45 protein-coding genes (2 of these 45 cut by a window edge) are annotated in these 57,671 nt (G+C 58.1%); 35 read left to right on the top strand and 10 right to left on the bottom strand.

From position 1 onward, the window contains the following. The 7 genes from uvrC to D3M59_RS10870 form a co-directional block, all read left to right on the top strand. On the top strand, positions 1-691 hold the 3' portion of the coding sequence (gene uvrC / locus D3M59_RS10905; protein WP_119533710.1) for an excinuclease ABC subunit UvrC. 1,247 nt of this gene lie to the left of the window's left edge; only the last 691 of its 1,938 coding nucleotides appear in the window; its start codon lies beyond the left edge, outside the window; the stop codon is at positions 689-691. Further along, positions 691-1,425: a DNA repair protein RecO gene (gene recO / locus D3M59_RS10900; RefSeq protein ID WP_119533709.1), complete on the top strand. Its 735-nt coding sequence runs from the start codon at positions 691-693 to the stop codon at positions 1,423-1,425. Before uvrC ends, recO begins: the two co-directional genes overlap by 1 nt. A 44-nt stretch (positions 1,426-1,469) precedes the next feature. Then, positions 1,470-1,877, top strand: a complete 408-nt coding sequence (gene apaG / locus D3M59_RS10895) for a Co2+/Mg2+ efflux protein ApaG (RefSeq protein ID WP_119533708.1) — start codon at positions 1,470-1,472, stop codon at positions 1,875-1,877. A 769-nt stretch (positions 1,878-2,646) separates the two neighbouring features. Further along, on the top strand, positions 2,647-3,084 hold the full coding sequence (locus D3M59_RS10885; RefSeq protein WP_147416756.1) for a hypothetical protein: 438 nt from the start codon (positions 2,647-2,649) through the stop codon (positions 3,082-3,084). Between the two features lie 141 nt (positions 3,085-3,225). Then, complete coding sequence (locus D3M59_RS10880; RefSeq protein ID WP_147416755.1) at positions 3,226-3,648, top strand: hypothetical protein; 423 nt, start codon at positions 3,226-3,228, stop codon at positions 3,646-3,648. Next, entirely contained in the window at positions 3,645-6,101 is a 2,457-nt protein-coding gene (locus tag D3M59_RS10875; RefSeq protein WP_119533704.1) for a TcfC E-set like domain-containing protein, read from the top strand. Before D3M59_RS10880 ends, D3M59_RS10875 begins: the two co-directional genes overlap by 4 nt. Beyond that, positions 6,098-6,784, top strand: a complete 687-nt coding sequence (locus D3M59_RS10870; RefSeq protein ID WP_158582015.1) for a fimbrial biogenesis chaperone — start codon at positions 6,098-6,100, stop codon at positions 6,782-6,784. Before D3M59_RS10875 ends, D3M59_RS10870 begins: the two co-directional genes overlap by 4 nt. Before the next feature lie 4 nt (positions 6,785-6,788). Here D3M59_RS10870 and D3M59_RS10865 read toward each other — a convergent pair whose 3' ends face one another. Continuing rightward, positions 6,789-8,522, bottom strand: coding sequence for a prolyl oligopeptidase family serine peptidase (locus D3M59_RS10865; RefSeq protein ID WP_233543236.1), 1,734 nt, complete (start codon positions 8,520-8,522; stop codon positions 6,789-6,791). A 541-nt stretch (positions 8,523-9,063) separates the two neighbouring features. Here D3M59_RS10865 and D3M59_RS10860 point away from each other — a divergent pair. After that, positions 9,064-11,049: a putative bifunctional diguanylate cyclase/phosphodiesterase gene (locus D3M59_RS10860; RefSeq protein ID WP_147416754.1), complete on the top strand. Its 1,986-nt coding sequence runs from the start codon at positions 9,064-9,066 to the stop codon at positions 11,047-11,049. A 201-nt stretch (positions 11,050-11,250) separates the two neighbouring features. Then, the gene (locus D3M59_RS10855) at positions 11,251-11,850 is read left to right on the top strand and encodes a response regulator transcription factor (protein WP_119533700.1); all 600 of its coding nucleotides are present in this window, start codon (positions 11,251-11,253) and stop codon (positions 11,848-11,850) included. A gap of 184 nt (positions 11,851-12,034) precedes the next feature. Here D3M59_RS10855 and D3M59_RS10850 read toward each other — a convergent pair whose 3' ends face one another. Then, complete coding sequence (locus tag D3M59_RS10850) at positions 12,035-12,394, bottom strand: hypothetical protein (protein ID WP_147416753.1); 360 nt, start codon at positions 12,392-12,394, stop codon at positions 12,035-12,037. Positions 12,395-12,632: 238 nt separating this feature from the next. Here D3M59_RS10850 and D3M59_RS10845 point away from each other — a divergent pair, with 238 nt between their 5' ends. From D3M59_RS10845 to D3M59_RS10820, 6 genes are all read left to right on the top strand, one after another. Further along, positions 12,633-14,684 (top strand): sensor histidine kinase, encoded by a 2,052-nt coding sequence (locus D3M59_RS10845; RefSeq protein ID WP_119533698.1) that lies wholly within the window; start codon positions 12,633-12,635, stop codon positions 14,682-14,684. Between the two features lie 176 nt (positions 14,685-14,860). Next, a complete protein-coding gene (locus D3M59_RS10840; RefSeq protein WP_233543235.1) occupies positions 14,861-15,496 on the top strand; it encodes a metallophosphoesterase in 636 nt (211 codons plus the stop codon). A 96-nt stretch (positions 15,497-15,592) separates the two neighbouring features. Further along, positions 15,593-15,799: a hypothetical protein gene (locus tag D3M59_RS10835; RefSeq protein WP_119533696.1), complete on the top strand. Its 207-nt coding sequence runs from the start codon at positions 15,593-15,595 to the stop codon at positions 15,797-15,799. Positions 15,800-16,075: 276 nt separating this feature from the next. Then, positions 16,076-16,591, top strand: coding sequence for a helix-turn-helix domain-containing protein (locus D3M59_RS10830; RefSeq protein WP_147416752.1), 516 nt, complete (start codon positions 16,076-16,078; stop codon positions 16,589-16,591). Between the two features lie 122 nt (positions 16,592-16,713). Next, positions 16,714-18,690 (top strand): putative bifunctional diguanylate cyclase/phosphodiesterase, encoded by a 1,977-nt coding sequence (locus D3M59_RS10825; protein ID WP_158582014.1) that lies wholly within the window; start codon positions 16,714-16,716, stop codon positions 18,688-18,690. 214 nt (positions 18,691-18,904) lie between these two features. Beyond that, entirely contained in the window at positions 18,905-21,958 is a 3,054-nt protein-coding gene (locus D3M59_RS10820) for a TonB-dependent receptor domain-containing protein (RefSeq protein ID WP_119533693.1), read from the top strand. Positions 21,959-21,990: 32 nt separating this feature from the next. On the opposite strand, the gene D3M59_RS10815 is transcribed toward D3M59_RS10820, so the two are convergent. Further along, positions 21,991-24,252: a TIR domain-containing protein gene (locus D3M59_RS10815; protein WP_158582013.1), complete on the bottom strand. Its 2,262-nt coding sequence runs from the start codon at positions 24,250-24,252 to the stop codon at positions 21,991-21,993. Between the two features lie 349 nt (positions 24,253-24,601). On the opposite strand from D3M59_RS10815, the gene D3M59_RS12135 reads away from it, so the two are divergent. The 3 genes from D3M59_RS12135 (at position 24,602) to D3M59_RS10805 (ending at position 26,652) form a co-directional block, all read left to right on the top strand. Next, entirely contained in the window at positions 24,602-24,775 is a 174-nt protein-coding gene (locus tag D3M59_RS12135) for a hypothetical protein (protein ID WP_158582012.1), read from the top strand. A 677-nt stretch (positions 24,776-25,452) separates the two neighbouring features. After that, entirely contained in the window at positions 25,453-26,127 is a 675-nt protein-coding gene (locus D3M59_RS10810; RefSeq protein WP_119533691.1) for a thermonuclease family protein, read from the top strand. A gap of 111 nt (positions 26,128-26,238) precedes the next feature. Beyond that, positions 26,239-26,652 carry a hypothetical protein gene (locus tag D3M59_RS10805; protein WP_119533690.1) on the top strand — a complete coding sequence of 138 codons (414 nt, stop codon included), beginning with the start codon at positions 26,239-26,241 and terminating at the stop codon, positions 26,650-26,652. Here the strand turns inward: D3M59_RS10805 and D3M59_RS10800 are convergent. The 5 genes from D3M59_RS10800 to D3M59_RS10780 form a co-directional block, all read right to left on the bottom strand. Further along, positions 26,649-27,524: a hypothetical protein gene (locus tag D3M59_RS10800; RefSeq protein WP_119533689.1), complete on the bottom strand. Its 876-nt coding sequence runs from the start codon at positions 27,522-27,524 to the stop codon at positions 26,649-26,651. The genes D3M59_RS10805 and D3M59_RS10800 overlap by 4 nt on opposite strands. After that, on the bottom strand, positions 27,521-30,001 hold the full coding sequence (locus D3M59_RS10795; protein WP_233543234.1) for a fimbria/pilus outer membrane usher protein: 2,481 nt from the start codon (positions 29,999-30,001) through the stop codon (positions 27,521-27,523). Before D3M59_RS10795 ends, D3M59_RS10800 begins: the two co-directional genes overlap by 4 nt. Before the next feature lie 44 nt (positions 30,002-30,045). Next, entirely contained in the window at positions 30,046-30,795 is a 750-nt protein-coding gene (locus D3M59_RS10790; protein WP_119533687.1) for a fimbria/pilus periplasmic chaperone, read from the bottom strand. Positions 30,796-30,896: 101 nt separating this feature from the next. After that, positions 30,897-31,502: a hypothetical protein gene (locus D3M59_RS10785; RefSeq protein ID WP_119533686.1), complete on the bottom strand. Its 606-nt coding sequence runs from the start codon at positions 31,500-31,502 to the stop codon at positions 30,897-30,899. Positions 31,503-31,594: 92 nt separating this feature from the next. After that, on the bottom strand, positions 31,595-32,167 hold the full coding sequence (locus D3M59_RS10780; protein ID WP_119533685.1) for a hypothetical protein: 573 nt from the start codon (positions 32,165-32,167) through the stop codon (positions 31,595-31,597). A gap of 318 nt (positions 32,168-32,485) precedes the next feature. Here D3M59_RS10780 and D3M59_RS10775 point away from each other — a divergent pair, with 318 nt between their 5' ends. Further along, positions 32,486-33,193 carry a DUF6445 family protein gene (locus D3M59_RS10775; protein ID WP_119533684.1) on the top strand — a complete coding sequence of 236 codons (708 nt, stop codon included), beginning with the start codon at positions 32,486-32,488 and terminating at the stop codon, positions 33,191-33,193. Here D3M59_RS10775 and D3M59_RS10770 read toward each other — a convergent pair. After that, a complete protein-coding gene (locus D3M59_RS10770; protein WP_119533683.1) occupies positions 33,190-34,740 on the bottom strand; it encodes a tryptophan halogenase family protein in 1,551 nt (516 codons plus the stop codon). The genes D3M59_RS10775 and D3M59_RS10770 overlap by 4 nt on opposite strands. Positions 34,741-34,908: 168 nt before the next feature. Here D3M59_RS10770 and D3M59_RS12175 point away from each other — a divergent pair, with 168 nt between their 5' ends. Next, positions 34,909-41,976: an autotransporter-associated beta strand repeat-containing protein gene (locus D3M59_RS12175; protein WP_199662508.1), complete on the top strand. Its 7,068-nt coding sequence runs from the start codon at positions 34,909-34,911 to the stop codon at positions 41,974-41,976. Between the two features lie 84 nt (positions 41,977-42,060). Here the strand turns inward: D3M59_RS12175 and D3M59_RS11970 are convergent, their stop codons facing one another. After that, positions 42,061-42,306, bottom strand: a complete 246-nt coding sequence (locus D3M59_RS11970) for a hypothetical protein (protein ID WP_147416751.1) — start codon at positions 42,304-42,306, stop codon at positions 42,061-42,063. Positions 42,307-42,587: 281 nt separating this feature from the next. On the opposite strand from D3M59_RS11970, the gene D3M59_RS10745 reads away from it, so the two are divergent. From D3M59_RS10745 to D3M59_RS10670, 15 genes are all read left to right on the top strand, one after another. Next, positions 42,588-43,592, top strand: a complete 1,005-nt coding sequence (locus D3M59_RS10745) for an acyltransferase family protein (protein ID WP_119533679.1) — start codon at positions 42,588-42,590, stop codon at positions 43,590-43,592. A 520-nt stretch (positions 43,593-44,112) separates the two neighbouring features. Continuing rightward, complete coding sequence (galE, locus tag D3M59_RS10740; RefSeq protein ID WP_119533678.1) at positions 44,113-45,144, top strand: UDP-glucose 4-epimerase GalE; 1,032 nt, start codon at positions 44,113-44,115, stop codon at positions 45,142-45,144. 442 nt (positions 45,145-45,586) lie between these two features. Next, positions 45,587-46,903 (top strand): MATE family efflux transporter, encoded by a 1,317-nt coding sequence (locus D3M59_RS10730; RefSeq protein ID WP_147416750.1) that lies wholly within the window; start codon positions 45,587-45,589, stop codon positions 46,901-46,903. Then, positions 46,900-47,946 (top strand): polysaccharide pyruvyl transferase family protein, encoded by a 1,047-nt coding sequence (locus tag D3M59_RS10725; RefSeq protein WP_119533675.1) that lies wholly within the window; start codon positions 46,900-46,902, stop codon positions 47,944-47,946. Before D3M59_RS10730 ends, D3M59_RS10725 begins: the two co-directional genes overlap by 4 nt. Further along, positions 47,943-48,920, top strand: a complete 978-nt coding sequence (locus D3M59_RS10720) for a glycosyltransferase family 2 protein (RefSeq protein ID WP_119533674.1) — start codon at positions 47,943-47,945, stop codon at positions 48,918-48,920. The genes D3M59_RS10725 and D3M59_RS10720 overlap by 4 nt, the downstream gene beginning before the upstream one ends. After that, positions 48,917-50,005, top strand: coding sequence for a glycosyltransferase (locus tag D3M59_RS10715; RefSeq protein WP_119533673.1), 1,089 nt, complete (start codon positions 48,917-48,919; stop codon positions 50,003-50,005). The genes D3M59_RS10720 and D3M59_RS10715 overlap by 4 nt, the downstream gene beginning before the upstream one ends. Continuing rightward, positions 50,005-51,054, top strand: coding sequence for an EpsG family protein (locus D3M59_RS10710; protein WP_119533672.1), 1,050 nt, complete (start codon positions 50,005-50,007; stop codon positions 51,052-51,054). Before D3M59_RS10715 ends, D3M59_RS10710 begins: the two co-directional genes overlap by 1 nt. After that, positions 51,051-51,947, top strand: coding sequence for a glycosyltransferase family 2 protein (locus D3M59_RS10705; RefSeq protein ID WP_119533671.1), 897 nt, complete (start codon positions 51,051-51,053; stop codon positions 51,945-51,947). Before D3M59_RS10710 ends, D3M59_RS10705 begins: the two co-directional genes overlap by 4 nt. A gap of 32 nt (positions 51,948-51,979) precedes the next feature. Beyond that, complete coding sequence (locus D3M59_RS10700) at positions 51,980-52,981, top strand: acyltransferase family protein (protein ID WP_119533670.1); 1,002 nt, start codon at positions 51,980-51,982, stop codon at positions 52,979-52,981. Further along, a complete protein-coding gene (locus tag D3M59_RS10695; protein WP_119533669.1) occupies positions 52,978-54,171 on the top strand; it encodes a glycosyltransferase in 1,194 nt (397 codons plus the stop codon). The genes D3M59_RS10700 and D3M59_RS10695 overlap by 4 nt, the downstream gene beginning before the upstream one ends. After that, a complete protein-coding gene (locus D3M59_RS10690; RefSeq protein ID WP_267896962.1) occupies positions 54,168-54,761 on the top strand; it encodes a sugar transferase in 594 nt (197 codons plus the stop codon). The genes D3M59_RS10695 and D3M59_RS10690 overlap by 4 nt, the downstream gene beginning before the upstream one ends. Continuing rightward, entirely contained in the window at positions 54,758-55,405 is a 648-nt protein-coding gene (locus D3M59_RS10685; protein WP_119533667.1) for an acetyltransferase, read from the top strand. Before D3M59_RS10690 ends, D3M59_RS10685 begins: the two co-directional genes overlap by 4 nt. A gap of 1 nt (position 55,406) precedes the next feature. Then, the gene (locus D3M59_RS10680) at positions 55,407-56,621 is read left to right on the top strand and encodes a DegT/DnrJ/EryC1/StrS family aminotransferase (protein ID WP_119533666.1); all 1,215 of its coding nucleotides are present in this window, start codon (positions 55,407-55,409) and stop codon (positions 56,619-56,621) included. Between the two features lie 130 nt (positions 56,622-56,751). Further along, complete coding sequence (locus D3M59_RS10675) at positions 56,752-57,363, top strand: hypothetical protein (RefSeq protein ID WP_147416749.1); 612 nt, start codon at positions 56,752-56,754, stop codon at positions 57,361-57,363. 1 nt (position 57,364) lies between these two features. Further along, on the top strand, positions 57,365-57,671 hold the 5' portion of the coding sequence (locus D3M59_RS10670; protein ID WP_119533664.1) for a hypothetical protein. The gene runs 365 nt beyond the window's last position; 307 of the gene's 672 nt are visible here — the first part of the coding sequence; its start codon is at positions 57,365-57,367; its stop codon lies beyond the right edge, outside the window.

Here is a 57,671-nt window from a genome sequence, read left to right as displayed (position 1 = left end):
GTTCGAACTGCCCGACGTCCCGAAGCGGATCGAAGTCTATGACAATAGCCACATCATGGGGACCAACGCGACCGGTGCGATGATTGTCGCGGGGCCGGAGGGTTTCCGTAAAAACAGCTATCGCAAGTTCAACATCAAGTCAGGGATCACGCCGGGCGACGACTTCGGCATGATGCGAGAGGTGCTGGAGAGGCGGTTTGCCCGGCTTGAGAAGGAGGATCCGGACCGTTCGAGTGGTGAGTGGCCGGACCTGTTGCTGATTGATGGCGGGAAGGGACAGCTTTCGGCGGTCGGGGAAATCCTTGAGAATGCCGGTATCCAGGATGTGCCCGTCGTCGGCGTCGCCAAGGGGCCGGATCGCAATGCGGGGCGGGAAGTCTTCCATCTTCCGGGTGGTCGAGAAGTGACGTTTCTCCCCAATGCGCCGCTGCTCTTCTATCTGCAGCGGCTTCGCGACGAGGCGCATCGCTTTGCAATCGGTACTCATCGCGCCAAGCGGGCGAAAAGCCTTACCACTTCGACACTGGACGAGGTTCCGGGTATTGGACCCAACAGGAAGCGTGCGCTGCTGATGCATTTTGGCACGGCGCGAGCCGTCAAGGGCGCGGCTCTCGAAGATCTTGAGCGGGCGCCAGGCATCAGCAAGGCGATGGCGCGCCAGATCCACGATTATTTCCATCCAAGGGGTTAATGCGAACGACGACGAATGGCATCATCCTGGCGCTCCGCCCGCACGGCGAACATGGAGCGATTGTCAGGATGATGACGCCCGAGATGGGGCTACAGGCAGGCTATGTGCGTGGAGCGAGGGGACGCAATCTCCGACCGGTGCTCCTGGCCGGCAATCAGGTTGTCGCTGAGCTCTCATCCAGGACGGAGGCGCAGCTCGCGCAGGCGAGCGTAGAATTGAGTCACAGCCGAGCGCCCTTGCTCCAGGAGCCTCTCGCCGCCGCGGCTATCGACTGGGCCTGCGCTCTTACGGCAACAGGTCTTCCCGAGGGACAGGCATACCCTCGAATTTTTCAGGCACTGGAAGGATTGCTCGCTGCCATCGAAGCCGCGCCATCAGCCAGCGGTTGGGGAGCTGCAATGGTGAGGTACGAACTTCTCCTCCTCGCGGAACTTGGTTTTGGCCTCGATATCGCTCGTTGCGCTGTAACCGGCGATGCAGATGACCTGGTTGCAGTCAGTCCAAGGTCGGGCAGGGCAGTCTCTCGAGCCGAAGCCGCGCCCTATGCCGGCAAGTTGCTCCCCATGCCTCGCTTCATCCTCGAGGGGGGGATGGCGTCATGGCATGATATTCTGGAGGGCATGGCTCTCACGGGGCATTTCCTTCTCCGGGACGTGATTACAGACCGCGCTGTCACGGTCGCTGAGGCGCGCGCCCGGCTTGTCGACCGGATGAAACGCGCCGCCGGCAATTGAGGCGCTCTCTTGCGCACGCCGGGATTTCACGCAAAGCGTTAACCATGGCCGAAGCGCTCTCACTACTTTTCCCTTATTCCGCCGTTACTGGCGACATCACCGTGAGAGTTGCGGTCAGTTATCTGGCCGAACAATCGTCGCCGGAGCAGGGCAGGTGGTTTTGGTCTTACCATGTTCGCATTGAAAACGATGGCAGTGCGGTCGTGCAACTGCTCGAGCGGCATTGGCGTATACTGGACGGACGGGGGAACGCCCACGAGGTCCGTGGTCAAGGCGTCGTAGGCGATATGCCCGTCATCCTGCCCGGAGAGAGCTATGACTACGTCTCTGGCTGCCCATTGGACACGCCGACTGGCACTATGAGTGGGAGCTATCGCCTAGTCGATGGAACTGGTGCACTTCTCGACGTCCAGATCCCGAAGTTCACCTTGCTAACGCCCGGGCTGTCCTGACGTACTTTGTACGCATCGATTAGCGAGGCGAAACTATGATCGTTTGATGGGTTAGATTGCCCGAGCTTGAGCGGGGTAGATCGGCCAAGCTCACGCAAGCTGCGGATCCATCGATCGACACGGTGCCTGCTGTAGCCACCTGCGCGTGCCCCGCTGTCGCTGATGTCGCAATCAGCAGGTCAAAGGTTCGCGCGTCGACGTTCGAGCTTAGGCACAGGATGTTGCTTGCTTTGCCAACTTCCTTGTCATGAAGGCGTGGTTTGAAGATCGGCGCTACTGAGAGCGTTATTCGCGCCTGTTGCGATGACGTTGGGCCAAGGCCATCAACGTTTTGGTCGGTCTGCCTCGCGTCAGCATGTGCCAGCGGCACGGTAGCGATGGTAACCGCTAAGGCAACCTGGCCGATGATTTGCCGTTTGCGGTCTAGCATCGCCGCTTCCCCTCCGCCTGATTCAACGAACAGAAGTGAGCGGCTAGCGTGAGGCCGGAATTAACTAACTATCCGTTCCGGACGTTTCTCTTCCGATCACCATGGAAAACGCGACGTTAACGCATTTTAAAAACTCGGTCCCACCGAGGTCTGTTGACGGAAATTTAACCGCCTTCGCTTAACCCGGTTTCGTCCATTTTGGACCTTTTCGCAAGGAAGAGGAATTTTCACATGCCGGCGACCGTTAAAAGGTGCGTGATTGCCGCTCTGCTCATGGGTTCGTCCGGAGTAGCGCAGGCGTCGACGCAAGGAACTATGGGGGCGAGCTCGCAAGGGAGCGTGACGATCAATGCGTCCGTTCCGCCTCGCGTGCGCATCTCCAATCTTACCGACATCGACCTGACTGGTTCCGACCCTTCGGTCGATGCGGTCAATGCGCAGAATGTCTGCGTCTGGAGTAACACGGCCACGCGCGGTTACCGCCTGACGGCAACGGGCAGTGGGGCGGGCAGTGCTTTCACCCTTGCAAGCGGTGCGCTGCCAGTCGTTCCTTACTCAGTCGAGTGGGCCAGCACCTCCGGGCAAACATCCGGTTCGGCTCTTGCAACGACGATTGCCCTTACTGGTCTGACGTCCAGTGCCACTAACGCGAATTGCGCCCCCGGGCCGGCTGACACTGCGAGCCTGATCGTTCGTATTGGCGCCCCTGACCTCCAGGCGATGACAGCGTCGACCAACTATTCCGGAACGCTGACCCTGCTGGTCGCCCCGGAATAATGGAAAAGGGACACGCGGGTGTTCGATCGTCTTCTTTGCAAGGCACGGCCATCGCGTGTCCCTCTTCGCTTCAGCGGCGAGCGGGGCGTGTATCGGATTGCCAAAGTAGCACTGGGGGCTGTGCTCCTAGCCAGCGGAACCATGGCATCAGCGCAACGCGTACGCATTACTAACCTTACCGACGTTAACTTCGGCACCATCAACAATCTGGCGGCGGATGCGATTAATAGCCAAAGCGTTTGCGTGTGGGCAAACGGAAGCGGCAGTGATTACAGCATCACTGCGACCGGTTCCGGTCCGGGAGGCTCGTTCTCCTTAATGAATGGCTCGTGGCAACTCCCGTACCAAGTACGCTGGAACAGCCAGCCTGGTCAGACCAACGGAACCCTGCTGAGCGCTGGAACGCCGATAACCAATCAGGTTACGAACGCTCAGAACCAAACGTGCGGTAATGGCCCGCCAACGACCGCCAGTCTCATCGTTGTGCTGCCCAGCGCCTCGCTGTCGAGCGCTACTGCGGGCTCTTACAGCGGCACGCTGACCCTGATCGTGGCGCCCGAGTGATCGCAGCTGCGATGCCTCGACGGATCACCCTCTCGTGCGCGGTCGCCTTGGCCGCGCTTTCGTCTGCGCCTGCAAAAGCAGGTGCGGAATATTCAATTGTCGCATCGGCACCAGACGGTTTCTCGGAGCTCCAGGGACCACGCGACCTCGTCGTAGACGTGTTTTTCGGTGGACGTCGGCTTGGAGAGGCCAGAGCCCATGTTCAGCCCGGTTACCTGCGTTTTGCGGATCCGGTGGCCGTGGCCAAGCTGCTCGAGGATTATGCCGAGCCAGATACGTTGAGCCCCTTTTTCGCAAAGGACCTTCGCACGAACAGCAGTGTGGCCTGCTCGCAAATGAATAGCCGCAACTGCGGAATTCTGCATCCCCAGGACGTCGGCGTCATCTTCAGCGAGGACCAGTTCCGCGCGGACATTTTCGTCAACCAGAGCCTTCTTCGGGCCGCTGGCTCCTCAAAAGCGGCCTATCTCGAACCAACGTCCAATGGCGTCGGTATCGTCAACTCCTTTGGAGCAGCAGTCTCCGGCAACTTCGGTGGCGAGCCGATCTACAACCTGCAGAGCCGAACCTTGATTGGGCTCGGGAGTAGCCGCTTCAAAACGAATAACAGCTACTCTTCTGAGTACGGCCTCGTGGTCGACGACATGCTGGTCGAGATGGATCGCCCTGACCGTCGATATTCCGGCGGATTGTTCTGGGCGCCCGGCACGGGCTTGACCGGACGGACGCGGATCGTGGGCATGGGCGCAGCGACGCAGTTTGATACCCGAGTGGAACGCGATCAACTCATTGGGACGCCCATTGCACTTTTCCTGCAGCAATCATCGCAGATCGATGTTCTGATCGATGGGCGGCTTATTGGTTCGCAGGTTCTCGATGCCGGAAACCAGTTACTCGATACTTCGACGCTACCCGAGGGATCCTATCCGATCGTGCTGAAAATTCGTGAGCCGGGGCGAGGGGTTCGCGAGGAGCAGCGCTTTTTCATCAAGGACGCCCGTATTGCTCCGGTCGGGCAAACCGTGTTCCAGGCATATGCCGGCATGCTGGCGCCAACCCGGCGCAGCAAGCCGATCCACGTCACGGATACCTTCTATTACCAGGCTGGGCTGGCGAGGAGGCTGTCGAGGAATTTCGGGATCGACGGGACCGTACTTGGCACCCAAAAGAAAGCGCTGGGCGAAGCTGGCCTATACTATCTGACACGGCATGCCCGGGTTCGCTTGGGTGGGCTTGTATCGACGTCCGGAGATGTTGGAGGCCTTGCCCAGGTCAGCACGACCGGGACTGGTCCGGCCCATCTCAGCTTTGACCTTCGTAAGGTGTGGGGCGCTGGCAAGGGGGCGCTGATCCCGGGATCCTATGATGGCACTGGCTTCGATGCCGGAGGCGATGACGGAATCTTCCGCCCGGGGAATGACTATCTGCAGATGAATGCTACTGTAGGCGTTAGGCTGGGCGCCGCTAATCTCCGACTGTTTGCGTCATTCTACGATACTGACCGATCGAAGTCCGAATTCAGCATCGGCCCGAGCTTCGACTGGCTTTTCTTTCAGAAGAAGCGGCTTCAGATGCGCCTCGAAGGCGACGCACAGAAGACGCGCCATGCGGCCTCTGCTTATGTCGGCATTCGCTTCATGGTGGCGGGTGGAGGCCTTGCCGTGACTGGAGCCGCCGGCAACCGCTGGCAGGATTTTAAGAATGGGCAATCCCGCTCGCGCGCCGTCGGCACGATCGATGCCGAGTGGTCCGAGGAAGCCAGCGCTCTTGGTCGCTACACCCTTGGGGCAGGAATTGACCGCACGGTGGAATCCACGGCTGCCCGGGCCTCGGGATCGCTGTACACACCTTATGGCGTAGGGCGCGCAGATCTCCTGCACGATTTCTCGGGCTCGACCCAGTATGGCCTGTCGATCACCACGGGCGCTGTGGCTGGCGGCACGGACTTCGAGGTCGGTGGCCGGAACATCAACGAGAGCGCTGTACTTGTAGGCGTCGCGGCCCAGGATTCAGACGCAATGTTCGACGTTTTAGTCAACGATGCGACGGTCGCGAAGGTAGCGGCGGGGGAGAAGACTGCGCTCTTTCTTACGCCGTACCGGCGCTATGATGTCCGCATTCGCCAGGCGGGAGCTACGGCGTCGAATTACGATGCTTCGGCACGCCGGGTTACCCTGTTTCCAGGATCCGTCGCCAAGCTCCACTGGGATGCCGCGACTGTCCAGACGACTTACGGCCGTCTGCTGAACCGCGACGGCAGCCCCATTCGTAACGCTCTGTTGCAGGGAAAATACGGCGTGGGACAATCGAATGACGAAGGCTATTTCCAAATCGACACCCGAGATGGCGACGATATCACGCTTCAATCAGAGGGTTCCGGTCAATGCCGCGTCACAATGCCAAAGTTAACCGCCGAGGCGTATCAGGCGGTAGGAGATATTCAGTGTCGATGATGAAGAAGCGCTGGGTCTGGATCGCTGCTGCTGTTCCGGCCTTGATGTCAGCTCAACCAGCGCAAGCAGAGATCGTTCTGAGCCAGCTGATCGTGGACCTGGGGTCGGGCGCGGCCCATCGACAGGACATCGAGATCTGGAACAACGGCGAGGAGCGTGCCTTCGTCTCCGTAACGCCAGCCGAAATTGTCGGCGCAGGTCTTGCCGCCGAGCACCGCCGCGAAGAAAGCAATCCCGAAAAGCTGGGTCTCCTGGTATCTCCGAACCGGCTTATTCTTGAGCCGGGACAGCATAAGCTCATCAGGATTGCGGCCCTCGGGAAAAGCCTTGAGCGCGAACGCGTCTATCGAGTGACGGTGAAGCCGGTCGTCGGCGAACTTGCCAAGGACCAGTCAGGCCTGAAGGTTCTGGTCGGTTACGACGTTCTCGCACTCGTCCGGCCCGCTAACTCGCAGTCGCAGGTTAGTGGCCGCTGGGAAGGATCGACCCTGATCGTCAAAAACGACGGCAACGAGAGCGTCGAGCTCATCGAAGGCAAGCAGTGCAGCGCTCCCACGCAATGCGAAACGCTGCCGGCCAAACGGCTCTACGCAGGCGCGGAATGGCGCGTACCGGTTGCGCGAAAAGCGCCAGTAGAGATGTCAGTGAAGAGCCGCACCTCCACGAGGAAGGTGCAGTTTTAAACTCTCAATTCGCGGGCTGTCCCAGCAAAGTTTGCTGCCAGAAGAGCAGGTCGGTCCAGAACTGGTAGTCAACATTCTCTTTCTTGCCCCATTGGTGGCCCTCGTTGGCAGCAATGGAGACCCAGACCGGCGTGCCGCTTTGCTTCACCGCAGCTGCCACCTGCCTTGCCTCTGATGCAGGAACACGTGGGTCGTTCTCACCTGCGACGATGTAGAGCGGCATCTTGATCTCGCCGATGCGCGCCATGGGAGCGATCTTCTTGAACTGAGCCAGCTGCTTGGGGTCCCGCTCGTCGCCATATTCAACGCGGCGAAGATCCCGCCGGTAGCTTTGCGTGTTCTTGAGGAAGGTCACGAAGTCGGAGATGGCGACGACGCAGTTGGCACTTTTGAAGTCAGCCGGATAAAAGATCGCGCTGGCGTAGCACATATAGCCGCCATAGGAGCGCCCCGTCTGGGCGATACGCGAAGCGTCAATGCTCTCGTCTTTCTTTAGTACGCTTAGGAGCGCGCCGATGTCCTTGACCGAGTTTTCTCGGAGGAAGGGACCGTTGTCGAGGCTGATGAACCGCTTTCCGTAGCCAGAGGACCCGCGAACGTTCGGGTAAAACATCGCGATGCCAAGCTCGTTCATGAGGTAGTTGTAGCGACCGAGGAAGGAAGGGCGCGCCTGGCTTTCCGGGCCGCCGTGGATCCACATAAGCAGCGGCCGTTTACCGGGGAATTTCGCCGGGTCGGGGCGATAGAGAAAACCGGAAATTGGCTCTCCGTCGAAGCTCCGAGCAGAAACGAGTTCAGGCTCGACGTTTAGCTTGGCATCAAGTCCGCCCGTTTCGCTTTCCGTCCAGCGGGTGACGGCGAGCGTAGTTGGATTGATGGCGAAGGCATCGGCCGGAATGCGGGCGGAAGACAGGGTCAGCCCAATCTCGCCCCAGGGAGCAAATTCGAGGTTCGACGCGACACCCGAAGGCAGAGCGTCCACGCGCCGGATAGAGCCTGTGGCAGTATCCAGCAGGTAGAGCCGGCTTACGCCGGCCTCGTTCGTGAGGAAGGCAAGTGTCCGGCCATCTGAGCTGATGTCGAATTCTTCGATATCCCATTTCATGGACGGGCTGCGTGCGACGAACTTCCCGGAGGACAGATCTATCGTTCCTAGACGCAGAGTATCAGACTGCTCATCGCTCAGGGTCCATGCCCGACCATCAGAGGCAAGCTTCACCGTCCCGAACGCGATATCCCGGGAATGATTTCCCAGCGGCGTGAGCTTGCCAGTGGCGACATCCACCAGCCAAAGATTGCTCTTCGTCGCTGAAATGCCTTGGCGGACGATGGCGGTCTTCTTGTCGGGCGTGAAGCTTTCGATGTTCCAGCCGCCACCCTTTACCGACGCCATGAGCCGATCGGTCGAAGGGTCGCGCGGATCCATCACGTAAAGGTCGCTGTCAGCGCCATTGCGGCGCGTCGACGAGTAGCCGATCAGGCTGCCGTCCTTGCTCCAGGTCCCGAATTCGTTGCGGCTTTTTCCGTCAGTCAGCAGGCGCAGCCGCCCATTACTGAGCGTATACAGCTGGTAGAATTCGCTTCCGCCGACGTCCTTGCTCACGAGGAGAACATCACCGTTAGGTGACCAGCTCCCGTTAGCTGGCTCCTGCTCGAAGCTGATCTGCTGGCGTGCGCCACCGGCGCTTTTGACGACGTGCAACTGAGCCGTGTTCCCGAAGCGCGTCTGGATGAGCATGGAACGATCAGATGCGTTCCAGCCAGCCAAGCTTGCTGTCCTGTACTCGAGATAGGGGCGGGTCGCTTCGGCAAGGGCGAGGGGGACCTGAGGAACACCCTCCATTTTCATCGCGTCAGGCCGAGGAACGACGGGCGAGGGGGCGGCAGCTACCGCGACAGAGGAAACGGTAAGCAAGAATGCAGAAGCTAATGTCGTTTTCATAGAACTCCCCGACGAACTGGCTTGTCGATCTTAGCGGGCGCCCCTCTCGACAAGCATGACGCACCGCTTGTGAGCGCAGCTATGGAGGCATCCTAACGCCGCTGACCGGCTCGGGAAGAGCTCACGTCCGTGCCAAGGCAATTTTCCGGTGCTGCGTGTCCCAATTGGTCCGAAATGGCTGGATTTCGAAGGCGTTGTTAAGCGGCATTGTACCATCTGGTCACAGGGCAATCTCGCCTGGTTCCAGAGAAAACCCTTGGCTGCTGAAAGGCACGATCGGTGGCAGCGAGCCTCCAGCTTGCGTCACCGATTTTCAACGAGCGAGCAAGTTGTGGACGTGAACCGGCTCAAGCGATGGCTGCGGGATGCTGCACGCATCGATTATCGGCTGGCGCCTCGCGAGAATGACGGATGCGCGGACGAGGCCATCCTGCTTCTGACCGGCCGCCTCGTTCCCCTCTACCTGGTGGTCCTTGCAGCCATCTGGATCTGTGCCTTGAGATTTTACTCGTCGGCACCGGTGGTTCTGTCGCTGGTCGCCCCGGGCGTATTCACCGCGCTCATCTCGGCTCGGCTGGTGTATTGGCGGTCAACGCGGAGGATGACAGCAACAGTTGCGCAAGTTCGGGCAGGCATCCGCCAGCTCCAGCTTTTCAGCCCTATCATTGGGCTGACTATCGTCACTTGGGCACTCTCGCTTTATCCGTATGGCGATACAAATCAGCAGGACATGGTCCATGTGCTGAGCGTTGTTAGTGGAGTTGTCGCGATCCTGTGCCTCGGTGCTACGCCATTCGCAGCATCACTGGTGGCTTGCTCAGTCATTGCCCCGTCCACGGTTGCTTACTTCCTGTGGCCGCATCCTAACGGTAACGCGATTGCCATCCTCCAGTCGGTTGTGTTCGCGGTCGTCGTTCGCGTCGCCTTTTCCTATCAGGGCAACTTCCTCGCACTGTCGCACGCTCGCCGGCGATTGGCACAGCGGCACGAGCAGTCCGAACGACTGGTGGAGCGCACGAGCCTGCTTGCCTCCGAGGATCCGCTCACCGGTCTGTTCAATCGCAGGGCATTTTTGAGGAAGCTTGAAGAGGTTTTGCCCGGACCAGCGCACGCCAGTGTGCAGCTGGCAATGATCGACCTTGATGGATTCAAGGACGTCAATGATTCCCTGGGTCATGGGGCTGGGGATGCGCTGCTGGTCACCTTGGCGAAACGCCTCAGGGAGTTGCTGCCCGATGCCGTGATAGGCCGGCTCGGCGGCGACGAATTCGCGGTTATCTTCGCGCCCGAACGCCCCGTGGGACGTGCAAAATTAATTGAGGTGGCAACGAGCCTGAGTGTGCCCATCGAGCACGAGCAGTTGCGTTTTGGAGTGAGTGCTTCTCTGGGATTCCTCGATGCCCCGTCCAAGGGTTTGACAGTCAAGGACTGCCTGGAGCGAGCGGACCATGCGATGTATTCGGCCAAGACGGAGCAGGGACCATCGGTCGTTGTCTATGGCGAGAAGCTCGACCGCGAGCTGCAAAACAAGCAGCAGCTTATCTCCACCGTCAGCCGGCCGGGCTTCGAACAATATCTCGGACTTGCCTATCAACCGATCATCGATACGCGGACGAAAGCGGTCGTCGGCGTGGAAGCCCTTGCCCGGTGGAATTCGCCGGGGCTCGAAAACATCAGCGCCGGCAGCTTCATTTCGATGGCGGAGAACTGTGGTCACATCAATGCGGTCACTCACGCCATCGTAGAGCGGGCGGTCAAGGAATGCCGGGTCTGGGAATCGGGCGCCTCCCTGTTCATCAATATCAGCGGAAGGGACCTCATCATTCCGGACGCCCTGGACCAGCTGGCCATCGCAGCCACGTCCACGGGAGCGCCGCCCGATCATATCGTGTTCGAAGTTACAGAAACGGCTCTTGTGAATATCGAAAGCGGGATCGCGGGCATGAACCGGCTGAAAGCCGCCGGCTTCCGCTTCGCACTGGACGACTTTGGCTCGGGCCAGTCGAGTTTGAGCAGGGTTCACCGATTGCCGATCGACGTAATCAAGATCGACGGGGCGTTCATCGAGCATATCGCGCAGGACGTGCGTTGCCGCGCTGCCATTGGAACAGTGCTCGAACTCAGCCGGCAGATGAAGGTCGACTGTGTAGTCGAGGGAATTGAGACGTTCGACCAGAGCCTGCACGCCTCGCATCTGGGAGCAAAGCTGATGCAGGGATACTATTTTGCCAAGCCAACGTCGGCAGGCAAGATTATGGAATTATTGGATAAACCGCTGTTTCCTTCGGCCCCGTACCGTTACGGCTTTGCCTGCAGCCGATAGGCGTCATCAAACACTGAGTTCCAATTGTTTCGCTTCCGATTGCCTCCGGGAAATTCCCGGGGTACCCATAGCCATGCTCGGCCCGCTGCCTTGGGATTGTGAAACCCAAGTGAATCGTTCGCGTTGACCCTAATTGAACAGGTGGAGTTTGAGCGAAACCTATAGAGCCTTGAAACGAATGCCTGTTCCGGAGGCTCTTCGTTGAGCGGCCGGGTTTTTGTCGTCGACGACAACGTCGAAATGTGCCGGTCGCTGGAAATCATGCTCGAAGCATGCGGCTACTGCGTAAAGTCCTTCAACGATCCAGATGTCTTTCTTGCCGCCAGAACAGAACTGGATCCAGGCGTTGTCCTGCTGGACCTTCGGATGCCGGAGCGAAGCGGTCTCGATGTGTTAAACGAGATGAAAGACGGCTCTGCCGGGCTCCCTACGGTTGTGATCACGGGTCACGGGCGCATCGATGTTGCCGTGAAAGCGATCAAGCTAGGGGCCAAGGACTTCATTCAAAAGCCCTTTGCTGAAGAAGAACTTTTGACGATTATCGAGCGTGAGCTCGCAGATATTGCGCAAGCTCAGCCTGGTAATACTCCTGCCTCCAATGAGGCTCTAGCCAACCTGACACCGAGAGAGCGTCAGGTCGTCATGGCTCTCGCCGAAGGCAAGCCGAACAAGGTTATTGCCCATGAGCTCGACCTGAGCGTGCGGACTGTCGAAATGCACCGGGCGCGGGCAATGAACAGGCTGAATTGCCGTACATTCGCTGACTTGCTTCGAACCGTGCTCGATGAGCCCAAGGGGTAGGCTCTCTTCGGCAAGTTCCTGAATAAATTGCCGGCGCCGTGCCTCACTCCATCTAACCATCGAAAGGTAATGCTGTGCCAACTTGGCGTGCATCTGCCGAATGTTCGGCGACTGCGCAGCTGTCATCTTGCAGACCGCATCAGCGAGGCGCTCGGCCCAGTATGAATCGTCAGGGATCATGGGATCAGCCAGCGCAACCGGTCTTCTGGTCAATGGACTCAAGATAGGCGAGCATTTTCTTCAAAGTCGCAGGCGCCAGAGCCACGAATTTGCGGCGCGCGTCGAGCCGGTCGTCCTGACGCTCCAGCAGGCCTTCATCAGCCATCATCTTGATCCAGCGCAGCGCTGTCGTTTGCGGGACATGCGCACCGATGCACAGGTTCGATACCGTCACCCGGCGCTGTTGGAGGGCAGCCAAGGTAAGATCGAGCAGAATGTCCCAAGCCGGATCCGCGAAGAGTTCTTCAGCGAAGAACTGCGCTCGCCTGTCGCGCTCAGCAATGAGCGCTGCCGCCTTCTGCTCGAGATGAGGCCTGCTACTCAAATACGACACACTACCATTCACCGCATGGGGCGGGGACTGGCCGGACAAAAGATGCGTCCGCAAATCAGCAAAAGAACGCGCCATGGTACTAACTCCACTGGCAGATTCGGCACTCTGCAAATGGACGGGCGCAAGCTTTTGAGAAATATCGTTGTTTTACTACCGTAGTAGTACGGTATTCCGGATTAACCGATGTTGTTGGAGTGTGTAGGTGCTTGGCCTTGTAGGGAATGGCCCAATGGACCGTGAGAGCAGGCTGAGCACCCTTCTGGGAACGCCCGAGCGTGGGCGATGGTTCGTTCTGGTCCTGTCGGGGCTAGCAATCGTCCTGGCGTGTTTCCTGACGGCCCAACAGCTTGCCTTCGAGCGCCGCCAAGCGACCGAAGCGCTTGTTCGGGATAATCAGGCACGCGCTTACAGTTTTGAGCAGTATGTTCTGAGGACCCTCGAGGCCGCAGACCTTGCGACGCAGCAACTCGAGCGGGACATTCACCGTAACGGAACGGGGCTAGGTAGGGCCGATGGTTCAGGTACTTCGCTCGACCGATCGCCGCTTTTCGAGGGCGTGATCATCCACGTACCCGGGCAAACGCTCGTTTCACCTGCTGGTCTTCGCCTATCGGATGTCGACAAGGAGGTATTAGATGGCGTGCGCGTCACCGGCGATCACTCACTGTCCGTCACGCCGCCACTAACTTTTTCGGATGGCCGCAATTTAATCGCGGTTGTCCGTGCTCTGGATGGCGATAGCCGGCGCAAGGTCGCCGTTTTGCTCGATCCAAAGCGTTTCACCGATTTCGCAACCGACGTTTCGTTTCAGGACGACGATCTGATCTCATTAATCGGGCTAGATGGCATCACCCGCGCTCGGCGCACCGGCAATATGCTGAGTAGCGGTGAGGATGTGCGGGGTACGCTCGTTATGAAGCGCCAGTTGGCCAATCCCAATGGCACTTACCTGGGACCAAGTGTGCTTGACGGGGTGCCTCGGTATTTTTCTCATCGGCGGCTGGCTCGATACAGTCTGTTCGCAACCAGCGGCATGTCCACCGAGCTGGTGGACAAACAGTTGGCGCCGCGACGCTTTGTTCTGCTCGGAATCCTTGCCGCGGCCATATGCGCCATTATCGCCACTGGTGCTGCAGTCCTCGTTGCCGCGCAGCGTCGGAGAGACCGAGTGAGTGAGGTACTGGCGGCTAACATCAGGCTCAACGAGGCGCAAAAGATTGGTAGCATGGGCGACTGGGACTATTTTCCGGCCGAAGATCGCCTCAAATGGTCTGATAACCTTCGAGCGATGTATGGAAGGCGAGATGATGAGGAAGTGTCGCAGCTTTCCGACGTCTCCCAATACTTCAGTCCTGGCGACGCAGATCGGATAGCAGCCGAGATCGATGCCGTTCTCCAAGGCGAGACGCGGACTTACGACATAGAAGTGCGGATGCCCGACGGGCGCACAAGCATGCGGAGGATCGTGGCGGCGCCCGTACGAGATGCGAGCGGGCAGATTATCGGAGCACATGGCACCGATCAGGACATCACGAAGGATGCGCAACTACGTGAGGCCGAGGCCCGATTGCAGGAGCTTGCGCGCCTTGAATCAATGAACGCGCTTACTGCCACACTGGCGCATGAGCTCAATCAGCCACTCGCAATCGCATCAAATTATCTCTCTGCCGCTGCACGCCATGCCCGCCAAATCGAGCACCCCGGCAAGGTTACCGAGATGATCGCCGAGGGGCACAAACAGATCCTCCATCTTGCGCAAATAATTTCTGCGGCACGAGACCTTGTCGCCCATTCGAGCAGCCACCTGGTGGAAATGCCGGTTAAGGACATCTTCGACGCCGTCGTCCCGCTGCTGAGGTCACTTTGGAAGGGTCGGCGAGCCCAGATCGACGTAACCGTCGCGCCGGGCGAAGAGTTGGTCTTCTGTAACTCAGCGCAGATCAAGCAGGTGCTCTTCAATCTCGGCAAGAACGGCTTGGAAGCCCTGCCAGAAGACGAGGAACCCAAGCTGTCTTTCGGTGTTGAGCGGGGCGAAGCGGGTGGCACGAGGTTCTCCGTGACCGACAATGGCCCGGGGATCAGCGTAGGCGATCCCTTTGCCGCCATGTCTTCCAGTAAACAGGGCGGGCTTGGCCTCGGCCTAGCGTTGGCGCGTACAATCGTCGAAGCGCACGGAGGGCGCATATGGATCGAGAAAACTGGCCCGGAGGGAACGGTGGTCGCGTTCGAAATTCCTCCGCAGACTGAGGAAGGGCTAGTGCCTTCGCAGGCGGTTCACTAGGGAGCCATCCGCGCTCCGTACTGTGGCGGCGCAATTTAGGTCTGAACTCCTGTCCAATGCGATTCTCATTTCCCAGTTTTCGACGTCAGCCTGTCACGACACCGCCTTCAGTTCCTGAGGGGTGGCGCGTTTACGCGGTTGGCGACGTCCATGGTTGCAAGCTCCAACTCGATCGCTTGCTGGATGCGATTGAGACTGACCGGACGCGAGACGATCTGGCGGTACATATCGTCTTCCTCGGCGACCTGGTCGATCGCGGCCCGGACAGCGCAGGGGTAATCGAGCGTCTCCGGGGGACCTTGCCGGCCAATAGCGTGACTTTCCTTGCCGGTAATCACGAAGAGGTCATGCTGGATTGCTACGACGGCAACGCCGAGAGATGCGGTGCTTGGCTTCAGTACGGTGGCCTGCAGACGCTGGAGAGCTACGGCCTGACGCGGACAGAGATATTCGCGCAGCCCGAGCTGCTGCCTGAACTCATGCAGGCACGCATTCCGCCCGAGCATATCAACTTCCTTCGGACCTTTGAGGATCAGGTCCAGATCGGCGATTATCTCTTCGTGCATGCCGGGGTCAGGCCGGGCGTATCGTTCGAACAGCAGGCGCCGAAGGACCTCCGCTGGATCAGGGAAGAGTTTCTCTCCGACACCAGCGATCATGGGTCCATAGTGGTCCACGGCCATACCATTTCGGAAGAAATCGACGTTAAATCCAATCGTATCGGAGTTGACATCGGCTGTTATATTAACGGTAAGTTAGCAGCTCTCGTGCTTGAAGGTGCTGAGCGCGGGCGATTGATAGCAAGGGCCTAAGCAACCGATCAGCGTTGCCAGCCCGGTATTAATCCGGATTGTGGAAGCGCCGGCATCTGGACCAGGATTGAGCGAAATGGGGCGGGGGAGCAGGCGATGACCGGGAATCTTATTCCTGAGCCGGCAGCACAAATGGGAGCCGCCGAGATGCGGGAGGCTGCCTTGGCCCACATGATCCAGGCGCTGGAATGGCTTGATCGCGACACTAGCTTATCTGGGCTCGTTGGCGCACGGCTGCAGGCAGCGATCGACTCAATGTGCATCGAGTGTGGAATTGAGCCGCCACTTCCAGATTTCAGCTAATTGCACCGCTTCGGACCAGGTCACTGTTGAGCTGGCTCGGGCGAATGCTATCTTTCTTTTAACGTCAAATCAGCGTGCCATCTGATGCATCGGGGCGGCCAGACCGAATGGTAGGGTCGCCCCGTTTGCTTGTTTGGCATTTGATGGTGATCACAGTTGATCAGCCCTTAACGGGCGGAGATTGGTCCGTTTCGGACCAGCGGACTAGGTTCTGCTAATCCCCAACTTCGTAATTAGGTCCAGCTCGGTGCCAGATGCATCCGCAAGGGTGACCAGTTGGAGTTAGCAATGACCTTCCCAGTTAACAGTCGCGAATTTGCCCATCTTGGTCCGCTTTCGGATGCGGATGTCGCCGCTGCGCGGCGCGTTTTTCAGTCCCTGAACGGCATGCTTCAAGAAACGGCAGTCGTGCCGATGCCGGCGGGATCTGTTCCGCTCGGTAAACTTGCTACGGAGATTAAGAAGGGACGGGAGCTACGAGCCCAGGTTTTCGATCCTGAACTATTCGGCGAACCTGGTTGGGACATGATGCTGGCACTGTTTATCTCGCATGCAGAGCAGTACCGCCTGAAGGTTTCTGATCTCATTTTCGAGAGCAATGTACCCTCGACGACTGCGCTTCGCTGGATGAAGACGCTCCTAGATCAGGGGCTGTGCCGCAAGGTTCCCAATCCGCGTGATTCCCGTTCGAGCTTTATTGAGCTTAGCGACGATGGTCTCACCCGAATGACCGCGCTGCTAACGAGGATGGCGGCTAAGCGCGGGCAAGCGGTTGCTGTACCCTCTCTATAATGTCTAGACGTCAAACGCCGGCGCATGCCTTTTGGGGCCTGAACTCCGGCATTCGCCTGCGCCGATTGAGGAAATCTTAGGCTGGCGCCGTTATCACCGGAACCATGAGTTGGCGTCTTCTGATGACCATTGACAGAGCACTGGGCATTCCGGCGGAGACGGCGCACGACAACGCCATTCTTAGGCAGCGCTTTATTGCGTTAAAGAAGCAGTTCCCGTGGGTGTACGGCATCTTTGTCGCCAATCTCATGGGGCTGCATTTTACCGTCATTCCAGAGCAGTTCGGCGGCTATGATCCGACGATATTCTTCCTGGCGTTCATAGGAGCGCGCGCCATCTATTGGCTCAGGAATGGCAACCGAAGGATTGAGGATTCCAAGATCCAGCGGGAGCTGCGAGCCAGCTTTTTCGTGACGCTGCTCGTCTGCGCGACTTTCTGCGCGTGGGTTATGACGCTGTACGGATACCGCGCCGACACGCGGCCGATGGCCGCAGTCATGTTCTCGTGCCTGACGTCGATTGGCGCCTGCTACGGCCTCAGCAGCTTTCCGGCATCAGCTCGGGCCGCCATCCTTATCCTTAACCTGCCGATGGCCGCCCTGCTGATCGTGTCTGGAGATCCCATACAGGTGGGAGCGGGCTTGTGCCTCATCCTGCTTTCCCTGCTCATTTTGCGAATGTTGACGGTCCAGGACCGCGCATTCCTGCGTCTCGTATCCTCGCGCTACGACATCGAAGAGCAGCGTACCCGGGCAATTGCCGCTGAAACCGTGGCCCTCGCCGAGCAGGAGCGGGTTGGCGTTATTGCGCACTCCGACCAGCTGACCGGTCTTGCAAACAGGCGTGGGTTCCTCCGCGCAATTGAGAGCGATCAATATAACAATGTCGGCCGAGCCGTCGCAATTTTAGACTTGGACGGCTTCAAGCCCATCAACGACACGTTCGGCCATCCCACGGGGGATCAGTTGCTACTGCAGGTGGGGGAGCGCCTCTCCACCGTTTTTGCACCGACCGATCTGGTAGCGCGGCTTGGTGGTGACGAGTTCGCCATACTGTTCGAGACGCAATCTGCCGATCAGGCGTTTGAAATGGTTCAACGTGCAGTGGCACTGGTTTCCGTACCGTACGAACTCGGCGGCCGGAAAATGATGGTTTCCGCGTGTGGGGGCTTATCGTTTCGCGATTCATCGCAGGACCTGACCGAGGTCATGCGCGAAGCGGACATCGCACTTTATACTGCCAAAGGGATGGGCCGAGGCGTCGTCGAGTCATTCTCATTAGCGATGCGGCAGGACATCCAGAGGCGGACTGCTATCGAGCAGGCGCTTCGTCAGCCGGGGACAGTCAATGACGTCGAGCTGGCATTTCAGCCGATATTTCATCTGGAAACGTTGGAGCTCCGCGCTTTTGAAGCTCTGGCGCGCTGGAAGCATTCCGAGCTTGGCTGGATTTCGCCGGCCGAGTTTATTCCGATAACGGAGCAGTTGAACGTCATTGAGCAACTGACCGAAACGCTTCTGGGCAAGGCGGCTGAGGTTGCTCTGCAATGGCCCGCTTCTATCCGGCTGTCTTTCAACCTAAGCCCGGTTGAACTTTGTACGGATGGCTACGCCGCTCGCGTGTTGCGCATCATCAGGGAGGCCGGACTGTCACCCCAGCGGTTGCAGGTAGAGGTCACCGAAACAGCGCTATTCAGCGATTTTAAAACAGCGCGTAAGAATCTCGCCCAACTCAGCCAGGCCGGCGCACGGATCGCACTCGATGATTTCGGGGCGGGTTATTCGTCGATCAATTATCTTCGGGAAATCAACTTTGACACCGTGAAGCTTGATGGCTCGCTCGTTTCCTCTGTCCACTCGGCTCATTCGGGCTTGCCCCTGCTGCGCGGCGTGCTCGCCTTGTGCAAAGCCATGGGGCAGCAATGCATCGCGGAACATATTGAAACGGAGGCGCAGTTGATGCTGCTGCGGCAGCTTGGTTGCCGCTATGGGCAGGGCTTCGGAATGGCAGAGCCGGTTTCAGCAGAGCGGTCTAAGGAGATAGCCCAGTCAAAGATCATCGCACTCGAAGACTTCGCGACCGCGCTACGGGCTAGTTGACGATCCTTCACCCGAGTTGATGCGCGGCCGAAGCCCAGAGGACTCCGCCCGCAGCTTGGTCTGGATCAGCGCATTGGCGGTAGAGGATCGCGCTGTTCGCAATTGTCGTTGCGCTAGTCGCGGTTGCGGAAGGAGCGCTCACCGTGCTCCCTTTCGACGGTTACTTGATCGGCGCGTTTAAAAAAAGTTAAATGGCGTTCAAGGGGGCTTTTCCATGGCCGCGCTTGTTAGCTGTTCACTGCTACTCGCTGGAGCTGCTGCGTCCGCCTTGCGCGCTGCCTCTACCCAAGACGAGCCGTCGCCCGCGCCGATTGAGCAACCTAGCGAACCTGAGCCAGCAACGATTGTCGTAACCGGCACACGCATTGCGACACCGAACCGTCAGAGCTTCAGTCCTGTCCAGTCCGTTCGATCCGATGATTTTGTTCTGACGGGCGTGCCCAATGTCGAGCAGACTCTGAACCAACTGCCTCAACTGGTACCGGGTTTCACGAACACCTCGAATAATCCTGGTACTGGCGCGGCCACGCTTGACCTTCGCGGGCTCGGGAGCGTCCGGACGCTGATACTGGTCAACGGCAGGCGCTGGATTGCGAATGACGCAGGCCAGATCCCGGAAATCGACGTGAACACCATCCCGTCAGCCCTGATCCATCGCGTCGACATCGTTACCGGCGGGGCTTCGGCGGTTTACGGCTCTGATGCCGTAACCGGCGTCATCAACTTCATTTTGAAGCCAACCATCAGGGGCCTCCATCTCGAAGCCCGGCAAAACATCACAGAGGTGGGCGATTCCAGTGTCAGCAGTGCCGATCTGACCTATGGTTCGAGCTTTCTCGGCGACAAGGGAAATGTCATTGCTTCCCTCGGGTGGCTCAAGCAGCGCCCGTCGCTCCAAGGCTCTCGTTCGTTCAGTGAATTCGCAGCATCGGACGGCTGTATTCTTAGGGGTTCGCGCGATGAGCTGGGGTTTGGCCAAGCAACCGGCAGCCTGTCCTGCAACTCGGCCAACGAGGAGTGGGGGCTTGTACGAGCTGGCAGTCCCACAGTTCCCGAGAGCAGATTTCAAGGCGGGCCGCAGCCTGGATTGCTGGTTCCATCAGGAATAGGCGACGGCCTCGTCCGGTTGCCGGGGTCCCGTTTCGCCGAAGGCGGCGACATCGTTCCGTTTCTTCCACCCGGGGACCTCTACAATTTTGCGCCGGACAATTACGTGCAGGTCCCGCTGAAGCGCATCAGCGCGAACCTGCTCGCATCGCTTGAGCTATCCGAGGCATTCGAGCCCTTCGTGGAATTTAGTTATATCCGGACCCGATCCCCGCAGCAGCTCGCGCCAGCGCCCGGAGTAATCGGATCTGGCGCAGATTCCGTGTTTCCGGCTTTGATCAATCTCGACAACCCATTTCTGTCATCATCGGCTCGTCAACTACTGGACATTAGCTTCGGACGTGACGCGGAGGGTAGGCGCGGGTTTCTTGGCAATCCTTCGACCGGCTTCACTTTAAATCCGGCCTATACTGGAGACGCTGACGGCCTCGTTGCACCGGGTAGGATATCGTCGCGGCTGACCGGGTTGGGACCCCGCCAATCCAATGACCAACGGGACGCCTATCGAGGGCTCATCGGACTTCGGGGGGAGCTGGGCCGGGGCTGGTCTTACGAGGGCTACTACAGTCGTAGTCACGTCTCCCACGACACTCGGCATTTCAACAGCGCCTCGGCCAGGCGATTGCAGCAGGCGATGCTGGCTCGGGACAACGGCTCGGGCCAGATCGTTTGCATTGATCCCACCAACGGCTGTGTCCCGATCAACATTTTCGGGGAACAGACGATCAGCCCCGAAGCGGCGGACTTCCTGAGGATCAATCCCGTCGAGCGGACGCGCGTCAAAGAGCAAATCGCCGAGTTAACGATGAAGGGAGACCTGTTCGAACTTCCAGCTGGCCCGCTGAAGGCCGTGCTTGGCGCGGCCTGGCGTCGAACTTCATACGTGTTTCGGCCCGACAACTCGTTCGAAGAAGGCGATACGCTAGGTTTCCTGAAATCGATTGGGGCAGCTGGCAGCACACGCGTTTTCGAATTGTTTGGCGAGGCGCTGGTGCCAATCGTTCGAGACAAGCCCTTGGCTTATGACCTTAATGCTGAGCTGGGCATTCGCTACTCGGACTATGATAGCGTTGGCGGCGTCTGGACTTGGAAGCTCATGGGCAATTGGGCGCCCGTTCGCGAGCTTCGGCTGCGGGCCGGGTTCCAACAGGCTATCAGGGCTCCTAATGTTCGTGAGCTCTACGAGGAAGAGCTGACCGATTTCGGAGTGCCGTCGGATCCTTGTGCTCCCATCAACCAGTTTGTCCTGACGCCAGAATTGATCGAGGCCTGTGCCCGCAACGGCGCGGCCGGATTACCCCTCGATTTTTACGAGACGTTGGTCACGACGGGCGGTTCGACCGATCTCAAGGCGGAAACCGCTCGTACCTTCACGCTCGGCGCGGTCGCCCAGCCCTTCAGGTCGTTTATGGCAACGATCGATTATTACGACATCAATATTCGGGACGCGATCGGCGTCTTCGGTGGAGGGCAGGGCCCGCTGGGGGCGATCACGGGGTGTATCCTGGGCGGTGCGGATCCCGCCGATCCATTGTGCCAGGCCTTCACGCGCGGACCCGATGGGTTTGTACGGGAGTTACGCATTCCGACCGCCAACCTGGCAAGGCTGCGCGCAAGGGGCATCGACTGGCAGTTGAGTTATAGATTTCCGTTGTTGTCAGGAAATGCGCAGATCAACCTGTCCGGTAGCCGGCTGCTGGAGCTAAGCGTCCAGAACAATGCGGCGCTAGACCCCGTCGAGTGCGCGGGAAGCTTTGGCTCGCCCTGCGGTACGACCATCCTCGGCACCGCCGCGCCCAAGTGGAAACTGTTCAATCGTGCCAACTGGACGGTCGGGCCAGTCAATTTGTCTCTTCGCCACCGCTATTTCTCTTCGACGGTCGATGGCCGCCTGGCGGGTAACAAATCGATCAACCGCCCGCCGCCAATTTCCATACCGACCAACGCGGTGAAGCTGGCCTCCCGCCACTACTTCGATGCCGGCGTGACGTTCGATGTCGCCAAGCGGTTTCAGCTGACCGTTGGCGTCAATAATCTTTTTGATACTCAACCCTCGTTGGTGGGGTCTCAGCAGGTCCAGGCGAATACCGATCCGTCGCTCTATGACGTGCTAGGTCGTCGATACTTTGCGTCCGTGCGCGCGAGCCTCGGTTCCGATTAATCGCGACCATTCAAGGCCGACCAGCGGTGTCGCTAAGAGATGGCTGCCTTTGGAAGATTGATAGTGCCCAGCTCAGCGCGCTCTTTCTCGAGATGCCCGAGGATTTGCTGTCTGAGCTTTTGGAACCTCGGGTCGACTTTCAGTTCGGCCAACGGCGGATCCAGCGCGATGTCAGTGTGGACCGGCATATAGGGAGGCAACCATCCATCCTTGATAGCGTCGCTCAGCAAGCTCATCGCTTCTTCGGTCCGCCCTTGAACGGCAAAGATACGCGCCAGCTGGATTTTCTCGCTAGCTCCTAGCGTGGCTTTCGGGAGCCGGGATTCTGCCAGGGTCAGCAAAGCGGCCGCCTGGTCTGGGTCGCCGGCACCTTTAAGCGCCAGCGCGACAGACGGGGCAATGTCAGGGAGCCGGCCTGGCCCCACAACCTGTTCAAACTCAGCCGGAGATTTCGCTACGTCGCGATACCTTTGAGCGAGGCGAGGGCCTTGTCCGTTCAGCAGGTAAACGCGGGCCAAGACGATGGGCAAAGGTCCGAATTCCCAAAATTGTCTCGGCTTCATGCGTGCTTCAACGATGTCGAGAGCGCGCGGGTCGTTCTCCCGGATGAGGGGAATATAAGCTCTAGAGGGCGGCGGGGGCGGGAAGATCTGATCGGCCTCGGCGAAATAGCCGAGCTGCATCAGCGGCTCCCACAACATCAGGTTCATCAGGTTGCGGTTCTCGGACTGCTGGAAGCCGGCTGACCTTGCGTACTCGGCGAGCCCGATGTTCACGGCGCTCGAGAGGTCACCTGACCTGGTCGCGAGGTGAATTTTGATCAGCGCGGCTATCGAATTGTCGCCAATGCGCTCGACGCGCTGAAGTTCAGCCTGTGCAGCGGCCCGATCGCCTTTCTCGGTCAGAAGGCCAAGCTTGTTCAATATTGCCGGCCACCACAGTGGTTCCAGCTCAACGATCCTCGAATAGAGCTGAAGCCGTTCGTCTGTTTTGCTGCGGTCAAGACTGTTGGCCAGCCAGTTCATCGCTTCAATGTCATTGGGATCTATCGCTAGGGCTTTTCTCAACGCCGCCTGAGCGGTGGGCCCGCTTTCCAACGTGAAGCCCAGTGCCGCATGGCCCGCAGCGAGGTTTGGTGCGAGCGTGATTGCCCGGCGAGCGAGCTGTTCAGGCCGACCGCTTGAAGGTGCTAATCCTGCCATTTTGCGCACGACAGCAAGCGTTGCCCATCCGGGCGCAAAATTCGGATCCTTTTCGACGACCTGTTCGAGCTGTCGTTCTGCCTCTTCAAATAGATGAAGCTGCCGCTTTCGAATTTTCGCACGCGCATCGCTGTAGAGCGCGTAAACTTCGCCCGTTGTCGCGATGTTCTCCGGCATGATGCCGCCCTTTTTCGCGAGGCGCCCCCGGATGCGTCCTTCGATGTCGCGCGCAATCTCGCCTTGAAGTGCAAACACGTCATCGAGCTTGCGATCAAATCGTTCGCTCCAGACCTGGGCATCGTCCTTGGTTCGAACGAGATTTGCACTGACCCTGATCCGATTACCGACCGAGCGGACGTTGGCGCGAACCACATAGTCAGCTGCGTTGCGCACCGCCTTCGTGTCCTTCTTTGCCAGTTCTTCAGAGGTATTGGGACCGAGCACGAGGAGTTGGGGGTTTCGCGATAATGCGTTGCGGGTGTCTTCCCAGATGCCGAGGACCAGGCTGGAATCTCGCTCATCGAGACTTTCAAACGGCAACACCGCTACGACTGGCCGTTCGCCTCCGTTGGATGTCATCCAGGCTGGAAGTAGCCAAGCAGCGGCCAACAATAGGAGAACTGCGCCGGCTCCGATCCACTGATACCGGCGTACTTGCCACCATTTTGCGGAGGGCTCAGTTGGAGAAGCCGGCAAATCCTCGCCTGCCACCAACGCTGCAACGCTGTCTCTAAGCTTGGACCAGCCCGGGTGTCGGTCACTGCCTCTCCAGCCTGCGAGATTGGCGCACTGGATTTGGTTGAAAGGCATTGGCGGGAGCTGCGCATCGAGTTGTGCCTGGACGAGCTTGCCTTCGGATCGCGCATAATCGGCTTCCGCTCGAACCCATTGCGACTTTGCAGCGGACTTCGACCAAAGAACGACAACCGCTGGTGCATCTTTGAGGTGCTTTTCAATGACCTCGGAATAGGAGCGGTGGGCTGGAAGGTCAGCGTCCCACCATACGTCAAAGTCGGCTTCTTTCAGCTTGGCTGCGACGCGGCGAGCGACCTTTTCTTCGGAGCGGGCATAGCTGATGAAAACCTGCGCCAATGTCGCCCCCAGATCGACTAGTGCTTAAGGTCATTAGCACAGATTTAACGGATTTCTCCAGCAATGCGGGTAGTCATGCTGGCCGTTTCCGACTGGCCTTCACGTTATTGGCGCAGCATTGCTTGTCGACACTAGGGGGCGGGGGCGTCGAGTCAGGCTGACGCGTCAAACTAAAACGCTCCGAACTGGATCGATCGACAACCTTTCCTGAACTCAAGGCACTTCATTGCAGGCTTCCCTCTGGTCCGCCGTTCTGGCGTCCCCCCTTGGGCCTCGGGAGCGTTCACGCCCGAGGCCCATCAAGGGCTGTTCGAGCCGAAGCCGGGGGGAGGGTGAGGGAGAGCTGACGATGGGAAGTCCGCAAAGTCACACGCATTACGAGTATTATCAGCTGCGGGCGATGCTTGAGTGGGACTTGGCCGATCGTGCATCGGAAAGCGTGGCGAGGGACGCACATCGCTTCGAGGCCGAGAAATATCAGTTGCTCGCCAAGGCAGCCAAGCGGGGAATGCAAAAGGGCTAGTTCGACTGTGGACCGCCCACGACCCGACGCCATCCAGCTGGTTGGAGTGCGGGAATTGGAGTGAATACCCTTTGAGTGCGCGGCGTGACCCCATTTTATCGTTGCGGGAACTGACCGCCGATTATTATCGGCTCCGTGCTGAAGCGGAACGTATCGTTGCGCTCAATGCGCACCTCCCATCGGAGAAAGAGCGGCAGCTGGCAATGGCCGCGGAACTTGAGGCGCTCCGGCTCGAGGCTTTGTCCCCCCCATCTCGATGACGCGCCCTGGCCGCCGAGTGATCCGTCGCCTCCGGATGAGCTTGTCCTCCGAACAGCGAAAGCGGCTTGAGCCAACCGGAAAATAATAATGTCGCGCGTTAATTCCGGGTTTTTCCCGGGTGCATTAACAATAAACCTAGGTTAAGAACCCCGACGGGAATCACAATTAAACGTCCGGGGGGACAACATGCTTCAGCGGATTTGCCGCTCTGTAACAGGCCACATGCGCTCCAAGCGCAAGGCCAAGCGGACGCCCTATGGTTGGGAGAGCGAATGCCGTATTTGCGGCGCTGAGCTTATTCGCCTTCAAAGAGGCGTCTGGCGTGAAATCTCTGCGTTGGAAGATCCTAGCATTCGTCGCAGGGCATAACCTTTTTCCTTTACCTGATCGAACACACGCCACGATAAGCGTAAGTCATGTTCGCTTATCTGATCGCAGCGCTCGCCCTTTCGTCATCTTCTCCTATTTACGGAGTTGCCGTTGCGGGCGACGGCGATTCATTGCGGATTGGTGACCAGCGGATCCGGCTTTTCGGTATCGATGCGCCGGAATTCGATCAGCAATGCACCAAGGCTGGTCAACGTTGGGCGTGCGGGCAGGAATCGGCAGATCGTCTCTCAAGACTCGTCACCGGGCGAGAAGTCAGGTGCGTGGCCATGGGAGAGGATGTCCACGGCAGAACGCTTGCGCGTTGCTCGGTCGGCCAGGTGGACGTCAACCGAACCATGGTCGCAACCGGCTATGCAGTGGCGTTCCGGCGCTACTCTGCCGACTATGTGTCGGCCGAAGAGAGCGCCAAGGCGTCCCGCAGGGGCATTTGGGCGGGGTCGTTTCAAATGCCATCCGAGGTGAGAGCCGAGCGCGGAACGGGGCGGCCGACCAAGCCAAGTGCCAAGTCTCGTAGCACCAGGCCTCAATATGCCTTTGGTGCGGTGAGCTCCTGCAACATCAAGGGAAATCATTCCCGAAGAGGTGAGTTCATCTATCATCTGCCGGGCATGAAATATTATAATCAGACCCGGGCCGAAGCGATGTTCTGTAGCGAGGCTGAGGCGCGGGCAGCGGGATATCGGCGCGCTCGATCACAGTAATTTCCCAGGGGAGGGCGCTACCATCAGGGGAACACCGCCCTTAAGCGCACCGGGTCATTAACGAGGTGGCAGCTTTTTCTTGTCATGACGGCGGCTCCAGGAGGCCGTCTCATGTATCGAATTCGGGCAATGTTGTTCGCCGCCGTATCTGTCGTTGGAGCTACTCCAGCTTCAGCGGCCTCGCAGGGCGATACCCAGTCCATGGTGTTGGCGGCGCAGGTGCTGCCCTTCTGCAAGATATCCCAGGATCAGCACGTCGCTAGCGTTGACGGTAGCTTCGCGAATCTTGGAACCGTGACGGAAGTCTGTAACGCGCGGACCGGCTATCGCGTCGAGGTTCGGCTGACAAACGTGCTTGGCGGAACTGTCCGCGCCGCTCATGAAGACGCTTCGATCGTTGACGGTAATGCCGTGCTGGTCCGGGATTCCGCCCGAAAGCTCGCACAGAACTGGAGGGTTCAGGACCTCGTTCGCCGCAACGCTAATGCTGCGGTCACCGTCCACTTTACCGTCAGCCCGATCTAACCCCCGAGCTTCGCGCTGATCTGGACGGTCACCACGTCCTCATAATCGCCCGCCGGTGCGCCGGCGATCGACGGCACCTTCGCGTTCAGTTGGTGGCGACGACGGCTGTCTGCACCTAGCGGACGAGCAAAGGTCGCTCGCGCTGAAAAAGGTGGCAGCAGCTGCGCATCGAGTACGGGGACGAACGCAACTGCTGCCTGTCCGGGAAGACCGTCCCGGACTAGGCGAAAACCATTGTCCGACAGGATTTCGAGTTCGTAATCGATGTTGGCATAGGCATCGAAGGACGCTGGCGCCATGGCCGTGTCGTTATTCTCCAGGGTGCCGAGACTGATTTCCATCGAGGATGCCGGCGCCAGGCCAACTGCTGCTCCGACGACGATCACGAGTTCGAACGAGGTAAGCGCCTCAGGCGTGTTGTTGCCCTGATTAAGGACCGTCTTGGCAATCAGGGGCGCGCGGTAAACGCCGGGCGGAACGACCTGGCCCCGGTCAATAAGAACGTAGAACTCCTGGATGCCGAGCTTAACGTTGAAGAACTTGTCACGCCCGTTGCTGGTGGTCCTGTCTGAGAGGATCGCCCGGACGATCTGTCCTCCAGGCCCCCGCGCGGACACGGTGCGGCCATCAATTGCTGTTGGATCGTCGGAGCTGACTTCGAGGAAGATATTGCGCGGATCCGGGCAGTCTTCGGTCCTCACCTCTACGTTGAAGGCCTCGTTGACCGGCGCGACCTCGAAGGGGTCGTAGTTGACCGTGATGGGGGTGGGATCGATCCGTGTCGGCAAAACACGGCAGTCTTTCGCGGCCGCGCTGGCAGCCGTGGGGATCGCCGCGGCAGTTGCGAGGAGAAGAAGATGAGCCAGTTTCATCGCGAATTCTCTCCCTTGGAGTTGGGGCGCAGTTCTTCCACGTTCAGCAACGCGCCGTCCTCGGCACGAATGGTCAGAGGATATTGATATCCGCCGGCGTCGATGAGCCAGTACCCGGGTGCCAAGCCCGACGCGCCAAGGCGTCCATCGCGGTTGGTGTAGATTTCGACCGTAGGTGAGGACGGGTCGTTCAGCCGCTTTGCGGTACCGATCGCAAGGGCAAGAGGCTGGCCATTGGGATCGACCAGTCGTCCGGTGATCGAGACGTTGAACTCAGAACCGATAGTTCGGCTGAAGCCTGCATGCTCCCACGCATAAAGGTCCAAGGTTCCTGACCCAAAGTCATAGCCGATCGGGGCATCGGGCACGCTGTAGTAGAGCGAACGCTTGGAGTAGGAGCCAAGGCTGACAAGGGCGGGACCAAGCGCGCCAGAGCGAGCTTCGGCATCGGCGGCAACGCGGTTGCCGATGTAGACCTGTGCGTCGCCCAGGCTTTCGTGAGGTTCGACGATCGCAAAGCTGCTGGTGAGATAGCGGCCGAGGGCGAGCTGGCCATCTGCAAAAGCAATGGTTCCTCGGGCGCGAAGCGAGGATGCCTGGTCGCGCGGCTGGCCCTCGGTCCCGAACGTAGTGCGATGAGCAAGTTCGAAGTCACCGCGATTGCCTCGGTAGATCGCGGTTGCGTTGGCGCCCCATCGTCCGCCTTCAGAATGCGTACCTTCCACTCCCCAGGCAACGGTGTCGAGCAGGCGCTCTGGCGTATGGAAATAGGCAACGCTGGCAGCATCGTTGCGGCTGTCATAGCGCGCGGTCGCCAAGGCCTCTCGGCCCAGGCGCCAGAAGAGCGAGGCGCCGAAGACAAGGCCACTACGGTTCTCGTAACCGACCGAGCCCGTGAGATTCATGTTGTTGCGCAGCCGATAATTGGCGTCGGCGCGTATCGCCTTGAAATCGCGCACGCCGTCGCGGCCGCGGCGATAGTCCGCGCCAACTCCGCCTGACAGTCGCTCTGAAACAGGCTGGCTGTAGCGGGCCGAGACACTGACCGAGTAAGGATTATTCGGTGCGCCTTCGATGCCGCCGAAGTCTTTGCTTCGGTAGAGCGTCAGCAAGTCGAAGCGACGGCTGCCCGTCAGCGTCTTCATGGGCGCTGAGTAGCGATACTGCAGGCGCATCGCCGTACCGGTACCGTAATCGTCAAGGCGGCTGGCGCTCGCTTCCAAGGTTACGAGGCCAAGGCGGGACCCGTAGGTGACTTCGCCGCCGACCTGGACCGCATCCCGGCTGGTCTGGGCATTACCACCGATCGTCAATTGGTCCGTAATTCCGCGCCGATAGAAGCCAGAGAAAACCGGCTCATTCTCAAAATAGTAGCGGCCGCGCTCGTCGACGTCGCTGCGCACGCCGATCTTCGCGTCATATTCGTCGACACCCGGCGCGAGCAGGAGAACGTCTTCGAAGAAATCGAACGAGACAAGCCGGCGGCCGCCAGCATCGTCCTCGATCAGTAGTTCGACCTGGTTTGCGCCACCGGTCAGCGGCAGGTCCTGAATGTCGTAGCTGCCCGGCATCAGGCGCAGGGTCCGGGACGGTGCGCCATTGATGATGATGGTGACCGTGGCTGGCTCGCGAAGTGTCAGCTTTCGACCGGCTGAAGCGGTGAACACGCGGTCGGACTGGAATGTCGAGAGCAGCTTGGAAATGCCAATGCCGCCTATGTCGCTCTGCTCCTGGAGCGCCGTCGTAATCGGGATGAGGTCGCCAAGACCAATGCGGAGTGCGCTGCTCGGGATGTCGTGGAAGGCACGAGATCCAAAACGCGTGAACTCGCGCCGTTCGTTGCCGTTGTAGGTGAACTCGTTCTCAAAGGCGAAGGTCCGGAGAAGTCGACCGTTGAACTGGAAATTGACCCGGGGTTCACGAAGTCCGGTGTCGAAACCGCTGTGAACCCAGTCCCAGCTGCCTTGATAGGATAGAAAGGCCGCAACGGAGGCGGATGCGTCCGGCTCAGCGCCACTGGAAACCGTATCAAAGCCAAGTCCAATTCGCCGTTCGGGGAACGCGGAAGCGTCGAACGTCGCCAGCAGTTCAAGCTCAGCAGTGTCGAAACGGAGCGTAAGCCCTTGGGCAGCTAGCGCCTTGATGTCGATGAAGCCGCTCGGAGTTGCCGTACCTTCGAGGTGCGCGACGAATTGCGGCGTAACGCCGCGCCGAACCGCATTGACGAGGTCCGCCTTGGAGACCTCGACGGTATCGTCGGGCAAGATCCGGATGCGGACCTGGCCTAGGGGAACCCGCTCTCGCAGCGGCACGATGAGTTCGATCGGGCTACCGGTTGAGTTGAGGACCGCAGGAACGTTGGTTGGCTGGGCTGTAGTTTGCGCAGCGGTAGGGGCGGGATCTCGTGAGGTTTGGTTTGCCCATGAAGAGCAGGGAAGAATGAAAGCTGAAATGCCGACGGATGCGAGCAGGCTCATTAAGCCGCGGCGGGGTGTCAGCGTGTTCATGTGGGTCCCGGGCTTCAGGCGCCGGGTTTGACAGTTGCGTCGATCGAACCCGACGCAGGTAAGTCCGCCAGCGCCACGAACATGATACGGCGTGACTGGGCCGGAATGAGACCGAGACCGAAGGCCTTGCCCATCTCGTTGCGATCCAGGTTCTTGGACCATGCTCCGGCCTGCAGGGACATGTTTGCCATGCCGATGAACCCATGGGCGGCGCCATCATTGGTGAAGGTGAGTTCAAGGCCAGCTTCGCCCTTGTCGTTAGTAGCGCGCTTGGCATCGACAACGCGGATGTCGGCGGTCGCCTTTGACGGCCGGACCGCAACCACCGAATTGATGGAATAGAGGACCTGGAGCTGTGCCTGCTTTTCCGTCTTGTCGTTCTCGAGCGGCAACTCGGAGGTCGAGAACATGAAGAGCTTGCTCTTAGCAAGCCTCGGATCGCCGATGTAGCGCACGCGGAAGACCTGCCGGCCACCGGGCTGCACCTTTGCGATCGTCGGGAAGATAAGGAAGTCCTTGCCATCGCTGGCAGTCAGGACGGGCGCGCCCTTCTCGGGGAGCGAGAGGTCCGAGACTTTGACTTCCACGGTCATAGCGACATTGCGGTCGTTAACGACTTCGAGGGAGGAACTGGAGCCGCCGCCGGTTGCGTCGAGCTCGATAACGACAGGTCGGACAAGGAGAGCGATGGCGGGCGCTGCGACCATCAAGAACGCGCCCAGCAGCGATGACAGCACCGCAGCCGAAAACCAATTACGCCACATTACGCTGACATCCCCGCCGATAAATTTTCCGCCCTATGTGGAGCGCAAGTTCTACAAGAATAGCAAAGGGGAGAGGTTACTCTCCCCTTTGCCTTAAAAAGTTAGAGGACCGGCGACAGGCGAGCCTGCAGGCGGTCGCTGTAGGTGCCTTCGAGCAGCAGCTGGTCAGCAGCCGCGACCGAAACGCGAACGTGAGCGGCGCCGGCGCGAGCTTCGTTGACCGAAGTGATCGTGCTGAAGCCAACGCTCAGCTGATCGCTGCGCTTGTTGGCGGTGTTGCCGTCGAACGCGAAATTGACGTCGTAAGGGACGTTCTCGATGAACGCAGGGTCGCTCGTGGATGCGTCCGACTTCAGGCCGCCGTTGTCCGACGCAAGCTGCATGTTGAAGGGCGAATTGCAGACCGCGTAGCCGATGTTGTACTGCGCGCGAGCCGCCTGGACGGTGTTGTCCGAGTTGTCCTGGATGTCGAGGAGGAAGCGACCGTCCGCTTCATTGGCTCCACCAAGATAGTTGGTGTCCGCAGTGCCGTTGCCACCGTTCTGGCCGGTGTTGGCAGTGCCGAACTTGCAGAAGCTGTCGACGGTAGCCGACACCTGGTAGATGCCCCAGGCGTCCTGGCCATAGGTCTTGCCCTTCCAATCCTGGGCCAGTGCAGGCGTTGCAATGGTCGAGGCTGCAAGGGCAGCAAAGATAAACTTCTTCATTACGCGTCTCCTCTTGGTGTGTACGGGTCGCAAGTTCAGCGACTGGCGCCCGCCGACATCCGGTGGGCTGTAGATGGAGCTGGAGGCCCCGATCATTGGGTGACCGCGCTTGCGTTGCCGCCATCGAGGCGCGGTGAAATGGTGAGAGTGACCGTATCGGCGTAAGTGCCCGCAAGAAGCAGGTCGTCCGAGGTCTGTGTATTGAGGCGGATGCGCCCGTTGCCCTCGAGCGCTTCATTGACGAGCGTCCGGCGGCAACCGCCCGCGTTCATCACGTTGCTCCGGCATTCAAGGACGCTGCTGTTGCCGGGCAGATCCAGCGTTGCGCGATATTCAACGCGGGATGCGAAGTCCGCGTCGCTCGTTGTTCTGTCGGTTTGAAGGCCACCATTGAGCGAGGACATGCTCACCTGGACGGCAGTGGTGCAGCTAATCGTGAAGGGCAGGTCGGTCTGCGTCGCGTTGACGGTATCGGTCGCGGAATTCTGAAGCCCGATGACTTCAACGGCGGAAACAGGTTGAGACAGCGAGCAGGAAGTTGGGATCGTGCCGGTCACGCGATACCGAAGGCTGCTGGCGAGATTGTCAGGAATGGTAGCCGAGTGGGCCGCGGTTGCGCTCAGGGTTAGCGCAATGGCTGCGAGAACTGCTCGCGAAACGCTCATACAGGCCACCGGAACCCCCCGCTGAGCAATGGCAGCACGCGCACGGCCCGCCACGACTCGAGTACTAACTTTCGTTTACCCTCCTAGTTTAACGAAAATATAACACAAGACAGTTTACGGTAGTTTTACGGTAGGTCGGCGCTCCTTCGGCCGTTCCCATTATGGGACAAATATCGGCTTACGATCGGCGGCGTTACTTCAACGCGGCGTCAATAGCGGTCAGGACCGCGCAAGGGGCAGGCGATGCGGTAACCTCGGTTTTCACAGCTTTCATGTTGCCTACTGCCAATCGAAGGCTTTCGGGCTAGGAGCAGTGACATGACAGTGTCGTTCGCTCTGAATAACGCAGCCCAATATCAGCATTACGCACTTGGCCCCGAGGCAGAGCCCCTGCTGCTCATAGACAATGCGCTCGCTGACCCAGCATCGATCGTTGATTATGCGGCCAGTGACGGGGTCTATGGCCCCGCCGGCGCTGCCTATCCGGGTATCCGCAGGCCGGCACCTCAACAGTATCTCGACACAGTCTACGAGGCGCTTTCGCCCCTCCTAAAAAGCACTTTTGCTATCCCTGCTGAACAACGATTTCGGCTGGATTCTTCGTTTTCGATGGTCAACCAGCCTCCCGCCAACTTGCGACATTATCAGCGGGTGCCTCACGTCGATAAGCACGGTCCTTATGACCTTGCGATGGTTCACTACCTATGCGGCCCGGAGTTTGGCGGTACGCATTTCTTCAGACATCGGAGTACCGGATACCAGCGCATATCGGCTGAGCGAGAACTGGGTTACAACGAGAGCCTCAACCAGGAACTCAACCAGCAAATCCTCCCCGCTGGTTTCCCGGACGAAGAGCACCCGCTGTTCGAGCGCGTGGCGACCGTCGAAGCGGTATTCAACCGCCTGATCATATATCGCGCTTCAACCCTGCATTCTCCCGCGATCCCGCTTAACGCTCACTACAGCTCAAATCCTCGGGAAGGGCGGCTGACCATGACGTCCTTCCTCTTTGCACTGGACGATTAGGCTGCCCAACTCTGGTCGCGTACCGGGATCGTCTTCAGACCCTCGAGCCAAATCGACTGCTCGGGCAATCCATTGATGAGCCGGTCGGCTGCTGCGTTCAGCTCGGGTAGATGGGCGCCGGGATTGGGGCACCAGCGCGCCGAGTTGGCCATGGCGAGTTCTCCAACTGCTTCCATTCCATAAAGAACAGCGGCCCAGTTGCTGTGAGCGAACAGCAGGCGGCTGTACTCATTGTCTTCTGCGGCGGGATGCCGATCGCTCCACAGTTCAGTTTTTTCTGCCACGCCGGTCGGAATTTGGGCAGGGTCGCGCACCGCTTGCCAGAACGGAGTGTCTGCGCGCTTCGTCAGGCAATAATGGGCAACGACGAAATCACGCAATTCCTGGTAGCGGCTGCGCATTAGGTGATTAAACCTGCTCCGCGCCGCTGGATTGACGCCCGAAAGCGGGAAATATCGCACCAGATACTCAAGGCCCAATTCAACCATATGCAGCCCGGTGGATTCCAAGGGCTCAATGAAACCGCCGGCTAATCCAAGGGCAACGACATTGCCGCGCCAGGTCTCGGACGGCATTCCAACCCGCATCTTAAGGTGGCGTGCGGCCACTTCCTCGCCGGCCCCGGTCGCTATCCTGAGGGCGCGTTCGGCGTCTTCCTGATCGCAAAACTTGCTTGAGTATACATAGCCCGTGCCCTCGCGGTGCTGCAGACCGATACGCCAGGACCAACCGTGGTCCATTGCGATAGCCGTAGTGTAGGGGCGCGCCTGTTCACCGTCGGCATAGGGCTTGGGCATGGCAACGGCTCGATCGCAGAGCAGATAGTCGGAGAAACTCTCGAACGGGACGCCCATTGCCTTTTCAAGCAGGACAGATGCGAAGCCAGAGCAGTCGATGAAGAAGTCGCCATCGATGCGGCGGCCGTCATCCAGAACCAGCGCCTGTACGTCGCCAGTTTCAGACTTTTCCACCTCGGCCACGCGTCCACTGACGTGCGACACTCCGCGATCGCGGGCGACATCGGCGAGAAGGTCGCCGAACTCTTCGGCATCGAGGTGGTAGGCGTAGGGCATCAGCCCGGCGTAGTCAGGATCCGTCATCCGCTTGGGAGCCCGGCCCGCCAGGGCAACGCGGCGCTGAATGCCGCTTTCGAGATCGAACGGTGCCGCGACGCCTGCAGCGCGCCTGGCGAGCCAACTCGGACCCGGGTTGAAGTTGGACGACGCGTCCAGCGCTTCAAACGGGTGGAAATAGTCGGTTCCCGGGCCGTTCCAGTCAAGGAACCGGACGCCATGTTTGAAGGTCGCGAACGTGCGCTTCATCAACGTCGCTTCGTCAATTCCCAGGAATTGCGCGAACCGCAGGAGAGTGGGGATGGTGGCTTCACCAACTCCGACTCGTCCAATCGCGGGGCTCTCCACCACGATGATTGGAAGGCGCCGGCGTCCGGGAAGATTGAAGGTGCGATCGAGGTAAGCGGCTGCCATCCAGCCCGCCGAGCCCCCGCCTAGAATGACTAGATGTTGCGGAAAAACATCAACCGACATCAAACTTCCTTTTAAATAAGCTGCGTTCCTATGGGCGAGGTCCGGGAAGGGCTGCAAGGGGGGCTTGATGGATCGCTGGAATTCTGCCTTGTAGAAATTCTGTTATGTCCGGACGGTAACGGAACTGTTTCCTGTACCTGCCTGGCGTATTTCGGGGTGGGGATTTACATGACTGTTGTGAAGTCGGGTTACCGCGCGAAGCGCGGTTCTTTGCGTAGCTTTATCCTAAGCTCATCGGCCCTCATCGCATTCCCGGCCCAAGCCGCAAATTATGTGGTGACGGATGCCAGCAGCCTGACTGCGGCGATCAATGCTGCAAACGCCAGCGAAGAAGAAGACACGATCGTTCTCGCGAATGATATCGTGGCCTTCGAACTTCCCGCGATCACGGGCAACCTCACGATTGACGGCGCAGGGTTCACGCTCGACGGCGCGTCCAACCGGATCTTTTTCATTGATGCGCCCGACTCCAACGTCAGCATCATCAATTTCGCGGCGCTGACCAATGGCGTCGCAACGGGCGGCGACGGCGCGGGGCTTGGTGGTGGCGGCCTTGGTGCGGGTGGCGCGATCTTCGTCAATGCCGGTAATGTCTCAGTCGCTAATGTTACGTTCTCGCAGAACGGCGCTATCGGCGGCGATGGCGGCAGCCTTGCCGATGGCGACGTGGCAGGCGGTGGCGGCGGCCTTGGTGGCAGTGGCGGCAGCGGCAGCGGCACGGCTGGCGGCGGCGGCGGTGGCTACAGCGGCGGCGGCGGCGGAGCCGGCGGTACCTCGACAACCTATTACGGTACGACGACGACACAACCCGCCGGCGCTGGTGGCCTTAATGCCGGTTCTTCCACCGACGGCGGCGGATCGGGATCCTCGACTGCAGCAGGTAGTGGGGGCTTTGGCAGCGACGCTGGACTCGGTGGTTCATCCCAGACTGCGACAACCGGCTATTACTCGCCCGCCTATAGCGGCGGCGGCTGCTATTACAGTTTCTGGGGCGGCGGCTACTGTTACTCCTACTATGTTCCCGCTTCTTATGTAGTCACCGGCTCCACTACCGGTGGTGGCGGCGGTGGCGGCGCTGGTCCCGGCGGCGGCGACGGCGGCAGCGGCTACGTCAGTGGCACCTATGCGGTTGGCGGCGGCGGCGGTGGCGGCGGCGGCCTGACTGGTGAAGGCGGCGCCGGTGGTACTTCCGGAAGCGGGGCTGACGGCGGCTTCGGCGCTGGCGGTGGCGGTGCAGGCGGGGACTCGTCGGCAGCGCTGGGCGGTGCCGGGGGAACCTTCGGTGGCGGCGGCGGCTCGCTTTATGGCGAAGCTGGGGCTGGTGGCTTTGGTGGCGGCGGCGGCGGCTCCTATGCCGTTGGCGGCGCCGGCGGCTTCGGCGGCGGTAGTGGCGGATCGGTTTTCACCAGCACGATCGTAGGCGGTGGAGCGGGCGCAGGTAGCGGTAGTGCCGGGACGTCAGATCCTGCGCTGGCTGGTGGCGGTGGCGGCGCTGGCCTGGGCGGCGCGGTCTTCGTCAATGCTGGCGCAACGATCACTATTGGCGGCAACGTTCAATTCGCTGACAGCCAGGTACAAGGCGGTTTTGGCGGCGGTACCCAAGCAACGGGCGGCACGGGCGCCGGCAGCGACCTGTTCCTGATGTCGGGGACGACTACGCTTGCTCCCGGTGCTGGCAACACGATTACGCTGACCGGAACTATCGCCGACGACAGCGCCTCGGCGTTGATGAATGGCACAGGCTCCGGCGCCATGATCGCTGTCCAGGGCGGGGGTACCGTTCAGCTGGACGGCCAGAGCAGCATTGCAGGCGGCTTCACCGTTGGAAGCAATTCCAATCTCGCAGTCGGCAGCAGCGGCGTTATTGGCGCGCCGGGCACGGCTGTTCAGATGGTCGGAAGCGGTAGCGTCTTCTCTAATGCTGGAACGGTCAATGGCGGCGACGGCGCGGTTCGTGTTTCGGCGGACGGTACGATCATCAACGAGACCGGTGGGACGATTTCGGGCGTCGGCACGGCAATCCTCGTCGATGGAACCGCACATGCGAACATCGGCCTTAACGCGGCATCCACGGTAAACGGCGATATCGTCGTGGCCGCGACGGCGTCGGCCACCGTGCGGCTCGACGGCCTGCTCAACGGCGCATTCCAGGGCGGCGATGGCTCGGACGCTCTTCTTATCGGTGCGACTGGCACCGTGAATGCGATCTCGTCTCTCGGCGGCGGGGACGACCTGCTCGTTCTGGTGAACGGCGCTGCACATGCGGGCATTGATGGCGGGACGGGAAGCGACGCGCTGTTCCTTGACGGCTACTTGACCACGTCAACTGCAGGCCTTGGAAGCATCACGGGCTTTGAAGGGCTCGGGAAAGTAGGTGCAGGCACTCTGACGGTCGACAGCGTGCCTGCCGGATTCACACAGTTCTTCGCCGGAAATGGCGGCGATGACGACGGCATCCTGGCTTTCAGCAACACTGCGGGCCTGACCGGTGACATCTATGTGAATGGCGCGATTTTGCGCGCCGACACGGCCGGTGCGTTTGGCACGGCCACCATTCACATGATCGATCCGACGGTTCAATTCGGTGCCAGCGGAACCTACGCCAACGACATTCTCCTGGAAGTCGCGGCACCGGCAAGCTCTGACCCGACGCGGCTTGAAGCGATCAATGGTTCTGTCGCGACGCTGACCGGGGCAATCACCACCGGCACGACAGCGACGACCGATCCAACGCAATATGTCACGATCGGCGGAAACGGCACGATCGTCCTGACCAATGCTTCCAACAGCTGGTTGGGCACGACAACGATTGAAGCAGGGGCTTCGCTCGTTGGCACAAGCAGCTCGATTTCCGGCAGCAACATCGTCGTCGATGGGCTTCTGACGTACGACCAAGCGTCGAGCGGGACCGTGTCCCAGGCAATTTCCGGAGCGGGTTCGCTTAACGTAACTGGCCTCGCGTCCGACGCGTCGCTGACGTTTGCAGAAAGCCTTACCTTCACCGGTACCGCCAATGTGAACAACAGCAGCGTCATCTTCGCGGCTGACAATTCGATCGGCTCGGTCACGGTTACAGGCAACGATGGTGAGATCGTTGTTGGCGCTGATGGCAGCCTGGTCACCAGTGCGAACTATGCCGTCTATGGCGCTTCGGGCTCGTCCACGGTCGACAATGCGGGCTTGATCGAGAGCACGACTTTCGTCGGTGTCCGACTGGATGGAGCTTCGAGCAACCTCGTGAACCGCGAAGGCGGCACGATCAGCGGTTATTATACGGGTAGTTCAAACGGTGCTTCCACCGTGGTCGACAACTCGGGTGTGATCCAAGGCTGGCTGTTCAATGGCCTTGATGGAGGCTCGCTCAACGTCGTCAACCAAGCCACCGGCCAGATCATCGGTAACGGACAGTATGCCACCAGCTACGGAGCGGGCATTCAGACCTCTGGTAATCTGACCCTGACAAACTTCGGACAGGTCGTGGGGCGTCACGCGGGTATTTCCGCTGGCGGCACTCTGGATCTCACGAACAGCGGCCTCATTGGATCTGGGTCGCTGTCGGGAACCACGTTCAGCTATTCCGATGGCAATGACGGCGTCCAGACTTATGCCGGTGGCACGATCGATAACCAGTCCGAAGGCCAGATCCTTGGATCGGTCAGCGGGATCTATCATGCGGGCGGATTGCTTGATGTCACCAACGCGGGGCTGATCCACGGGAACAGCTACGGCATTTACAGCGAAGCGGGTCTCATCCTCGAGAACCTTGCCGGTGGCGAGATCACTGGCACCGACCGCGCGATCTTAGCCTTTGGCTCGGCGACTATTACGAATGACGAAGGTGCGCTGATCGAGGGCGCCAACGGAGCGGTGCATTCGCTCGGGACGAGCACTGTCTCGATCTTCAATGCCGGCGACATGCTGGGTGGAATCTATTCGACCCAGGGCGGCGATTTGGCGATCGTCAACGAAGCCAGTGGGTCAATCATCCGCGAGGCATTCGGCTCGGCGATTGACTTGGTGAATGGCGGTTCGCTCAACCTCGACAACGCTGGCACTATTGTCGGATCGGGCTGGGGCGTTGTCGGTCGCAATAGCGATGACGTCATCATTAATAGTGGCCTGATCGCGTCGGGAACGACCGACGGCGAAACACTCACGGTCAGCGGCAATGAAGCGGTCTCGCTGCTATCGGGCGGTACCGTCACAAATACCGCCACGGGTCAGATCCGCGGCAATTCTGCGGGCGTTCTTGCGAATGGTCCGCTGGGCCTTAGCAATGCCGGTTCGATCGAAGGTGGCGTGACCGGCAACACCGCCGGCGTATGGATGACAAGCGGTAGCGCCACGATCGACAATCTCGCAGGTGGCACCATCAGCGGCAATGGCTGGGGCGTGGCGCACGCGTCGAGCGACCAACTGGTCCTGACCAACGCGGGCTCGATCACAGGCAACATCTATAATGCGGTGTACGCAGGTGCGGCCGACGGCAACCAGATCACAAACCTCGCTGGCGGAACGCTCATTGGCGGCAATGCGGCGATCTACAGCGACGGCACGGGTCTCATCGTCAATAATGCTGGACTGATCCAGGTCGTCGGCGGTTCTGATAACAGCGTCGTCAGCGCGATCTATTCCTCTGCGGCCGGTGCCAGCATCACCAACAGTGGAACGATTGAATCGACGCTCGCCACCGGCAACGGTATCCGGCTCGACCAGGGTGGGTCGATCACAAACCTTGCTGGCGGTGTGATCAGCGGCGGGGCCGACGGATTTGCCATCGATCTACGCGGCGCGTCTGTGCTGGATCTTCAGCAGGGCTCGACCGTGAATGGCACGATCCTCGTCAGCGGCGCTGGCGCGGTCACGACCAACATCGCTGGGACTGTAAATGGCTCCTACGATGCGTCGGCAGGTACCGGGTCCGACGGTCTCACTTTGGCCGCGGGTGGAACCGTGGCCAATGCACTTCTCGGTGGCGGTAACGACGCTCTGACGCTGAACGGGAGCGGCCTTGGAGGGATTGCTTCAGGCGGTGCTGGCTCGGACTCCCTGACGTTCGATATCGCTTCGGGCACGACCAGCTACGATGCTGCCAAGTTCGTCGACTTCGAAAGCCGCACCAAGGCGGGCCTCGGTACGCTCAGCCTGACCGGGACCGACAGCCTGACGGCGGATTTCGCGGTGAATGGCGGAACGTTGGTTCTTTCGGGCGGGTCAGCCATCAATAACGCGGCAGCGGTCATCCTTGCGGGTGGCACGACGCTGCAGTTGGATAGCAGCGAAGCCATCCGGACGTTGTCGGGCAGCGGTTCGGTCACGCTCGGTGCCAATGTCCTCGCCCTCGTTGGGGATGACAACAGCAGCTTCAGCGGCGTGATGAGCGGTTCCGGCGGACTCCTGAAGGATGGCTCGGGCACGCTTGAGCTGCTTGGGCAGAACACATTCACGGGCGGCTTGCTCATTGCAGGCGGTAGCGTGAAGCTTGGAGCTTCCGAGCGCTTGGCCGATGGTCTTCTGGTCGAGATCGACGAAGGCGCAACGTTCGACCTCGCTGGCTACACCGAAACCATCGGTGGCTTGGTTGGCGACGGCAGCGTTACCCTTGATGATGGCCGTTTGATCGTCTCTTCGGCGCTCAATAGCCAGTTTGACGGAGTCATCTCTGGCACCGGCAACCTGACGAAATCGGGCACGGGCATCCTGCTACTGACTGGTGCAAACACCTACAGCGGATCCACGGACGTAACGGGCGGCTTGCTGCTGGTGAACGGCTCGCTTGCTTCCGTCGTGACCGTCGGCAACGGCGGCATTCTCGGCGGCAATGGCACGGTCGGTGGTCTGGTCGTGAATTCCGGAGGCATTCTGGCGCCGGGTAATTCGATCGGTCACCTGCAGGTCGCGGGCAACCTGAGCTTTGCGGCAGGGTCCATCTACCAGGTCGAAACGACGCCAACGGCGGCAGACCTCGTCAGCGCAACCGGCAACGTCACCATCAATGGTGGAACCGTGCAGGTTCTTGCGGGCGGCATCAATTACTCGCCGATCACCAATTATGTGATCATCCAGGCGGGAGGCACGGTCACCGGGACGTTTAACGGCGTCACGAGCAACCTCGCGTTCCTCGACCCGACGTTGAGCTACAGCGCAACCCAGGTCCGCTTAACCTTGCGGCGTAACGACATCGACTTTGCGGAAGCTGCGCGGACGGACAACCAGTTTGCCGTAGCGGAAGGCTTGGAGGACCTAGACAGCGGTGCGATCTTCGATGCGCTGATCGTTCAATCCGCTTCCGGCGCCCGGCAGATCTTCGATGCGCTGTCCGGCGAAATCTACGCCAGCACGCCGATGGCCATCGCCGACAAGAACAATCGCCTCGTCCAGGCGATGCGTAAGGCTGATCGTCGCCGGGAAGGCGCCTTGTACCTTTGGGCAGACGCGAGCCGTTCGGGGGCCAATCATGTTGGGCGGAGTGGCGTTGGAGCAGCTACGGCCCGCGACGACGACAACATGCTGCTCGGCGGCCTCGGCTACGCGGCGAATGGCTTCACCGTCAGCGCAGGCGGCGGCGTGGCGAACAGCGACATCAACGTAGACGCTCGAGCGAGCAAGGCTGACGTGGACTCCAAGCTGCTCGGCGCTGACGTTTCCTACACTGGCGTTGGCCTCGAGGTCGGTGGCGGTATCACCCACAGCTGGCACGACATCGACACGACCAGGTTCGTTGGTTTGCCTGGCATCGATGGTGAGCTGACCTCGTCGCGTGATGCTCGCATCACGCAGGTGGATCTGTTTGCCGCGCTGCCGATGTCGGCCTACGGCGTCAACGTCGCTCCGTTCGCGGAACTGAGCCACCAGCGGATCAAACTGGACGCCACATTGGAGCACGGCAACGAGGCCGCACTGTCGATCGACGCCGAGCGTTTCCGGAGCACTCGCACGCTGGTGGGCGCCCGTATGCACAAGGACATTAGTGGCTGGGGAGGGGTGATCACCCCGCGCATGTCGTTTGGCTGGGAGCATCTGATGGGCAACCGCAAGGGCGTGATGACCGCATCCCTTGATGGCAGTGCCCGCTTCCAGATTGATGGCGTGGCTCGTTCAGCGGATGCCGCGAGGGTCAGCGCTGGCATTGACGGTGCATTCGGCAATGTCCGGATCGGCATCGGTTACGATGCTCGCCTTGCCGGCGGTGACGACCGGCAGAGCGTCAATCTCAATCTCGGGATCAGCTTCTAACGCTGGGCAAGAGTTACGGGCGGCCGCTTATCGGGGGCCGCCCATTTTGCTTAAACTGCGTTCAGAATAGCCGGACTTCTGTGCCTACGAACCGAGAGTGTTCCTCTTGGAAACGATGCGGTTGCTCAGCTGGATGAGCAGGCGCACGATCAAGAGCAGTATGAATCCCGCGCCGGCACCGATCATCCCGGCAATCCAGTCGTAAGGGTCAGGATCGCGCATGAACGGCGGCGTGCCTTGCACAAACTCCAAGACGCCACTGCCGACTGCAACGCTGGCCAAGATCATCAATAGTGAGGTCTGTGGAAACGCGAAGCCTGCGAGCATCATTACCGCAAGCATTCCAATCGCGTGTTTGGTTGGGTCCGTATCAGGACCGAGCAACGGAGGAGGTGATGGCATGAGTGCGAGAACCAGGGTCCCCGCAATCGCGGCCAACAAGAGCAGGCGGAATAGGATTTTCATCAAACACTTGTTCTAAGGCGCGAATTTGGCGCGAGTGGCCGCCTGATAGCGTGACGTCAACGCCGGGAAAAGACCGGGGTTGAAGTTCGTGCGATGGGCTTTAAAGGCGCGGGGTAATGCCGACGAGGGTCGAGAGTACAGCGTAAATGTTGAATAACTTGCAGGGCGCGAGAGCGCTTGCGGCCATTAGTGTGGTTCTGCTTCATGTTGGAGCGAGCGCGCGCGATCATTCTGTTAACACACCCTTATTTTCCAGCCTAGGTAACTGGGGCAACAGCGGCGTAGACCTGTTCTTTGTTATTTCGGGCTTCATAATGGTCTACGTGCAAGATCGCAGCCCACGCTCTCCTGGGCGTTTCCTAGTTGATCGAGCGGTTCGCATTGTTCCTCTGTACTCGGTTATGACGCTAGCTCTCTTCGGATTGCTGATTGTTGCCCAAAGTGTTGTGCGGTCACCAGCGCCTGAAATGGGACACTTAACAGCGTCGTTTCTGTTTCTTTCAAAAGCAATCTACGGGCTCGACCCTGTCCTTTATGTTGGTTGGACCTTAGAATACGAAGCGCTATTTTATCTTATCTTTGCCCTCTCCATCGTCTTGTCGAAGCCATGTTCCGGCGGGCAAAAACTACTTTTAATCCTGTCCAGTGCGTTAATTCTCCTCGTGTTGACCGGATTGGCACCTCCCATCGTTCTCGAGTTCCTATACGGTGCCGCAATAGCAAGAGTACGACATTTGATCGGCCTTCGCACCGGCTGGTTATTTATGGTCGGGGGAGGGGTTCTGCTAGCGCTAACCATCGGTCATGATATTGCGATCGAAGCGCGCTGGATATTCTGGGGATTGCCAGCGGCAATCTTTTTAATGGGCTGCACCATCGTCCCGCAGATCTCCAATGGACTTGTTACGCGTCTTGGGGACGCCAGTTTCAGCCTTTACCTAACCCACGTGTTCGTGATCTCAGCATTAATGAAGGTCTACTCGCTAATTCCTGTCGTGATTGAAGGCGACGTATGGGCAGCCGTGGTTTGTGGCGTCGCAATCTTAGTCGGGATCCTTGTGCATAGGTATTTCGAACAGCCGCTAACGCAGCTTGTTCGACGAGGTGTCACTTGGATTGACAGCCTCAATCGCCGAACCGCTGTTGTGTAATGTTTCGCGGTTCCCAAGCGCAGAGGGTGTTCGGACTTCGAGCGATGTCGCCCTGATCTTCGGACTGACGGGGTGCGCCGTTTTGCGTATTGTTGCGGCGGTATAATGCGACGTTCTCATCTAATCGAGTCCGCTATGCGTCTCAAAGACGGTAAGGTCCGCTCCTAAGCCGGTGTTTTGTACACAGGCCTCTGCCGTAGTAGGACAGACTAATGCGAGTGGCGGGCACGCTCTTCTAGGCCTGAGAGATTGCCTATTTGTGCATAGATGAGCCTTGGGAGTCTGATAGCGATGCGTGAGACCGGGCGCTATGACGTCGTCACTAAATGTCCCTCTACCGGTGACACGGTGGAAGTGGGAAAGCAAATTGCGCCTGATGTCTTTGAGAAAAGCGTCCTCTACGGCGCTTTCTTTCGGTGCGCGTCGTGCGGGGGTGAGCACTTTTGGAACAAGGGCAACTCATGGGTTCGTCCTCATTCATATCAATAGCTAGCTAACATGGGATGGGGAAATTAGTAGCATGAAAGTCCTGCTTACAGGCGGTCTGGGTTTTATTGGCTCGCACACGGCAGTGGCACTGGCCGCTGCTGGGCATGAACCTGTACTTTTTGACAATCTCAGCAATAGCTCGCCCACCGTGGTTAAACGGGTAAGCCAAATCACCGGCCGATCTGTTTCGTGTGTCATCGCTGACGTTCGCGATGCGTCCGCCGTACGGAAAGCGATGGATGACGAGCGGGTTGAGGCGGTCGTTCATTTCGCGGCGCTGAAAGCCGTCGCTGAATCGGTGTCGAGCCCGCTGTCTTACCACGCTAATAACGTTGGTGGCTTGCTCAGCCTGCTCGAAGCAATGGACGATGTCGGTGTACGAGACATCGTGTTCAGCAGCAGTGCGACGGTATACGGTGAACCGCACGAACTCCCTATAGACGAGAATCATCCGACGTCGGCAGTAAACCCTTACGGTCGAACCAAACTGATTTGTGAGCAGATACTTTCGGATTTGACGCGTGGCAGTGGCGAATGGCGCGTATCGCTACTGCGATACTTCAATCCGGTTGGGGGTCATCCCTCGGGTTTGATCGGAGAGAGTCCATTAGGGAAGCCTAATAATCTCATGCCTTTGCTTGTTAGGGCCGCCCAAAAGACGGGCAGTGGAGCGCATCTTTCCGTATTTGGCACCGATTATCCGACCACCGACGGTTCGGCGGTACGCGATTACGTGCATGTTGTTGACTTGGCAGAAGGCCATGTTGCGGCATTAGATCGACTGGCAACGGGTGATGCGCTTCAGATTTATAACCTGGGGACAGGCCGAGGCACTAGCGTGCTTGAGCTGTTGGCCGCTTTTGAGAAAGCTAATAATGTCGCTGTTCCGCATGTGTCGGCGCCGCGGCGCGACGGTGACGTTGCTGCGATGTTCGCCTCTGTAGACAAGGCTCAGCGCGAGCTGGGCTGGCGTGCACAGCGGGGAATCGAGGAAATGTGCCTAGACAGCTGGCTCTTTGCTACAAAGTCACATTCTGATTTGGGAGGGGCCCTGCCGGTCTAGGGCACTGTAAAACATCCGTAAAATGGTCTTAGGTAGAGCAGCTTAGAGGTTGTCTTTCTCGCGCTACGGCCTATGGGGCCTGTGCCCCTCAATCATCGGGCCAATTCGGAGCACGTTCCAGAGGATGTTCCCAGTAGAGTTGCAGCAGCTTTTATGTGCGAAATGTTTGGAATTATCGGTAGTGAAACAGTTGCCGGAAGGATCTTCGACGGTCTGAGGCGGCTGGAATATTGCGGCGACGGAAGCGCGAGCGACTGCATGATGCTGCGTGGTGGCCTTCAGCTCAGCAGCGCCGATCGCGACCGCGACAAAATAAAACTCTCGCTGCCGACGAGAGTCACGGCCGAGTAATTATGATTCGAACAGGCATCATCACGAAAATTCATTTCTTCGGCGCGATGCTTCGCCCTGGATGCAGACATCGCGTAGCGAAATCGTGATCATGAACAGCATCCGCACACGGCAGCCGGAACGGAGACGCCGCTCCGGTTCGACACTTCTGATGTCAATTGCCGCAAACGGCTTTGGCGTCGTTATCGCTCAAGCGATTTCTTTAGTTTCAATGGCGTTTGTTGGTAGGTGGTACTCGCCGTCTGACTTAGGCGTTCTCGGTATGACGGTTGGTGCGGTCGCAATTCTGTCACCGATCGCCACAATGACCTATGCAAACGCTATATGTGTCGCACGCAACGAGGCTGACTCCCTAAATCTAGCACGCCTCGCCTTTATTGGCACATTAACGGTAACGGTGATCGGGATAGTCACTTCTTTCTTATTCTTCATTAATGGCATTGATGGATGGATCAATGCGGTTATGGGCACGCTCTTGCTTTTCAGCACTGCCACTCTTGGTATAATTACTCAGACTACATTTCGGAAACGTTTTATCAGGCTGCGTTCAGTGGCGTTAATTGGAAGCGCACTAACGGTTGCAGGGCTGAGGATCATTGGTGGCATAGCAAGTCCTTCGGGAATAATGTTGATCGGCGCCGTTGTTGTGGGGAATGTATCAGCCGGTTTTATAATGGCTTCGCGTTATCCGGGTATTTTGGCTGGGCGTTTTCTTCGAGGTGTACGTCGCCGTTCGCTTTTTCGGACGGCTCGACGTTATCAAGATTTTCCTTACTACACCGCGCCACACTCGCTGTTGCGCTACGGCATCTTGGCCTATCCACCCCTAGCCTTGGGATGGCTTGCTGACGAACATGTTGCTGGGCAATATACCTTGGCAGCAAGCGTGATCAGCGGTCCCATCCTGATGATCGCAGACGCACTGGGAGACGCAGTCACGCGGCCATTTGCGCAAGCATTAGATAAGGATCAAGCGACAGCAGTTGCCGCAGTCCGTCGACTGACAGTGCAAGCGTCAATCCTTGCGGCGATACCAGTATTGTTACTTTGGGCGGCATCGAGTTTCCTTTTTAGCACGGTTTTCGGACCTGCATGGAGTGACGCAGCTCAGTTCGCAAAGTGGTTGGCCCTCTGGGGTGGTGCAATGCTGGCTTCACGCCCGCTAATGTGCCTAATCCCTGTCGTGGGTCTTCAACAAGCTTTACTACGTGTTGAGATAATCACTGCCGTTCTCAGGATTGTGTTTTTTACAGTGGCACTACTATTCTTTAATAGCCCGTTGCTTGCAATAATCGTTTTCTCTGTTCTTGGGCTTTTGCAGTCAATCACCATGAGTTTCAAGGTATTTGACCGACTGTCGATGCTTGGTGACAGAACTATATACCGTAAGGATCGAGCTGCTTCATGATACGAAATGCTCTTCTTCCCCTATCGCTGCGGTTAAACGAGTATCGGCAGAGAAATGTCGCACTAACGCTGCCCGAGACGCCGCGAGTTTTCTTCTTCCTGGCGGCGGACTATGGCAACTTGGGAGATATTGCGATAACCTTCGCGCAGCGTACGTTTCTCGCGGACACGCTTCCAGAGCATGCGCTAGTCACCATTCCTATCAGCAAAACTTTATCTTCGCTTGCTGCGGTCCGCGCCTCGGCATGTAGTAGCGACATTATCGCACTGGTAGGTGGCGGTAACACTGGGGAAATCTATTCAGACATCGAATGGCTTCGAAGACGCATCATTTCTCGGTTTTCTGATTTGCCAATTATCGCCTTCCCGCAATCAGTGGACTTGGCGACTAGGCGTGATCAAAAGAGCAAAGCGCATTTTTTTCGTCCGTATTTGAAGCACCCTCAATTGTCATTGTCGCTCCGAGAGCAAAGATCCTTTGATCTGGTGAACGAAATTTGGCCCGATCCTTCTCGATTGATATTCGCGCCAGATATCGTGCTTTCTCAGAATTTTGTGAGCAAAGATTTTCAACGTCGAGGAGTGGTTTTATCGATGCGCTCTGATCGGGAGCGCGATCGGGGTCGCGAAGTTGACGACGCGATAACCTCGGCAATCTCGTCGCGATTCCAGGTGATTACGCGGCGTGACACCGAGTTGGGATGTAGGTTCGAGTCATGGGAATCTGCAGAAGACGCCCTTCACGCGCACCTCGATGCTTATAGGAAGGCGGAGCTAGTCATAACCGACCGGTTGCACGGCATGATTTTGGCCGAGCGAACCGGTACGCCAGTGCTCTGCTTTGATAACAGCAACAGGAAAATAAGCGCGACCTATGTCGACTGGTTGGCTGATAACCCCCAAGTCGGAATGCTGGACGAGAAGTCTGACATCGGTGCGGCGATTGACTGCATCCTTGCGGCGCCCTCCCCGGCGACAACGCTTGATGCGGACCATCCCGCTTTCGCGTCACTGTCGCGCGCAATTGTGAAGGCCGCTGCATGAAGGTGTCGCTAATAATACCGATATACAACGTTGAAGCGTACGTCGTCGAATGCATGGACAGCGTGATAAATCAGACTCACAATGATCTAGAGGTGATTTTAGTCGACGACGCTTCTACGGATGGGTCATTACAAGCTCTGCGGCCGTATTTGTCAGATCCGCGTATGAAGCTGGTCAAGCATGAGCGAAACCTAGGACTGTCGGCAGCCCGTAACACTGGCTTTAATGTATCATCAGGAAAGTATGTTATCTTCGTAGATTCGGATGATGTACTGTCTCCCGGATTGGTCGCAACATGCTTACTTGTTCAAAAGTATAGCGGCGCAAACATCGTAACGTTCGACTTCTGTCCATTTAGGGATCGGGTGCCTTCATTTAATGATAAGGAAATAGATTGGCGTCTCGTCGAGCCCGGCGATGCAACGCGTTTTGCTCCCCCGTTTTTTGCGTGGCTGAAAATGATCGATCGATGTTGGATGGAGCGCGAGTCGATCAAGTTTAGAGAAGGCGAGCTCTACGAAGATCATCGGTTCCACTGGTTGATCGCAGCAACGGACGCGCCCATCGCTTATCTGACAAGCAAGCTCTACGGCTATCGCATTCGCCCAAATTCGATCACCGCCGATCCAAACAAGGCAGCGATCCGATTGGCAATTTTGGACGAACTAGTGACGAGTAAGGACGCGCGTATCGATGAGAACGCTCGGGAAGTTGGCGAGCGAACAATCATTCAAGGAGGCATCAATGTCCTCGCGACGTGTTCTTCTGGCACCCTGCGGAATGCCGTGAATACGGTAAGCGATTATTGTGCGCGAATTGGGCGTAGACGCCCTCACTGGCGACCTGAGGGACTACGTGAACGTGTCCTGTTTTCGATTGGCCGTCATAACAACCGTTATACTCGGACTGCATTGTTCTTGGGAGTATGGCTGGGAAGATCGATCCGGAGATTAGATAGGGTCTCGGCGAAATGAACGGACCGGAACGCGTACTTCAGATAATCGGCACTATGAATAGGGCCGGCGCTGAAACCTTTCTCATGAACCTGTATCGGCAAATCGATCGTCAGCGTTTCCAGTTTGACTTTGTCCGGTTCGGATCAGGGGCAGGGGACTATGATGCCGAAATCATGAGCCTGGGTGGAAGAATTATTGAAATAAAGGGTGGTAATATTTTCATGCGTGCGCTTAACATGTGGCGCTACTTGCGTCGTCAGGCGTATAGCGTTGTTCATGGGCATAGCGGGTTCAGCTCCGCCTGGTTTATTGCTGCGGCCCGGCTTGCAGGTGTTCGTAAACGCTTTTTGCATAGCCACAATGCCACGCTACGATCGGGCTTACTTGCCCGGCCGTATGGCATTATTTCTCGTCTCCTTGGCCATTGGGCCCAGACCCGGCGACTAACGTGTGGGGAACTTGCGCGTGTGGAACTTCACGGCACGTCTTCTGACGTAATTATGTTCCCGAATTGTGTGGAGCTGGATGCATTTGCACCTGACCCAACCGCTCGGCGTAAGATAAGAGCTGAGTTTCGAGTTGCAGATACGCAGCGAATAATTCTGCATTTAGCTCGTTTGGAGCCTGTAAAAAATCACGAGATGATCTTGAAGTTAGCCGAGCAGCTCCGGAACGATGATCGCGTGAAATTCATTACGGTCGGCACCGGAAGCCGCGAAAAATGGTTTCGTAAGGAGATTGACCGCAGAGGGCTGTCCTGTCGCCTCACTCACGCTGGTTTGCGTGGCGATGTTCCGCAAATACTGGCGGCGGCCGACGTCATGATTTTACCATCGCACCATGAAGGATTTCCGGTTGTCGCTGTGGAGTCGCAGGCTGCGGGGCTTCATTGTGTTTTTGGTAAGGCGATCGATCCTGGGGTGGATTGTGGGCTAGGTTTAGTCCGTTTCTTGGACACCGGGCATCTGACAGAGTGGACAGCAGCGCTGGTGGAAGACCTACCCAAGGTGCCTCCATTTGAAAGCCGGCGTACCCGGCTCGCGTCGCTAAACTTTGACTCCGGGGAAGCCGCTCGGCGCTACGAAAACCTGCTTTTAGAGTAATGCTGATGCGCGACTTCTACTTATCGGGGTATTTGCCGTCAGCTCTTGTTACGTTGGGCGCTCTGTTCGCGCTTGGCCATTTGGTGCTCGGCAGCGATCGAGCGGTGATGGGGCGAGCGTGGGGCGGATTATCGCTCGTCGTGTTCCTTATCCTGCTAATTGGGCTTCGGCCCATTTCCGGCCTGTATGTCGACATGACGACATACGCGACCGCTTTCGAGTGGGCGAAATGGGATATAGCAAAGGTGTCGCTGGGGGACCCGCTGTTCGACCTGTTCACTAACTTCAGTTCTACCGTCGTCTCGGTCGAAACTTATTTCTTCATCTGTGCGGTTCTTTACGTCATCCCGAAAGCTTGGGCCGCACGACTGTGGTTTGGACCCCGGTGGCCCATCGCTATGGCCGCGATGGCAACGTCGTTCTCCTTCTATGGATTTGGCGTGAATGGTATTCGCAATGGGATTGCTGCGTCGATTTGTCTTCTAGCATTGGCTTCACCGAAGCTTTCTCAAAGACTCTTGTTTGGGACGGCGGCCGTGCTCACCCACATATCTACCGGTTTAACCTTGGTATCTTATGCCATCACAGCTCGCTTCAACTCAGTACGAGGCTGGATGTTATTCTGGTTCGCGATGATCCCACTTTCGCTAGTGACTCCCTCCGCACTATTTTCTCGCATAATCGAATTAAATTTCGACCGTCGCACAGCGTATTTCGATACGGTCGGTGCTGTTGGCGGAACCTTCCGGTGGGACTTCATAGTTTATAGCGGGGTTGGTGTTGCTGCGATAGCTTATTGGAAATTTGTACGCCGTGTAGTGGACCCAGAATTTGACAGGCTAGCATCGACATATCTGATTGCTAATGGATTCTGGGTGTTGATCAACCAAGTGAGCTATTCTAATCGCTTTGCTTATCTTTCATGGTTCTTGTTGGAGATCGTGGTGTTGTTTCCATTGCTCCGACAGAGGCTAACCCGTGAGTCCTTTCTACCGGTGATTGCGCTTATTCTCGCCAACGCGGCAATTTTCTTTGCAGTTGTAGAATGACGAGCCTCCCTCCAGTCTCAATTGGTATTCCGATTTACAACTGCGCTCCTTATCTAGAGGATGCTATACGATCGGTGCTCGCGCAGACGCACCAGGATTGGGAACTGATTTTGGTCGACGACGGGTCGACCGACGGCTCTCTCGAGATTGCGCTGTCGATTGCGGACCCGCGCGTGCGAGTTGTCAGCGATGGGCAAAACCTTGGACTTGCCGCGCGGCTAAACCAGATCGCTCAGTTGGCGGGGCACGACCTGGTTGCGCGCATGGACGCCGACGACTTAATGCATCCGGACCGCTTAAGGCTTCAGATTGCATTGCTTTCAGCAAACCCCGACGCCGATATAGTGGGCACTGGTACTTTTTCAGTAAAGCGCGACGGATCATTGATCGGCGTCCGCGTGCCGGACAAAGCGTTTCCTAGCTTGGAGGACGCGGTTACCGGGAATGCAGGCCTCATCCACGCTTCGGTGATCTATCGAAAGCGATGGGCGTTACGGAACCCGTACGACCCGTCGATACGGCGTTCGGAAGACATCGATCTGTGGGCGCGGGCAGCAGCTCGGCGCGACCTTAACTCAATCACGATCGCCGAACCATTATACATCTATCGCGAGGATCTCAACGTCACCCGTGAAAAGCTGTTAGCTGCCTATTCGACGGAACTCGCTTGTATTCGCCGCCATGTTCGCAGCCCGCTTTCTTTGGCGAAACACTTTCTTCGCAATATTGCCAAAAGATTGGTGGTTATATTGTTTTTTGGTCCGTGGTTGCAGCGACAATTGCTTCAGCGGCGAAATCCAACGCCGGTGACCTCGTGCATGGCAGAACGGTTTTTTGAGGCAATGGAAACGATCAAATTTACTCCCATACCGTTGAACAAATCCGTTAATTGATCATCATTTAGCGTTCGTACGGATCATCTTACATGATTTCTAACATTCAGTTCATGCGCGCATTCGCGGCAATGAACGTGGTTTTCTTCCATGCACTTGGAATGGCTTTGGCCAAGAAAATGAACGTTACTGCTTTGGCCACCTTTGAAGGGTGGGGTGCCAACGGTGTGGACGTTTTCTTCGTCATATCCGGTTTTATTATGGCGTATACGGTACACGAGAGGCAAAAAACGGCTCGTGACTTTATCACGAGTAGGCTAGTCCGTGTTGTCCCGTTTTATTGGTTGATCACAACCATTACATTAGGCTTGGCGATTGCTATGCCAAGACTTTTCGCAGATTTGCACCTTTCGACGGAATATGTGATCTCTTCGTATGCATTCACGTCCATGTCGGTCGGATATCAATATCCTCTTTTATCCGTTGGTTGGACCCTAGAGTACGAGATGCTGTTTTACATATTGTTTGCTGCAGGGCTGTTGCTCGGCCGACAGCGCGGAGCCATGCTCTTTTCATCAGCAGCCTTAGCGGCGCTAGCCATGATGGGCGCTTTGGACTGGATAGCCGTCGAATTCTGCATGGGTGTCGGCTGCTATCTTATTTACAGATTGGGTTCCAAAAGAAATTTTCGCCACTGGCTCCTGATTCATATTTCAGGCTGGATACTCCTCCTGCTGTCAGCAATAGTCGATTTCCAAGTTCATCGTGCTATAGTCTGGGGCTTGCCAGCTACAATTATTCTTTTATCCTCTCTCTTTATCGCGCAAAACTCGAATAAGACGATAATAATGATTGGTGACGCGTCTTATAGCATTTATTTAACCCATTTATTTGTGCTTGGTTTTTGGTTCACATTTTTTGAGCGATTTTTCCCAATTATTAATGGTGACGCCGCGGTGTTCGTTACCGTTGTCGTTTCTTGTTTCGCGGGAGTGCTAGCTTGGCGCTACATTGAGATTCCTATCACTCGATGGGCACGGGAACGGCTTAATGCGCTAAATCGCGCCGCTCCACGGCCGACAAGCATCGCATGACCGAGCACAACCGTTTAGCGATGGTCGCAACGGACGCAGTTTCGTTCAATGTTTTGTATCAGGGGCAGCTTGAGTATCTGAGAGACAGCGGTGTGCGCCTGTCGCTTTTCTGCGGAGGGTCTGCCCACGACCGTAATCAGTTAAGGGCCCGCAATGTTGGGCGAGTTTTTTATGTGCCGATGCGGAGGAAGCCCCACCCGGTATCAGACCTTGTTTCGCTGATTTGGCTGTCTCTAATTTTTTTGATCTATCGTTTCGATGCTGTAGTCTATTCTACTCCGAAAGCTCTGTTGATTGGTTCGATTTCAGCTTTTGTAACACGGCAGCGCGGACGTATCGCCGTCGTGCACGGAAGGGCGTACGAAAATTCCTCAGGAAAGATCCGCCGCGCGTATCTCACCCTTGATCGGATAGCGTTCGCGTGTTCGAATCAGGTGTTATTTGTAAGCCGGTCCCTAATGCTTGCTTACAAGTCCGATGATGCCCGTTTAATTCGTAAGGCCCGCGTTCTCGGGTACGGCTCCTGCAACGGTGTCGATCTCTCCCGATTCCGCCCACCGGAATCGACGCAAGCTCGCTCGCAACTGCGAGCCGCGCTGAATCTTCCTGCTGATGCATTTGTTATACTAACTGTTGGGCGCTTGACTCGCGACAAGGGCATCCTCGACATCGCTCAGCTTGTAGAGCGCTTTAAATCGGCTGTTGGGATATCATGGGTTCTCGTTGGAGACATTGAAGATGAGGATTGTTCCCCTCAGAAAAGCATATGCTCCAACCCGCGTTTAATTCATGTTGGGTTTTCTGACGAAATAGAACTTTGGTTTAGAGCAGCTGATCTGCATTTATTTCTCAGCCATCGCGAGGGTTTCGGCAATGTCGCTATCGAGGCTGCCGCAACGGGCTTGCCGACGTTCGCTTACGACGTCGTTGGCGTTCGCGACAGCGTAATTTCGGGCGAGACCGGGATACTTTTCCCACGTGAGGGGGGACTGGAGCCGATTGTGAACGAGATAAATAGCGCAATTGGTGATCGAGTGAGCTTTGAGCAGCGCTTCACTAACGCCCGGAGGGTTGTCGCCGCACGGTTCGACAGAGAAATCGTATGGAAACTTTACAAAAGCGCTTATCTTGAGCCCTTCACTCAGAAACGGCTTTCCATGCACTGCAATTCAGGAGGCAAGACGTTGTGAAACGTTGGTTTGATATTGCAGTGTCGGCTATCGCGTTGATCTTGCTCTCACCGATCCTTCTTACCGTCGGATCGCTTGTGGCGATTTCCATGGGCACACCGGTGATCTTTCGGCAGGTCCGCCCAGGACAGCATGCTGTACCCTTTGAGATGATTAAATTCAGAACAATGAGTATCACGAGTGGTCAGGACGGCAATCCTCTGCCTGACTCGGCGCGATTAACGTCCCTAGGCCGATTCCTTCGAGCGACGAGTCTCGACGAACTTCCCGAGCTGTGGAATGTGTTCAAGGGCGATATGAGCCTTGTTGGTCCGAGACCGCTGTTGATGGAGTATGTGCCATTGTACAGTGCCGATCAGGCTCGGCGTCACGACGTTCGGCCAGGAATCACTGGATGGGCTCAAGTCAACGGTAGGAATGCGATCAGCTGGGATGAAAAATTCGCGCTGGATGTTTGGTATGTCGACAACCGAAGCCTTTGGCTCGATCTAAAAATCTTGGCGCTAACCGTTGTGAAGGTTTTCCGCCGGCAGGGGATAAGTGCAGCGGGCGAAGCAACGATGACCAAGTTTAAGGGAAGCGGTTCGTGAGCCGCGTGGTGGGAGTATATGGTGCAAGCGGCTGTGGTCGTGGGATACTCCCGCTCCTTCGCGCGTCTCATGGCACAGGTGAGACCCGGTTTCTATTCATCGACGACGGCTGTGCGGTCGACACTGTCAACGAAACTCCCGTTATAAGATGGGATGAGTTTCTCAGTAGACCGGAAAGCGATAAATTGGTCGCAATTGCTGTCGCCAACAGTCACGTGCGAGAGCGCTTGGCCAACAAATGCTCAGACGGGGGAATCACGCTGACCGGGGCGCGCGCGGCCTCGGTTGTCGAAATGGACGATGTGGCAATCGGCGAAGGCGCCCTGTTATCTCCATTCGTCACGCTCACGTCGAATATTCGCATCGGGAAGTGTTTTCACGCCAATCTATACTCATACGTCGAGCATGACTGTGTGATTGGCGACTTTGTGACCTTCGCACCCCGAGTGAGTTGCAATGGCAATGTTCGAATTGAAGATCACGCTTATATCGGTACCGGAGCAGTAATTCGCCAGGGAACGCCGGAAAAGCCGCTCGTTATCGGAAAAGGAGCCGTCGTCGGAATGGGGGCTGTCGTTACAAAAGACGTCCCTGCCGGAACCACGGTGGTAGGCAATCCGGCTCGGCCGCTGATCAAGGGTTGAAATGCTAAACAGTTCTTTTGCCTCTTGGCCCTGCTTCAGCCAGGAGGAGGCGGATGCAGTCCGCGATGTACTGCTTTCTAATCGCGTCAATTATTGGACTGGCGGAGAGGGGCGCCATTTCGAGAGTGAGTTCGCCGCTTGGTCAGGCGCTCGCCACGCGATTGCATTGGCCAACGGAACCGTGGCGCTCGATTTGGCCCTGCGCGGTCTCGGAATAGGGTCCGCGAACGGCGGTTCAGCCGACGACGAAGTCGTCGTAACACCACGGACCTTCCTGGCTTCCGTCAGCACCGTTGTGAATGCTGGTGCCATCCCCGTATTTGCCGACGTCGATCGTGACAGCGGAAATTTGAACGCCAAGACGATCGCGAAAGTTATATCGCCGCGCACACGAGCAGTCGTCGTCGTGCACTTGGCTGGTTGGCCGGCTGATCTGGACCCGATCATAGCACTCGCTGCCGACCATGATTTCTTCGTCATCGAAGATTGTGCCCAAGCGCATGGCGCTCGGTATAAGGGCAAGAGCGTCGGTTCGATCGGCCATGTCGGTGCTTGGTCCTTCTGTCAGGACAAGATCATGACGACTGGCGGGGAAGGGGGCATGGTCACGTGCAGCGACCGCGACCTTTGGTCGCGCATGTGGTCGTTCAAGGATCACGGCAAAAGCTGGGAAGCTGTCTACGAACGCCAGCATCCGCCGGGCTTTCGGTGGCTGCATGAGAGCTTCGGCACGAATTGGCGCATGCTTGAAATGCAGGCTGCGATCGGACGCATTCAGCTGAAACGCATGGCCGACTGGACGGCGATGCGAAATCACAACGCATCGCAGATGCTTGAGGCGCTCGCGCCGGCAGAAGAGCGAGGCGCTATTAGACTACCTCAGGTCGACAATCATGGCGGGCAGACGGTCCACGCGAATTATAAGTTCTATGGGTACATCAATCCAGACCGGCTTCGCGCGGGCTGGAGCCGTGACCGTATCGTTCAGGAAATCAACGATCGCGGGGTGCCCTGCTTTCACGGTAGTTGTTCGGAAGTATACCTCGAAAAGGCCTTCGAGGGCACCGGTTGGCGTCCTGAGCCGCGCCTTCCAATCGCCAGAGAGCTTGGGGAGACCAGCTTGATGTGGCTCGTCCATCCTACGTTGCAGCCCAGCGAAATTCAGAAGGCTGGCGAAGTCAGCGCCGAAGTGCTGGCGCTCGCGACCGCTGACTAATCTCCGAGCGGGGTAAGTCCAACTCTGACGCCAGAAGGAAGTAACAGAGCGAAGAACGGGGAGCTCACGGCTCCACCCGTTTAATGAAATGCGTCCCTTGGTGGAGCCGGGACGCGCTGGAGAACCAGTTATGGCTCAGACCACCAACTTTCCGATTGCCGGGTATATCCCGGTGGCCTCTCTCAACACTAGCTGCGTGGCCAAACAGGCAGACGCGACGCCGAGGGCTCTTGATGCCCCGACACCAATTCCCGTGCCTCGTCGGCGCGCGCTGGAAGCCTTGCGAAGCCTCGCAGGCGCAATTGGCGGGGATGTCATGCCGGTATGCTTCGTCGGCGAGAAGGAGGTCGTGGGCTATCGTCACCCGTCGGCCGGCCTCACTATGTTGGCCACCGCGTGCTACCGCCCGATGCTGTGCGAACAAGCGCAAGAACTGCGCTCTAGCAACGGTGATCATGTCCTCATCGTCCGTCTCGAGGATGAAACTCACGGTTACGGGCCGTTCACGATCGATCTGCTGATCGCTGACACGCGGACCTGGCTCATTCGCTATCGCCTGTGGCAGATCCACCCGACAGGCGACTTGTGGCTCGTTCCAAGCGAAGGCGAGGGCCGGTCGATCCGGATTGTCGGTGGCTATCTCGCGCTTTCGCCTCGCGCGCCCTTCTACAATCTGTTCGAGCGCGAACATGGCTTCAACGTAGCCGCCAAGACGTTTGCCGCTTTGCAGGGGGCTAAGTAACATGGCCCGCAAGCTCAACCGCTCCAGTGTAAACGTGGTGCACCTCAAGACCGGGTCTTCCAAGCCGGCACTTCGTCGCTCGTCAAACCCGATGGACTGGCTCTACGACAATCCACTCGGGAGCTTCCCAGACTTCACGTTCGGGATCCTGAAGCAGTCGTATCAGGGCTTCCCGAACACGCCGTCGGAATTCGCGCTGCACAAGCTTCGGCCGATCGGTGGAAAGGATCACGGGACCAGCATGGACCCGGATACTTTCACGGCCTATCGCTACGGCTGCGTGTTGCCTGATGATGCTCCGGACGTTC

This window comes from Sphingomonas edaphi, assembly GCF_003583725.1.
GTDB classification, from domain to species: Bacteria; Pseudomonadota; Alphaproteobacteria; order Sphingomonadales; family Sphingomonadaceae; genus Sphingomicrobium; species Sphingomicrobium edaphi.
Note: the sequence above shows the minus strand (reverse complement) of the source record. Positions and strands in the feature narration are given on the sequence as shown.

Excerpts from the sequence above, each read along its gene's own strand:
- recO (WP_119533709.1), top strand. The coding sequence starts at position 691 with ATGCGAACGACGACGAATGGCATCATCCTGGCGCTCCGCCCGCACGGC.
- apaG (WP_119533708.1), top strand. The coding sequence starts at position 1,470 with ATGGCCGAAGCGCTCTCACTACTTTTCCCTTATTCCGCCGTTACTGGC.
- D3M59_RS10880 (WP_147416755.1), top strand. The coding sequence starts at position 3,226 with ATGGCATCAGCGCAACGCGTACGCATTACTAACCTTACCGACGTTAAC.
- D3M59_RS10870 (WP_158582015.1), top strand. The coding sequence starts at position 6,098 with ATGATGAAGAAGCGCTGGGTCTGGATCGCTGCTGCTGTTCCGGCCTTG.
- D3M59_RS10865 (WP_233543236.1), bottom strand. The coding sequence starts at position 8,522 with ATGCTCATCCAGACGCGCTTCGGGAACACGGCTCAGTTGCACGTCGTC.
- D3M59_RS10845 (WP_119533698.1), top strand. The coding sequence starts at position 12,633 with ATGGACCGTGAGAGCAGGCTGAGCACCCTTCTGGGAACGCCCGAGCGT.
- D3M59_RS10835 (WP_119533696.1), top strand. The coding sequence starts at position 15,593 with ATGACCGGGAATCTTATTCCTGAGCCGGCAGCACAAATGGGAGCCGCC.
- D3M59_RS10825 (WP_158582014.1), top strand. The coding sequence starts at position 16,714 with ATGACCATTGACAGAGCACTGGGCATTCCGGCGGAGACGGCGCACGAC.
- D3M59_RS10820 (WP_119533693.1), top strand. The coding sequence starts at position 18,905 with ATGGCCGCGCTTGTTAGCTGTTCACTGCTACTCGCTGGAGCTGCTGCG.
- D3M59_RS12135 (WP_158582012.1), top strand. The coding sequence starts at position 24,602 with ATGGGAAGTCCGCAAAGTCACACGCATTACGAGTATTATCAGCTGCGG.
- D3M59_RS10810 (WP_119533691.1), top strand. The coding sequence starts at position 25,453 with ATGTTCGCTTATCTGATCGCAGCGCTCGCCCTTTCGTCATCTTCTCCT.
- D3M59_RS10805 (WP_119533690.1), top strand. The coding sequence starts at position 26,239 with ATGTATCGAATTCGGGCAATGTTGTTCGCCGCCGTATCTGTCGTTGGA.
- D3M59_RS10800 (WP_119533689.1), bottom strand. The coding sequence starts at position 27,524 with ATGAAACTGGCTCATCTTCTTCTCCTCGCAACTGCCGCGGCGATCCCC.
- D3M59_RS10795 (WP_233543234.1), bottom strand. The coding sequence starts at position 30,001 with ATGAGCCTGCTCGCATCCGTCGGCATTTCAGCTTTCATTCTTCCCTGC.
- D3M59_RS10790 (WP_119533687.1), bottom strand. The coding sequence starts at position 30,795 with ATGTGGCGTAATTGGTTTTCGGCTGCGGTGCTGTCATCGCTGCTGGGC.
- D3M59_RS10785 (WP_119533686.1), bottom strand. The coding sequence starts at position 31,502 with ATGAAGAAGTTTATCTTTGCTGCCCTTGCAGCCTCGACCATTGCAACG.
- D3M59_RS10780 (WP_119533685.1), bottom strand. The coding sequence starts at position 32,167 with ATGAGCGTTTCGCGAGCAGTTCTCGCAGCCATTGCGCTAACCCTGAGC.
- D3M59_RS10775 (WP_119533684.1), top strand. The coding sequence starts at position 32,486 with ATGACAGTGTCGTTCGCTCTGAATAACGCAGCCCAATATCAGCATTAC.
- D3M59_RS10770 (WP_119533683.1), bottom strand. The coding sequence starts at position 34,740 with ATGTCGGTTGATGTTTTTCCGCAACATCTAGTCATTCTAGGCGGGGGC.
- D3M59_RS12175 (WP_199662508.1), top strand. The coding sequence starts at position 34,909 with ATGACTGTTGTGAAGTCGGGTTACCGCGCGAAGCGCGGTTCTTTGCGT.
- D3M59_RS11970 (WP_147416751.1), bottom strand. The coding sequence starts at position 42,306 with ATGATGCTCGCAGGCTTCGCGTTTCCACAGACCTCACTATTGATGATC.
- D3M59_RS10745 (WP_119533679.1), top strand. The coding sequence starts at position 42,588 with ATGTTGAATAACTTGCAGGGCGCGAGAGCGCTTGCGGCCATTAGTGTG.
- galE (WP_119533678.1), top strand. The coding sequence starts at position 44,113 with ATGAAAGTCCTGCTTACAGGCGGTCTGGGTTTTATTGGCTCGCACACG.
- D3M59_RS10730 (WP_147416750.1), top strand. The coding sequence starts at position 45,587 with ATGAACAGCATCCGCACACGGCAGCCGGAACGGAGACGCCGCTCCGGT.
- D3M59_RS10725 (WP_119533675.1), top strand. The coding sequence starts at position 46,900 with ATGATACGAAATGCTCTTCTTCCCCTATCGCTGCGGTTAAACGAGTAT.
- D3M59_RS10720 (WP_119533674.1), top strand. The coding sequence starts at position 47,943 with ATGAAGGTGTCGCTAATAATACCGATATACAACGTTGAAGCGTACGTC.
- D3M59_RS10715 (WP_119533673.1), top strand. The coding sequence starts at position 48,917 with ATGAACGGACCGGAACGCGTACTTCAGATAATCGGCACTATGAATAGG.
- D3M59_RS10710 (WP_119533672.1), top strand. The coding sequence starts at position 50,005 with ATGCTGATGCGCGACTTCTACTTATCGGGGTATTTGCCGTCAGCTCTT.
- D3M59_RS10705 (WP_119533671.1), top strand. The coding sequence starts at position 51,051 with ATGACGAGCCTCCCTCCAGTCTCAATTGGTATTCCGATTTACAACTGC.
- D3M59_RS10700 (WP_119533670.1), top strand. The coding sequence starts at position 51,980 with ATGATTTCTAACATTCAGTTCATGCGCGCATTCGCGGCAATGAACGTG.
- D3M59_RS10695 (WP_119533669.1), top strand. The coding sequence starts at position 52,978 with ATGACCGAGCACAACCGTTTAGCGATGGTCGCAACGGACGCAGTTTCG.
- D3M59_RS10680 (WP_119533666.1), top strand. The coding sequence starts at position 55,407 with ATGCTAAACAGTTCTTTTGCCTCTTGGCCCTGCTTCAGCCAGGAGGAG.
- D3M59_RS10675 (WP_147416749.1), top strand. The coding sequence starts at position 56,752 with ATGGCTCAGACCACCAACTTTCCGATTGCCGGGTATATCCCGGTGGCC.